Annotated in this window: 61 protein-coding genes (2 of these 61 cut by a window edge); 35 read left to right on the top strand and 26 right to left on the bottom strand. The window is 60.0% G+C overall.

The window, feature by feature from the left end; genetic code table 11:
- Both metX and AC097P_RS04310 read right to left on the bottom strand, forming a co-directional pair.
- On the bottom strand, window positions 1-226 hold the beginning of the coding sequence (gene metX / locus AC097P_RS04315; protein WP_479609123.1) for a homoserine O-succinyltransferase MetX. 938 nt of this gene lie to the left of the window's left edge; 226 of the gene's 1,164 nt are visible here — the first part of the coding sequence; the start codon lies at window positions 224-226; its stop codon lies beyond the left edge, outside the window.
- A gap of 123 nt (window positions 227-349) precedes the next feature.
- Window positions 350-913, bottom strand: coding sequence for a TMEM165/GDT1 family protein (locus tag AC097P_RS04310; RefSeq protein WP_479609122.1), 564 nt, complete (start codon window positions 911-913; stop codon window positions 350-352).
- A gap of 165 nt (window positions 914-1,078) precedes the next feature.
- Between AC097P_RS04310 and AC097P_RS04305 the strand changes: the two genes are divergently transcribed.
- The 5 genes from AC097P_RS04305 (at window position 1,079) to AC097P_RS04285 (ending at window position 5,177) form a co-directional block, all read left to right on the top strand.
- The gene (locus AC097P_RS04305) at window positions 1,079-2,281 is read left to right on the top strand and encodes an ammonium transporter (protein WP_479609121.1); all 1,203 of its coding nucleotides are present in this window, start codon (window positions 1,079-1,081) and stop codon (window positions 2,279-2,281) included.
- 212 nt (window positions 2,282-2,493) lie between these two features.
- Window positions 2,494-3,054, top strand: coding sequence for a cytochrome b (locus AC097P_RS04300; protein WP_479609120.1), 561 nt, complete (start codon window positions 2,494-2,496; stop codon window positions 3,052-3,054).
- Window positions 3,055-3,113: 59 nt separating this feature from the next.
- Window positions 3,114-3,695, top strand: a complete 582-nt coding sequence (locus AC097P_RS04295; RefSeq protein WP_479609119.1) for a YceI family protein — start codon at window positions 3,114-3,116, stop codon at window positions 3,693-3,695.
- A gap of 74 nt (window positions 3,696-3,769) precedes the next feature.
- Window positions 3,770-4,345 (top strand): YceI family protein, encoded by a 576-nt coding sequence (locus tag AC097P_RS04290; RefSeq protein ID WP_479609118.1) that lies wholly within the window; start codon window positions 3,770-3,772, stop codon window positions 4,343-4,345.
- Window positions 4,346-4,457: 112 nt separating this feature from the next.
- The gene (locus AC097P_RS04285) at window positions 4,458-5,177 is read left to right on the top strand and encodes a DUF1223 domain-containing protein (RefSeq protein WP_479609117.1); all 720 of its coding nucleotides are present in this window, start codon (window positions 4,458-4,460) and stop codon (window positions 5,175-5,177) included.
- A gap of 55 nt (window positions 5,178-5,232) precedes the next feature.
- On the opposite strand, the gene AC097P_RS04280 is transcribed toward AC097P_RS04285, so the two are convergent.
- The gene (locus AC097P_RS04280; protein WP_479609116.1) at window positions 5,233-5,802 is read right to left on the bottom strand and encodes a hypothetical protein; all 570 of its coding nucleotides are present in this window, start codon (window positions 5,800-5,802) and stop codon (window positions 5,233-5,235) included.
- 224 nt (window positions 5,803-6,026) lie between these two features.
- Here AC097P_RS04280 and AC097P_RS04275 point away from each other — a divergent pair, with 224 nt between their 5' ends.
- From AC097P_RS04275 to AC097P_RS04255, 5 genes are all read left to right on the top strand, one after another.
- Entirely contained in the window at window positions 6,027-7,106 is a 1,080-nt protein-coding gene (locus AC097P_RS04275) for a ribonuclease T2 family protein (RefSeq protein WP_479609115.1), read from the top strand.
- A gap of 124 nt (window positions 7,107-7,230) precedes the next feature.
- Window positions 7,231-8,541 carry a polyamine export protein PaeA gene (paeA, locus tag AC097P_RS04270; protein WP_479609114.1) on the top strand — a complete coding sequence of 437 codons (1,311 nt, stop codon included), beginning with the start codon at window positions 7,231-7,233 and terminating at the stop codon, window positions 8,539-8,541.
- A gap of 219 nt (window positions 8,542-8,760) precedes the next feature.
- Window positions 8,761-8,952 (top strand): PLDc N-terminal domain-containing protein, encoded by a 192-nt coding sequence (locus AC097P_RS04265; RefSeq protein ID WP_479609113.1) that lies wholly within the window; start codon window positions 8,761-8,763, stop codon window positions 8,950-8,952.
- A gap of 314 nt (window positions 8,953-9,266) precedes the next feature.
- Window positions 9,267-10,070 (top strand): lipid II flippase Amj family protein, encoded by an 804-nt coding sequence (locus AC097P_RS04260; protein ID WP_479609112.1) that lies wholly within the window; start codon window positions 9,267-9,269, stop codon window positions 10,068-10,070.
- Between the two features lie 60 nt (window positions 10,071-10,130).
- A complete protein-coding gene (locus tag AC097P_RS04255; protein WP_479609111.1) occupies window positions 10,131-10,619 on the top strand; it encodes a DUF4112 domain-containing protein in 489 nt (162 codons plus the stop codon).
- Window positions 10,620-10,745: 126 nt separating this feature from the next.
- Here the strand turns inward: AC097P_RS04255 and AC097P_RS04250 are convergent, their stop codons facing one another.
- The 3 genes from AC097P_RS04250 to AC097P_RS04240 form a co-directional block, all read right to left on the bottom strand.
- On the bottom strand, window positions 10,746-12,617 hold the full coding sequence (locus AC097P_RS04250) for a DUF885 domain-containing protein (protein ID WP_479609110.1): 1,872 nt from the start codon (window positions 12,615-12,617) through the stop codon (window positions 10,746-10,748).
- Between the two features lie 78 nt (window positions 12,618-12,695).
- Window positions 12,696-12,896 (bottom strand): hypothetical protein, encoded by a 201-nt coding sequence (locus AC097P_RS04245; protein ID WP_479609109.1) that lies wholly within the window; start codon window positions 12,894-12,896, stop codon window positions 12,696-12,698.
- Window positions 12,897-12,992: 96 nt separating this feature from the next.
- Window positions 12,993-14,213 (bottom strand): YbfB/YjiJ family MFS transporter, encoded by a 1,221-nt coding sequence (locus AC097P_RS04240; protein WP_479609108.1) that lies wholly within the window; start codon window positions 14,211-14,213, stop codon window positions 12,993-12,995.
- Window positions 14,214-14,458: 245 nt separating this feature from the next.
- On the opposite strand from AC097P_RS04240, the gene AC097P_RS04235 reads away from it, so the two are divergent.
- The 5 genes from AC097P_RS04235 to AC097P_RS04215 all read left to right on the top strand — a co-directional run bounded on the left by AC097P_RS04235 (window position 14,459) and on the right by AC097P_RS04215 (window position 17,291).
- The gene (locus tag AC097P_RS04235) at window positions 14,459-15,679 is read left to right on the top strand and encodes an ABC transporter substrate-binding protein (RefSeq protein ID WP_479609107.1); all 1,221 of its coding nucleotides are present in this window, start codon (window positions 14,459-14,461) and stop codon (window positions 15,677-15,679) included.
- A 117-nt stretch (window positions 15,680-15,796) separates the two neighbouring features.
- A complete protein-coding gene (locus tag AC097P_RS04230) occupies window positions 15,797-16,117 on the top strand; it encodes an ElaB/YgaM/YqjD family protein (protein WP_479609106.1) in 321 nt (106 codons plus the stop codon).
- Between the two features lie 35 nt (window positions 16,118-16,152).
- The gene (locus AC097P_RS04225; protein ID WP_479609105.1) at window positions 16,153-16,560 is read left to right on the top strand and encodes a phage holin family protein; all 408 of its coding nucleotides are present in this window, start codon (window positions 16,153-16,155) and stop codon (window positions 16,558-16,560) included.
- Entirely contained in the window at window positions 16,541-16,855 is a 315-nt protein-coding gene (locus AC097P_RS04220; protein WP_479609104.1) for a YqjK family protein, read from the top strand. Before AC097P_RS04225 ends, AC097P_RS04220 begins: the two co-directional genes overlap by 20 nt.
- A 22-nt stretch (window positions 16,856-16,877) precedes the next feature.
- Entirely contained in the window at window positions 16,878-17,291 is a 414-nt protein-coding gene (locus tag AC097P_RS04215; protein WP_479609103.1) for a hypothetical protein, read from the top strand.
- A gap of 42 nt (window positions 17,292-17,333) precedes the next feature.
- Here AC097P_RS04215 and AC097P_RS04210 read toward each other — a convergent pair whose 3' ends face one another.
- Together AC097P_RS04210 and AC097P_RS04205 are read right to left on the bottom strand one after the other, a co-directional pair.
- A complete protein-coding gene (locus AC097P_RS04210; protein ID WP_479609102.1) occupies window positions 17,334-17,756 on the bottom strand; it encodes a hypothetical protein in 423 nt (140 codons plus the stop codon).
- Between the two features lie 46 nt (window positions 17,757-17,802).
- On the bottom strand, window positions 17,803-20,043 hold the full coding sequence (locus AC097P_RS04205) for a heavy metal translocating P-type ATPase (RefSeq protein ID WP_479609465.1): 2,241 nt from the start codon (window positions 20,041-20,043) through the stop codon (window positions 17,803-17,805).
- 84 nt (window positions 20,044-20,127) lie between these two features.
- Between AC097P_RS04205 and AC097P_RS04200 the strand changes: the two genes are divergently transcribed.
- Window positions 20,128-20,328 carry a heavy-metal-associated domain-containing protein gene (locus tag AC097P_RS04200; protein WP_479609101.1) on the top strand — a complete coding sequence of 67 codons (201 nt, stop codon included), beginning with the start codon at window positions 20,128-20,130 and terminating at the stop codon, window positions 20,326-20,328.
- A gap of 113 nt (window positions 20,329-20,441) precedes the next feature.
- Window positions 20,442-20,996, top strand: a complete 555-nt coding sequence (locus AC097P_RS04195) for a YMGG-like glycine zipper-containing protein (RefSeq protein WP_479609100.1) — start codon at window positions 20,442-20,444, stop codon at window positions 20,994-20,996.
- Here the strand turns inward: AC097P_RS04195 and AC097P_RS04190 are convergent.
- Entirely contained in the window at window positions 20,993-21,901 is a 909-nt protein-coding gene (locus AC097P_RS04190; protein ID WP_479609099.1) for a recombination-associated protein RdgC, read from the bottom strand. The genes AC097P_RS04195 and AC097P_RS04190 overlap by 4 nt on opposite strands.
- Before the next feature lie 280 nt (window positions 21,902-22,181).
- Between AC097P_RS04190 and AC097P_RS04185 the strand changes: the two genes are divergently transcribed.
- Entirely contained in the window at window positions 22,182-22,751 is a 570-nt protein-coding gene (locus tag AC097P_RS04185; RefSeq protein ID WP_479609098.1) for a Spy/CpxP family protein refolding chaperone, read from the top strand.
- A gap of 11 nt (window positions 22,752-22,762) precedes the next feature.
- On the opposite strand, the gene AC097P_RS04180 is transcribed toward AC097P_RS04185, so the two are convergent.
- The 4 genes from AC097P_RS04180 to AC097P_RS04165 form a co-directional block, all read right to left on the bottom strand.
- On the bottom strand, window positions 22,763-23,128 hold the full coding sequence (locus AC097P_RS04180; protein ID WP_479609097.1) for a glutaredoxin: 366 nt from the start codon (window positions 23,126-23,128) through the stop codon (window positions 22,763-22,765).
- 56 nt (window positions 23,129-23,184) lie between these two features.
- Window positions 23,185-23,763: an NnrU family protein gene (locus AC097P_RS04175; protein ID WP_479609096.1), complete on the bottom strand. Its 579-nt coding sequence runs from the start codon at window positions 23,761-23,763 to the stop codon at window positions 23,185-23,187.
- 9 nt (window positions 23,764-23,772) lie between these two features.
- Window positions 23,773-25,320 carry a GGDEF domain-containing protein gene (locus tag AC097P_RS04170; protein ID WP_479609095.1) on the bottom strand — a complete coding sequence of 516 codons (1,548 nt, stop codon included), beginning with the start codon at window positions 25,318-25,320 and terminating at the stop codon, window positions 23,773-23,775.
- Between the two features lie 98 nt (window positions 25,321-25,418).
- A complete protein-coding gene (locus tag AC097P_RS04165; protein WP_479609094.1) occupies window positions 25,419-26,366 on the bottom strand; it encodes an alpha/beta fold hydrolase in 948 nt (315 codons plus the stop codon).
- A gap of 440 nt (window positions 26,367-26,806) precedes the next feature.
- Between AC097P_RS04165 and minC the strand changes: the two genes are divergently transcribed.
- From minC to minE, 3 genes are read left to right on the top strand one after another with little or no spacing between them, the layout of a single operon-like run.
- The gene (gene minC / locus AC097P_RS04160) at window positions 26,807-27,607 is read left to right on the top strand and encodes a septum site-determining protein MinC (RefSeq protein ID WP_479609093.1); all 801 of its coding nucleotides are present in this window, start codon (window positions 26,807-26,809) and stop codon (window positions 27,605-27,607) included.
- Between the two features lie 48 nt (window positions 27,608-27,655).
- On the top strand, window positions 27,656-28,471 hold the full coding sequence (gene minD, locus AC097P_RS04155; RefSeq protein WP_479609092.1) for a septum site-determining protein MinD: 816 nt from the start codon (window positions 27,656-27,658) through the stop codon (window positions 28,469-28,471).
- A 3-nt stretch (window positions 28,472-28,474) separates the two neighbouring features.
- Complete coding sequence (gene minE, locus AC097P_RS04150; RefSeq protein ID WP_479609091.1) at window positions 28,475-28,738, top strand: cell division topological specificity factor MinE; 264 nt, start codon at window positions 28,475-28,477, stop codon at window positions 28,736-28,738.
- Between the two features lie 82 nt (window positions 28,739-28,820).
- Here minE and AC097P_RS04145 read toward each other — a convergent pair whose 3' ends face one another.
- The 5 genes from AC097P_RS04145 to AC097P_RS04125 form a co-directional block, all read right to left on the bottom strand.
- Entirely contained in the window at window positions 28,821-29,987 is a 1,167-nt protein-coding gene (locus AC097P_RS04145) for a metallophosphoesterase (protein ID WP_479609090.1), read from the bottom strand.
- A 104-nt stretch (window positions 29,988-30,091) separates the two neighbouring features.
- Complete coding sequence (locus AC097P_RS04140) at window positions 30,092-30,859, bottom strand: NRDE family protein (RefSeq protein WP_479609089.1); 768 nt, start codon at window positions 30,857-30,859, stop codon at window positions 30,092-30,094.
- Between the two features lie 10 nt (window positions 30,860-30,869).
- Window positions 30,870-31,346 carry an Lrp/AsnC family transcriptional regulator gene (locus AC097P_RS04135; RefSeq protein WP_479609088.1) on the bottom strand — a complete coding sequence of 159 codons (477 nt, stop codon included), beginning with the start codon at window positions 31,344-31,346 and terminating at the stop codon, window positions 30,870-30,872.
- A 209-nt stretch (window positions 31,347-31,555) separates the two neighbouring features.
- On the bottom strand, window positions 31,556-32,275 hold the full coding sequence (locus AC097P_RS04130) for a glutamine amidotransferase-related protein (RefSeq protein ID WP_479609087.1): 720 nt from the start codon (window positions 32,273-32,275) through the stop codon (window positions 31,556-31,558).
- A 67-nt stretch (window positions 32,276-32,342) separates the two neighbouring features.
- On the bottom strand, window positions 32,343-33,422 hold the full coding sequence (locus AC097P_RS04125; RefSeq protein ID WP_479609086.1) for a 3-deoxy-7-phosphoheptulonate synthase: 1,080 nt from the start codon (window positions 33,420-33,422) through the stop codon (window positions 32,343-32,345).
- A gap of 114 nt (window positions 33,423-33,536) precedes the next feature.
- Between AC097P_RS04125 and AC097P_RS04120 the strand changes: the two genes are divergently transcribed.
- Together AC097P_RS04120 and infA are read left to right on the top strand one after the other, a co-directional pair.
- Window positions 33,537-34,757: an MFS transporter gene (locus tag AC097P_RS04120; protein ID WP_479609085.1), complete on the top strand. Its 1,221-nt coding sequence runs from the start codon at window positions 33,537-33,539 to the stop codon at window positions 34,755-34,757.
- 600 nt (window positions 34,758-35,357) lie between these two features.
- Window positions 35,358-35,606 (top strand): translation initiation factor IF-1, encoded by a 249-nt coding sequence (gene infA, locus AC097P_RS04115; protein ID WP_209393506.1) that lies wholly within the window; start codon window positions 35,358-35,360, stop codon window positions 35,604-35,606.
- Between the two features lie 77 nt (window positions 35,607-35,683).
- Here the strand turns inward: infA and gyrB are convergent, their stop codons facing one another.
- From gyrB to dnaA, 3 genes are all read right to left on the bottom strand, one after another.
- Complete coding sequence (gyrB, locus tag AC097P_RS04110) at window positions 35,684-38,287, bottom strand: DNA topoisomerase (ATP-hydrolyzing) subunit B (protein WP_479609084.1); 2,604 nt, start codon at window positions 38,285-38,287, stop codon at window positions 35,684-35,686.
- Window positions 38,288-38,371: 84 nt separating this feature from the next.
- Entirely contained in the window at window positions 38,372-39,478 is a 1,107-nt protein-coding gene (gene dnaN, locus AC097P_RS04105; RefSeq protein WP_479609083.1) for a DNA polymerase III subunit beta, read from the bottom strand.
- A gap of 122 nt (window positions 39,479-39,600) precedes the next feature.
- Entirely contained in the window at window positions 39,601-41,013 is a 1,413-nt protein-coding gene (gene dnaA, locus AC097P_RS04100; protein ID WP_479609082.1) for a chromosomal replication initiator protein DnaA, read from the bottom strand.
- A 273-nt stretch (window positions 41,014-41,286) separates the two neighbouring features.
- Between dnaA and rpmH the strand changes: the two genes are divergently transcribed.
- From rpmH to AC097P_RS04070, 6 genes are all read left to right on the top strand, one after another.
- Complete coding sequence (gene rpmH / locus AC097P_RS04095; RefSeq protein WP_006299042.1) at window positions 41,287-41,421, top strand: 50S ribosomal protein L34; 135 nt, start codon at window positions 41,287-41,289, stop codon at window positions 41,419-41,421.
- 78 nt (window positions 41,422-41,499) lie between these two features.
- On the top strand, window positions 41,500-41,928 hold the full coding sequence (locus tag AC097P_RS04090; protein WP_479609081.1) for a ribonuclease P protein component: 429 nt from the start codon (window positions 41,500-41,502) through the stop codon (window positions 41,926-41,928).
- Window positions 41,925-42,197, top strand: coding sequence for a membrane protein insertion efficiency factor YidD (gene yidD, locus AC097P_RS04085; RefSeq protein ID WP_479609080.1), 273 nt, complete (start codon window positions 41,925-41,927; stop codon window positions 42,195-42,197). The genes AC097P_RS04090 and yidD overlap by 4 nt, the downstream gene beginning before the upstream one ends.
- Window positions 42,194-43,933 carry a membrane protein insertase YidC gene (gene yidC / locus AC097P_RS04080; RefSeq protein ID WP_479609079.1) on the top strand — a complete coding sequence of 580 codons (1,740 nt, stop codon included), beginning with the start codon at window positions 42,194-42,196 and terminating at the stop codon, window positions 43,931-43,933. Before yidD ends, yidC begins: the two co-directional genes overlap by 4 nt.
- Window positions 43,934-44,026: 93 nt before the next feature.
- Window positions 44,027-45,433 (top strand): tRNA uridine-5-carboxymethylaminomethyl(34) synthesis GTPase MnmE, encoded by a 1,407-nt coding sequence (mnmE, locus tag AC097P_RS04075; protein ID WP_479609078.1) that lies wholly within the window; start codon window positions 44,027-44,029, stop codon window positions 45,431-45,433.
- A gap of 44 nt (window positions 45,434-45,477) precedes the next feature.
- The gene (locus AC097P_RS04070) at window positions 45,478-46,212 is read left to right on the top strand and encodes a hypothetical protein (RefSeq protein WP_479609077.1); all 735 of its coding nucleotides are present in this window, start codon (window positions 45,478-45,480) and stop codon (window positions 46,210-46,212) included.
- 117 nt (window positions 46,213-46,329) lie between these two features.
- On the opposite strand, the gene AC097P_RS04065 is transcribed toward AC097P_RS04070, so the two are convergent.
- On the bottom strand, window positions 46,330-46,884 hold the full coding sequence (locus AC097P_RS04065) for an adenine phosphoribosyltransferase (RefSeq protein WP_479609076.1): 555 nt from the start codon (window positions 46,882-46,884) through the stop codon (window positions 46,330-46,332).
- 68 nt (window positions 46,885-46,952) lie between these two features.
- Entirely contained in the window at window positions 46,953-48,938 is a 1,986-nt protein-coding gene (locus AC097P_RS04060) for a monovalent cation:proton antiporter family protein (protein ID WP_479609075.1), read from the bottom strand.
- Window positions 48,939-48,982: 44 nt separating this feature from the next.
- Between AC097P_RS04060 and AC097P_RS04055 the strand changes: the two genes are divergently transcribed.
- The 4 genes from AC097P_RS04055 to AC097P_RS04040 are packed head-to-tail and all read left to right on the top strand — an operon-like array spanning window position 48,983 to window position 52,015.
- Window positions 48,983-49,984, top strand: coding sequence for a KpsF/GutQ family sugar-phosphate isomerase (locus AC097P_RS04055; RefSeq protein WP_479609074.1), 1,002 nt, complete (start codon window positions 48,983-48,985; stop codon window positions 49,982-49,984).
- On the top strand, window positions 49,981-50,607 hold the full coding sequence (locus AC097P_RS04050; RefSeq protein WP_479609073.1) for a KdsC family phosphatase: 627 nt from the start codon (window positions 49,981-49,983) through the stop codon (window positions 50,605-50,607). The genes AC097P_RS04055 and AC097P_RS04050 overlap by 4 nt, the downstream gene beginning before the upstream one ends.
- Window positions 50,604-51,218, top strand: a complete 615-nt coding sequence (lptC, locus tag AC097P_RS04045) for an LPS export ABC transporter periplasmic protein LptC (protein ID WP_479609072.1) — start codon at window positions 50,604-50,606, stop codon at window positions 51,216-51,218. The genes AC097P_RS04050 and lptC overlap by 4 nt, the downstream gene beginning before the upstream one ends.
- 20 nt (window positions 51,219-51,238) lie before the next feature.
- A complete protein-coding gene (locus AC097P_RS04040) occupies window positions 51,239-52,015 on the top strand; it encodes an SDR family oxidoreductase (protein WP_479609071.1) in 777 nt (258 codons plus the stop codon).
- 72 nt (window positions 52,016-52,087) lie between these two features.
- Here AC097P_RS04040 and AC097P_RS04035 read toward each other — a convergent pair whose 3' ends face one another.
- From AC097P_RS04035 to AC097P_RS04025, 3 genes are all read right to left on the bottom strand, one after another.
- Window positions 52,088-52,522: an RNA recognition motif domain-containing protein gene (locus tag AC097P_RS04035; protein WP_479609070.1), complete on the bottom strand. Its 435-nt coding sequence runs from the start codon at window positions 52,520-52,522 to the stop codon at window positions 52,088-52,090.
- Window positions 52,523-52,743: 221 nt separating this feature from the next.
- A complete protein-coding gene (locus AC097P_RS04030; protein ID WP_479609069.1) occupies window positions 52,744-52,965 on the bottom strand; it encodes a zf-HC2 domain-containing protein in 222 nt (73 codons plus the stop codon).
- Window positions 52,965-53,537, bottom strand: coding sequence for a sigma-70 family RNA polymerase sigma factor (locus AC097P_RS04025; RefSeq protein WP_479609068.1), 573 nt, complete (start codon window positions 53,535-53,537; stop codon window positions 52,965-52,967). The genes AC097P_RS04030 and AC097P_RS04025 overlap by 1 nt, the downstream gene beginning before the upstream one ends.
- A 130-nt stretch (window positions 53,538-53,667) precedes the next feature.
- Between AC097P_RS04025 and AC097P_RS04020 the strand changes: the two genes are divergently transcribed.
- The gene (locus tag AC097P_RS04020) at window positions 53,668-53,937 is read left to right on the top strand and encodes a BufA1 family periplasmic bufferin-type metallophore (protein ID WP_479609067.1); all 270 of its coding nucleotides are present in this window, start codon (window positions 53,668-53,670) and stop codon (window positions 53,935-53,937) included.
- A 23-nt stretch (window positions 53,938-53,960) separates the two neighbouring features.
- Window positions 53,961-54,667: the 5' portion of an MNIO family bufferin maturase gene (gene bufB, locus AC097P_RS04015; protein WP_479609066.1), read on the top strand. The gene runs 172 nt beyond the window's last position; 707 of the gene's 879 nt are visible here — the first part of the coding sequence; its start codon is at window positions 53,961-53,963; the stop codon falls past the right edge of the window.

The following is a 54,667-nucleotide window of genomic DNA, read 5'->3' as shown; positions in this document are numbered from 1 at the left end:
TGTCCCACCAACCTTCGGAGTTGGCCTGGCCCGCGTAGCTGCCGGCCACATGGTGCGAGGCGTTCAGCGCGTGGCAGACCAGCACAGCGTTGCTGCGCTCGGCGTTCAGCGTGCCATAGGTCTCGTAGCTGAGTGCATAGTCCCGCAGCGACGCCCCGCTTTTCAGCGGCAAGGTATCGGCGAAGTGCTGCGACTGCGGTGTCGCGATCAAAGGCGTAGAAGACAAACCAGACCCCAACAATAAAAAACCCGACCATGCTAAAAACAAGGCCGGGTGCTGTGGTGTCTCGGTCCGTCTTTAGCTGTATTTATTAAGCGCCCGCAAGCTGGAGCAAATTGGCGCTGGAGTTCAGTATAGCAAGGGCCACAGCGCGGCCACGCCCAGCGCGGCAAAGACCAGCGCCGACACGGTGTGGACGATGCGTATCGGCACCAATTTGGTCAGCTTCTCCCCAAACCAGACGACCGGCGCATTGGCCAGCATCATGCCCAGCGTGCTGCCCACTACCACCCAATAGGGGTTGTATTTCGCGGCCAGCATCACCGTGGCGATCTGGGTCTTGTCGCCCATTTCGGCCAGGAAGAAAACCAGCACCGTGGTGCCAAAGACGCCAAAGCGCTGGGTGTCGTCGCTGGCCAGATCGTCGACCTTGTCCGGGATAAGCATCCACACCGCCAGCGCAATGAAGGACACACCCAATACCCAGCGCAACACATCCGGGCCCAATAGCGTAGTCACCCAGGCACCAGCGGCGCCAGCCAACGCGTGGTTGGCAATGGTAGCCACCAGAATGCCGGCGACGATGGGCCAGGGCTTGCGAAAACGTGCGGCCAGCAGCAAGGCCAGCAACTGGGTTTTGTCGCCCATTTCCGCCAAGGCAACGATGCCTGTCGATACCCAAAAAGCTTCCACAACCAAGGCCTCCGGGCCAAACCATTCCGGCCCATGCCGATTCTAGACAGCCTCGTCGGGTCAAAATCACCCCAACTTGGCGCATTTATTGCTTACATTTGGTGCGTGGCTTGTTGCTCGACAGAAGACGCACCAATTTAAAGATATTTTCACCAAAGGGTTCACATGGAAGCACTAAAACAGGGCGCGGATGCCTTGTTCATCCTACTGGGCGGCATCATGGTCCTGGCCATGCACGCCGGTTTCGCGTTTCTGGAGCTCGGCACCGTCCGCCGCAAAAACCAGGTCAATGCGCTGGTCAAAATCCTGGTGGATTTCTCGGTGTCCACCGTTGTCTATTTTGTGGTGGGCTATGCGGTGGCCTACGGCACCAGCTTCTTCGTCGGCGCCGAGGTATTGGCCGCGAAAAACGGCTACGAGCTGGTCAAGTTCTTCTTTTTGTTGACCTTTGCCGCGGCCATACCGGCCATCATCTCCGGTGGCATTGCCGAACGCGCGCGCTTTTGGCCGCAACTGATTGCAACGGCGGTCATTGTCGGGTTCGTCTACCCTTTCTTCGAAGGCATCGCATGGAACCAGCATTTCGGCGTGCAGGCGTGGATCAAGTCTCTGACCGGTGCCGAGTTTCATGACTTTGCTGGTAGTGTGGTCGTGCATGCGGTTGGGGGATGGATCGCGTTGCCAGCCGTCATCCTGCTCGGGGCTCGCAGCAACCGTTACCGCAAAGATGGCGCCATCTCCGCCCATCCTCCGTCAAGTATTCCGTTTTTGGCGTTAGGTGCGTGGATTTTGACGGTTGGATGGTTTGGATTTAATGTCATGAGCGCCCAGACGCTGGACAAGATTTCAGGTCTGGTCGCCGTCAATTCGCTGATGGCCATGGTGGGCGGCACACTGGCCGCGCTAGTAGCGGGCAAGAACGACCCCGGCTTTGTGCACAACGGCCCGCTGGCTGGCTTGGTGGCCGTGTGTGCGGGCTCCGATCTGATGCACCCGTTGGGCGCACTGGTTGTAGGCGCCGTGGCGGGCACGGTCTTCGTCGTGATGTTCACGCTGACGCAGAACCGCTGGAAGATCGACGACGTGCTGGGTGTGTGGCCGCTGCACGGCCTGTGCGGCACCTTGGGTGGCGTGGCCGCCGGTATCTTTGGCAGCACCGCGTTCGGCGGCTTGGGTGGCGTGAGCCTGGGTGCGCAGCTGATCGGCACGGCCATCGGCGTGGTCTGGGCTGTGTTGGGTGGCACGGTGGTGTACGGGCTGCTGAAAGCCACGATGGGCCTGCGACTGAGCCAGGAAGAGGAGTACGACGGAGCCGACCTGTCCATCCACAACATCAGCGCATCGCCGGAGCGCGAGGCCAATTGGTAGCAAACCAAAACCCCTCAGCAAAGCCCGACCCCAGGTCGGGTTTTTTACGGCTGCAAGGGCTTGCAGTCCCAACCGTGGCTCCCGCTCACTTCAAATTAGTTGAACCATTGCGACAAGTAATTTGAACTTTTTTCGATGGTCGGCCTCCTAAACTTTCCTTCACGGCATGCACTTCGGTGCGTGGCGCACAAAAACCCAAGCACACCGTTACCATGAATACTGCAACCGCAACCCGCCGCTACACCGGTTTTGCCATTGGCCTGCACTGGCTGCTGGCTCTGGCTTTGGTTGGTATTTTCTCGGTGGGTCTGTACATGTCCGGTCTGCCGTTTTCACCCCAGCGCCTGAAGCTGTACAACTGGCACAAGTGGGCCGGCGTCACCATCCTGATCCTGTCCGCCGTGCGCCTGCTGTGGCGCCTGACGCACAAGCCGCCAACGCTGCCGCAGTCCGTAACACTGGGCATGCCGGGCTGGCAAGTGACGGCTTATCACGCCACCCATGTGCTGATGTACGCGCTGTTCTTCACCGTGCCGCTGGTAGGTTGGGCCTACAGCTCGGCCGCGGGATTCCCCGTTGTGCTGTTTGGCGTGCTGCCGCTGCCAGACCTTGTATCCGCCAGCAAGCCACTGGCAGAGATGATCAAGCCCTGGCACCAGATTTCTGCCTATGCTTTGGCCGGCCTCGTACTGCTGCATGTGGCCGCAGCGCTAAAGCACCACTTTATCGACAAGGACGGGCTATTGCTGCGCATGATGCCCGGCAAGCGCTGACCACCCGACAGCCTTGGCGCCCTTCTTTCACACCACCCATCACCACCGGAACCCACACCATGACGCAAACCTTTTCCCCACTAGCCCGCGCCGCCAGCTTGATCCTGCTGGCTGCGCTGACCAGCCTGTCCGCCCAAGCCCAGCAAAAGCTGCTGCCCGCACAAAGCGAAGTTGGCTTCGTCATCAAGCAGATGGGCGTACCGGTGGAAGGCCACTTCAAGAAATTCGACGCCCAAATCACGCTGGATCCGGCCAAGCCCGAGACCGGCAAAATCACTTTCACGGTCGATATTGCCAGCGCCACGATGGGTTCACCCGAGACCGATGCCGAGCTGCCCAAGGGTACTTGGTTCAACACCGCCAAGTTCCCACAGGCCACGTTTCAGTCCACCAGCATCAAAGGTCTGGGGGGCGGCAAGTTTGAAGTGACCGGCAAGCTGGCAATCAAGGGCAACACGCGCGATGCCGTCGTGCCGGTGACCCTGGCGCAAAGCGGCGCTACGACCACCGCCACCGGCGTGGTGGGCATCAAACGCCTGGCCTTCAAGATCGGCGAAAACGAGTGGGCAGATACGTCCATGGTGGCTGACGACGTGCAGGTCAAGTTCAAGCTGGCGCTGTCCGGCGTGGCCAAGCTCTGATTTCTTTGTCTCTGATTTGCTTTTTCTGATTTCCTTTTTCTCTCAACCCTGTTTTTTAAACGGAGCACTTTCCCATGCGTAAATCCCTTCTTGGTTTGGCCATTGCAACCACCCTGTTGTCCGCCGCGGCTCATGCCGAAATGTCCACTTACACACTCGAGCCGACGCACACCTTTGCATCGTTTGAGATTGGCCACTTTGGCACCTCTACCAACAAAGGCCGTTTTGACAAGAAGGAAGGCTCTGTACAACTGGACCGTGCTGCCAAGACCGGCAAGGTCGAAGTGACCATTGATGCAACATCCATCAACACCGGCACCCCTGCGTTTGACAAGCACCTGCAAGGCACAGACCTGTTCGACGCCGCCAAGTACCCAACGATCAAATTTGTGGGTGACAAGTTCACGTTCAATGGCGACAAAGTCACTGAAATCGCCGGCACTCTGACACTGCTGGGCAAGACACAGCCCGTCACGCTGAAGGCCACACAGTTCAACTGCTACCAAAGCCCAATGCTGAAGCGCGAAGTCTGCGGTGGTGACTTTGAAACCACAATCGACCGGACCGCCTTTGGCATGAATTACGGCGTGGATTGGGGCTTCCCCAAAAATGTGCGTCTGATCGTCCAGGCCGAAGGCGTCAAGCAATAAATCGCTGTAAGAAGGCGCGCAGCGGAGCGACCAACAAGGCAGAACCACCCCTTGTTGAAAAAGCTCCGCCATGCCATCTTCGTATCGTCTTCTCGCGTATCTTTGTCCGACCATGCTGGTAGCCGTTGCGCTACCCGGCATGGCGGCAGCGCCACCGCGTTGCGAGGTGCAATCCGGCCCGCAGCGCACACCAGTGATCGAACTCTTTACATCTGAAGGCTGCAGCTCCTGCCCGCCAGCCGATCAGTGGCTATCTTCGTTAAAAGGCGCGCCCGTTGTGGCCCAGGCCTTCCACGTCGGTTACTGGGACTACATCGGCTGGGTCGACCGCTTTGCCACGGCAGCCAACACCGCACGCCAACGGGAGCTGGCCAGTGCCAACCGCTTGAACAGCATTTACACGCCGCAGCTGGTGCGCGATGGGCGCGACTGGCCAGACTGGCGCAGCGCACGCCCCCAGCAGGCCGGCCAATGGACGGCATCCACAGGATTGCCACGCGCAGCCATCACGTTACAGCAGGTGGAGGGGGTGGACCAGTTCTCGGCCCGCGTCACGCCGGGCGATGGCGTTGCCCAGTGGAGCGCCTATTGGACCGTGACCGAACACGGCCATAACTCCCGCATAAAGGCGGGCGAAAACAAAGGCGAGTTTTTGCAGCACGACTTTGTAGTGCGCCAGTACACGCCAGTGGGGCGGTACCAGGGCGCACATACGCTTGGCTTTGTGGCCGTACCGGCCACGGCTGCGCACGCGCGGCAGATCAACCTGGTGGTGCAGGACGCAAAAACGGGGGAACCGCTACAAGCGGTTTCCCTACAGTGCGGGAGCTAGTGTCCCTTTGGGGGGACGTATTTAACCTCGGGGTGCCCCGGTGGTAACACTTCTATCAGGCGAAAACGTTGAGCTTGGCGGCGATCTGCTGCAGGCCTTTGAGCGTATTCCAATGCCCCGCGGGCTGGGCTGGCGCAGAGGAGGCCACTTCGGTAGCGCGAGCCTTTTGGCGGTCGTGTTCGTCGCTGTATTCACGCATCGCCGATACGGCTAGTGCCACGAAATCACCTTGCTTATCTTGCTGAGCGGGATACGGTTGGGCGACCAGCACGCCGTCCTTGTTCAGTTCGAGCCGGGTCACGTTGCCGGCGTTACGGTCCACCGCCAACTGGTGCTCGCGGGCCATGGTGTCGGCATCGCTGCGCGCCACCGCTTTGCGGGCGTTGGTGTAGACGCCGGGGTCAGGGTTGTGCGCAACGTCGCCATCGGGCCACTGGATGTTCAGCACCACACCGTCGGGGCGGGCGGCCGCGCGCGCAGCCGCCGCAGGGGCGGGCGTGCCCACGTGGGGCTTGGCCAGCCCGCGCGCAGCACCACCAGTCGCAACGGACGCTGGATCGGCATCCTTGCCAGCGGTGTTGGCGTCGCGCGGGAAGAGTAAGTGGTTGTAGCGTTCGATTTGCATGGCGTATCCCCTATCTGTCAGTGGATGCACCAAGTATGCGGAGCACTCCAAACACACAAGCCGGAAATAAAGCCCGATAAACCGGGTATTTCGGGGTCAACCCTGGAAAGTTTTTGAGCCGCCTGTCGCACGTATGCTGATCTAGTTGAATGGGTCGTCGTGCAGAACACCTTCGTCGCGGTAGGATGCGTCCCCAGCAAACCACGTAACGATCGGGCAAGGACATGACGGGAATCGGAATCGCTTCTGAAGGGAGAAAAATGTTCAAATCAAGACTCAGCGCCCTGATTGGGGCACTCGCTTTCCGCGCCCACCTCAGAATGGACCGAGCAGGTCTTGTGTTGGCACTGCTCGTACTGTCGCCCTTGGCTGCGCCATTCGCTTGGGCAAGTGAAGCGGCCCATGGCCAGTTCCGCCCGTCGCGTGCATGCGAGGCCTACCTTTCCTTTTCCAAAGGCACCAACCCGGGCCTTGTAAAGGTAGTTCCGGGGGCAGACTATGAGATTCGCGAGGTCAATACACGCGAGGCGCGTTGGCTGCGCATTCAGATCCCGGACGTCACCGAGCCACTGCGCTGGGTGGCTGCAGAGTGTGGCGTAACGAGCGGTCTTTCCTTTGGCACCCGGTCGACAATAGGAGACAGTTCCTGCCGCCAACCAGGCAAGCACGACAGCTACGTGCTGGCGGTGACTTGGCAGCCTGGATTCTGCGAACACTTCAAGTACAACGGGACGAAGCCCGAATGCGACAACATGGCCGACCGTCGCTTGCAGGTCACAAATCTGACACTGCACGGGCTTTGGCCCAACCGCAAACAATGCGGCACACGGTACGCCGATTGCGGTAGCACTCCGCTTTCCCTCTCCGAAGACACGGTTGCCTATATTGCGCCTTGGATGCCGAACTTTTTCTTTGAAAGAACTTTCGGGAGCTATGAGTGGAAGAAACATGGCACATGCCAATCCACGATGGACGCCGACACCTATTTCCGTCGGGCGGTGAACGCTGTGCGGACGGTCAACGACTCCACGCTGGGCCAATACGTTCGCGCCAACGTCGGCGGCAGAATTTCTCGTGCGGAGCTTTTGAAGCGTGTTGAGGAAGCGACAGGGCTTGCCCGCCCGCAAGACCATGTTGGGCTGCTGTGCGCGGGCGAGTACCTACAAGAAATCCGCATCCGTCTGCCACTGGACTTTCACGAAGGTGCCGGCCTGCGCGAGCTGATAGGGACACCGACTAGCGCAGAAACCCTGGGTTCTTCATGCCCCGAGGACATCCGCATCGAGGCCAGCGGAAAGAACTGACATCGCTTGTCGCCGACGGCCAGGTCAGTCGCTGCGGTACCAAGCTGTCAACCCAGCTTGGTGCCGACGCGTATCAAAATCGGCCTTCAGAGCAATGAATTGACCAGCTATAGTCGCAAGAGAAATGAACCTTACGACCAGCCTGTTTCTGATAGCAATTCTGATCGCCGCATCGGCCTTCTTCTCGGTGGCCGAGATCTCAATGGCCGCGGCGCGCCGAATGAAACTCAGCCAATTAGCAGATGGCGGTGACCGCCGCGCCGCACGCGTGCTGGCAGTACAGAGCACACCCGGACACTTTGTGACGGTGGTACAGATAGGGCTCAATACGATTGCCATCCTCGGAGGCGTCGTCGGGGATGACGCGTTATCCCCGCACTTCCACCAGGCAGTCTTGTGGTTGGGCGTGGATCCAAGTGTCAGCAGTGTCCTCGCAACCACATTGTCCTTTGTGAGCGTCACCACTTTGTTCATCGTCGTGGCTGACCTGGTGCCCAAGCGGTTGGGCATGAACGAGCCGGAGCGGCTGGCCATGCTGACGGTAGGCCCGATGTTAGGTCTCTTAAGGCTTCTCAAGCCCCTGGTGTTTTGCTTCAGCAAAATAGCTGACGCTTTGTCGCGACTGCTTGGACTCGCGCAAACCCGAGACGACCGGATCACCTATCTGGACATCTTGGCACTGACCGAGGCTGGTATCCAATCCGGGGCGGTCGCATCCGCTGAACAGCAGGTCATCGAAAACATGTTTGAACTCGATACGCGCACGGTAGAGAGCGCGATGACGACCCGAGAACGCATCGTGTTTCTGGCTATGGGCGATGATGAAACATTGCTACGGACCCGGGTTGCCGAATCTCCCCATTCAACCTACCTCGTGTGCGGTACAGCCGGCATCGATGAGGTGATTGGATATGTCGACGCAACAGACCTCTTCCAGCGCGTCTTGTGGGGGAAACCGCTCACCCTGTCCCATTGCATTGATGGGGGTCTGATCAAGAAGGCTCTGGTTGTCCCGGACCGGCTAACCCTCGCCGAAATGCTGACGCAGTTTCGTCAGGCCCACGAGGACTTCGCGGTCATCGTCAACGAATACAGCATGGTGGTGGGCGTCATTACGCTCAACGACGTGATGAGCACCGTGATGGGTAGCATGGTGAACTACGAGGATGAGGAACAGATCCTGCGCAGAGAAGATGGCAGCTTTCTGGCCGATGGAGTCACTCCGGTTGCGGATCTACAAAGGGTGTTGGGATTGGCGGATTGGCCCATGCCTGGGCAATATGACACCTTGGCCGGATTTCTGATGGTGTCGTTGCGTCGTATTCCACGGCGCACCGATCACGTGCAGTGGCAGGGCTGGCGTTTCGAGGTGATGGACGTCGACAACAACCGGGTTGACCAAGTCATGATTTCGCGCCTGGTTGAAACAAAGTAGATCGGTAAACCGGCCCAGGCGGAGCGGCCGGGCGGCAACTAAACCAACAGATTGCTCGCGGCCCGCAGTTTGAATGTACGCAAACTGCCCGGAGGCAAATGTTCGTGCGGGTCACCCCAGCCGTTTTCGCCTGACCGCGGACACGTCAGTGCAGGTCTGCCATATTGTTAGACTGCGTGGGAAAACGACGCTATTGAAAACGTAAAAGGAAAAACATCAATGAATTTCGGATACAACGGACTGCTGGGACTGCTAATTCTTGCAGGCGATATTTGGGCCATCCTCAACATTGTCCAGAGCTCTGCCAGCAACGAGAAGAAGCTCATTTGGATCATTGCAGTGGTGCTGCTGCCAGTGTTGGGATTGGTCCTTTGGTATTTTCTTGGGCCACGCAGCGGACGTTCTAGCTGACCGCAAGGGATGTATTTGCAGGCAAGGCTAGAACCTGCTCAGAGGAAAAGTTTTACCCTGTTTACGCCGCAACGCAAAGACTGACCTGTTGTTTTTGCGGTCCTTAGTGAAGTGGGCAGAACAATGAGGGTCACACGGATCAAAGCGCTCCAACGCGCCTCCAAGGCGGCACCCGTAGTTGCGATGGTGTGGATTTCCGAATAGCTGTCAGCCGCCTTCAGACAAGGCTCAGTGAGTCCCCCATATGGCCCTGGACCCGGACATAGCTCCTCCGACGGGTTTGGGTTCGTGGCAAGCGAAATAAGGAATGCGCCTTGGATAGACAACTACTCTTTCTTTGCTTTCTGACCTTTGTCATTCATCTGATCGGTACCCTCGCATACTCCGTACGGATTGCGGGTGTTCGGACGAAGCGAATCGCGGTGTCGTTCGCCCTTTTCAGCATCCTCGTCCTTGTTTCGAGGACTTCAAATTCGTTTCTTGGCCCATTCTTGTCAAAACGGGTGGAGTCGAACCTCACGGGTCCAGACGCCGCAACCTTGCTTCTGGACTTTAGATGGCTACTTGTCTCTGCGAGCGTAGCTACAGTTTTGGGTGCGTTTCTTATTCCTACATTTCAACGCGTTTTCTGTCGCGCCGTTCTCCACTTTCAAGTACACCGGTCAGTGCCCAAATTGATTCTTCACGGCTTCTTCAAGGGAGGTATCTCTTACATCAAAGATGCGGCCAGCGCACCAGCTGCAGCAAACGTGTCTAGGATGCATAAAGGGCATGGGGTATCTACTCGGATCACCGTGCTAAATGTCGGGGCAACCGCACTCTGGACCGTCGGTGTTTTTGCATCACTTTATGCTGGCGTACTAGACCCATCGCTTCGTATGACCTCCAGTAATCTATCGTCCATCATCAATGGGGGAGCGACCGTCTTGATGGCAGTATTTCTTGATCCTTATATGTCAGGCATGACTGATGACGTCGTGGAGGGAAAAGTCAGCGAAAGCCAATTCCGCAAAACGGTTGTTTGGCTCGTTGGCAGCAGACTGATCGGAACGCTGCTAGCCCAGGCCCTATTACTTCCGGCAGCCCTCCTCATTGCTTATGTTGCGCGTGCGATGTGAACCAAGGCCAGGCGATCTTTTAGGCATACAGTCATCTAATGCGCTGTAGACGAGGACAGTATGCCGGCCGAACTACATAAACACCAGGCGGCACTGGCGCGGTTGGACCGCTACGCGACGCTGATGGATGCGCGCTTCCGGGTGCCGGGGACACGGATTCGTTTTGGCGTGGACCCGATCATCGGCCTGCTTCCGGGCATTGGCGACGCACTGGGTCTTGCGCTCTCACTCTACGTTGTCGTCGAGGCTATACGTCTAGGCGTGTCCAAGCGCGTGCTGTTCACCATGCTGCGCAACGTCGGACTGGAGGCCATGGTAGGAGTGGTACCGGTACTGGGAGACGTGTTCGACATCGGGTTCAAGGCCAATCTGCGCAACGCGGCATTGCTGCGAGGTTGCATCGAGGATCGTCTGCGACCGGCCCCAGTTCGCGCCTCGCGACGCTTGCAGCAATGGGGCCTGCTGCTCGCGTTCGCCTCACTGGTCTTGGTGCTGTTACTGGTCCTACAGCGGCTCCTCGCGCCGCTGTGGCAGGGGTTCGTCGGCTGAAGCCGATTAAACAGTCTCTATTTCTCCAGGTACTAAAACTCACCTGATCAAAATAACCTAGCCTCCCAAATGGTGGCTCAACAATCAACACAGGCACGGACCAAAGAGAGGACCAGGTCAACAGCACTACATCAGCTCACGGATAAACTTTACGGGCGCGTTCCCAAACGACAAAAAGTGATCGTTGAACTTTTTAATAGAAAAGTTCTTGCCCAATTGGGCCTTGTGGTCGTCGCGCAGTTGTGTAATTTCCGCATAACCGTTGAAGTAGCTGGTCAATTGCACTTGCGTCAGCGTAGCGCGACGCCACTTGCTTGTCGCCTCGGCCATTTGCTGGAATGCCTCACGGGTCAGCAAAGCAATTGCCGCGTCGCGCTCCAGTCCCTGGGTGTGGACTTCGTAGTCAAGAATAGTATTGACGACTGTGCGCAGGTTCCATTTCATCCAGATCAACCGCATTTCGGGGGCATTATCTGCATAGCCCGCATCGATCATCATCTTTTCACCGAAAACTGCCCAGCCTTCGATCATGGAGCCGTTGCCAAAAATGGCCTTGACTACGCTCTTGGATTCGTTGGCGTGAAGCAGCTGCACGTAGTGTCCTGGCACAGCTTCGTGGATATTCAGAATCTGTAGCATCCAATCGTTGTATTCCCGAAGATAGGATTCGCTCTGCTCGGGTGTAAACTTGTCGATGGGATCTACGTTGTAGTAGGTATTGGCTTGCGGATCGTAGGGCCCCGGAGATTGCACGGAGGCACCCGACACACCACGCATATAGGTTGGCGTTTCCCGGACCAACAGGGGTCGGGTCGGGTCCAGACTCACTAAATCATGCGTCCGCACAAAGGCTTCCAGTTGGGGTATTTGCTTGCGAACGGTGTCCACGAAATTTTCGGGGGTCGTGTGCTGCTTGCTCAGCTCGCCCAGCACAGCGCTGATCATGACAAGCCGGTCTGAGGGAAGGGGTGCCTGACCCATGATCTTGGGCCATAAGCCGCGTGCCAGCACTTCCATCTCGGCATGCAGCTTGGCTTTCTCTTCCCTCGCACGCGCGTACAACTGCTCGGCACTCCAACCGGACTGGATGTCATATGCGAATTTCTGGGCATATAAGTCCTTGCCAACCCGGAAACTCCGTGCACTGCCAGAAGCCAGTTGGGGCTCCATTGCGGATAGCCAGTCGACGTAGGCGTTTATCGCTGACTTGGCGTCGGACAGGCGGACGATAAATAGGCGCTTTTCTTGCGCTGTCAACCCGGATGCTTCCACACTTTGCACGAGATCGTCGCCAAAGACGTCAAGCGCACCCTTGTTTTGCTGTATGGCAAGCTGCGTGTGCTCCAGCGTAGGACGCTGCACGCTGGCACGGGCGGCCGCGTAATAGGCGGGAACATGGGCAAGACGTGCCAACACATGGCGCAAACGCTTATCGAGTGGGGCGTAGTCTGTTGTCAGCATGCGCCCAAAGCTATCGCCTACGTTGTACGCCGACGGCTGCCACTGCCAATCTCGAAAAGTCTTCAGGTTCCACAGGCTCGAGCGGAACTCGTTTTGCATTAGCTCATGGTCTACGCGGTTCGATATAGAAAGTTTGCTCAAGGGAAATTTGGCAAGCAAAGCCAATTGGTGTTCGTAAAACTTCTGTCTTCTGGTGCGATCGGCAGTATCCGGAACAGTCAGTCGGTCTGCGTAGTCGTACCGCCCCACGCTGAACGCCCACTCCGGAAACTGACGCCAAAGGCTTTCCATGGTTGCATTTGCATAGCGTTGGAACCGTAGGTCCTCACCAGTCGGCGAAGCGAACTCTGTTGGTCTGGACATATCTGCCACACCGACTGGTTTGACTGGGGGATGCGCGGTAGCGCATGCGAGGCCGGCGCCCAGCGCCAGAAGTGTTGTTGAAATCCTGAGAATAGTGCGCATCGTGCGTCTCCAGCAAAGTGCCGTGCAGTTTAGGGTTGAATGCTTCACAACCTGCGCCCATTTTTCACGCATGGATAGTAAGCAGGCTGTGGGCCAGTATGGCAGGTAGAAACGGGGTGAGGATTGCGGATACGCAGCCCCCGGATGGTGTCAGCCTTCGCCGTTCACCCATACCGGGTTGAGCAAACGCCCCAAGCGCAGATAAGACGCTTCAATGCGCTTGAGCGCTTCGTCCGCTAAGGCCAACGTGATCAACACGGTTTTTCCGTCCTGCTGAAAACTCTTGCCCTGGGAAACCGGCACCAATATTTCACGAAACGCCCTGTCTTTAGCCAGCACCGTGTCGGGCATTTGGCTTCAGAACGCGCCCATTCCAGACAATGCCGACGGCGTGCGATTGGCCGAGACGCAAAGTGTTTGCAGTGGGGATCTGCCGTGGTTGGCGCCCTACAACGCCTTCTGCCGCCAAGCCAACGCGGCCCCCACCCAAAGTGCCACTGCCGACACCACCAGGCCGCGGGCCAAGCCTCCTGGGCCATCCGCAATCCAGCCCACTACAGTGGGCCCCACGATCTGACCGGCGGCGAACACCGTCGTAAACGCGCTGATACCTGCGGCCCAGGCAGTTGCTGGCAGGTTGTGCCGCACCAGCGCTGTCGTCGACGCCACCACCGACAGAAACACACCGCCAAACAGCAGGCCCGAGGCCAGCACCACGGGCCAGGATTGCGTCAGCGCGGGCAGAATCGTTGCAACACCCACCAGCGCGTTCAGTTTGGCCAGGGCGCGGCCATTCTTGTGCCGGTCCAGCAAGCTGGCCCAGATGCGCGACGACGCCAGCACTGCCAGCCCCAGCAGGCTGTAGAACACCATCACGGCCAGCGCACTGCGGCCCTGTTCGCGCAGCAGGGCCACGACAAAGGTCATATAGCCGATGTAGCCCATGCCAAATAGCATGTACCCGCCCAGTGCAAAGGAGAAAGCCCGCCATTGAAAGTGCACAACGGCTCCCGAGCCGTGCGTGACCGCAGCAGGGGCTGCCTGCGCCAGCTGCGCCATCATCCGAGCCGGCCACAGCAACGCCGCGCTGGCCAGCGCGCAAGCCAGGGCCAGCAGCCACCATGCCCAGCGCCAGGCGTGCAACTGGGCTGCCGCTTGCTCCAGCACCCAGGGCACCAACACTGCCGACAACACAATGCCCACGCCGGTGCCACCGTAATACAGGCCCAGCAGTAGGCCGCTGCGCGCGGGCTGCAGGGCACCCAGGCGCGCCGCAAGCAAACCGCCTGCAATGAAAACGAACGCGCTGGCGACTCCGGCCAGTAGGCGCTGCACCAGCAGCGGCTCGGTCGCGGTAAAGAAGCCGCTCAGCGCCATGAACAGACTGGCCAAAAAGGCGCCGCTCCACAGCAGCGTGCTGGCGCCCACGCGCTTGAGCAGCCACGGCGTCAGCAGTGCGCCCAGCAGATAGCCGAGCGCATTGGCCGTGTTCATGGCACCGGCCAATGTGTAACTCCAGCCCAGGTCCACACGCATCGCCGGTAACAACAGACCATAGGCAAAGCGCGTGATGCCCAGCGACACCGCAGCGCCCAAAGACAGGGTCAGTGCCAACGCCCATACGGAACGAAGGGCAAGCGGTGGATGGGGCGGTCGGGGTTCAGTCACAACAGGGGGCTCTAGCGATCCGGACGGGGAAGAACAGCATTGTGCTGCACGGAGTTGCTCAACCAAAGTTACTCTCAAATTCATAGCGGCTTACGCTCATCTGGCGAGGGCTAGCGGCCGATTTGGCTTTGGACCGCTGGCGTCTGACAGCTGCCTGACGGGCAACCCCTTACAAGGGTATTCCAGCAGCGCACCTGGCCATAGCCTGCTTAGACTGGCCCTCCACCCAGCCCCCGGAGACCTACATGCACACACGCAGCAGCACCCCCTCGTGGACCGCCCGCCTGGTCGGCGCCAGCATCCTGTGTCTGGCAGCCCTGAGCGCCCAGGCCCAACCCAGCACCGCCGCCACGCTGAAGGTCGGCGTCATCGGGCCGTTCACCGGACCGTCGTCCGACTTTGGCATACAAATGCTGCAGGGCATACAGTTGGCCACCGAGGAGATCAACGCAGTGGGCGGCTATATGGGCCGGCCGCTGGAACTGGTCATCAAGGACGACCAGGGCAACCCGGACGCAGGCCTGAAGGGCTCGCAAGAGCTGGTGGCGGCTGGCGTGGTGGCCACGCTGGGCTTTTGCAATACGGGTGTGGCGCAAAAATCGCTGGAGGTGTTCCAGAACGCCAAACTGCCGCTGATCATCCCCTGCGCTACCGGCTCGCCGCTGACAGCCAAATACCCGGCTCCCGAAAGCTATATTTTTCGTACGTCACCGCGCGACGCCATCCAGGCACCCTATGTGGTTGACGACATCGTTCGCCGGGGATGGAACCAGGTAGCGATCTTTGCCGACACCACAGGCTATGGCGACGCCGGCCTGAAGGATGTGGAGGCCGCGCTGGCAGCCAAGGGATTGAAAGCCGTCTACGTGGCCCGCTTTGCACTGGGTGTAAAGGATCTGCGTGAAGAGCTGAAGGCTGCGCGGGACGCCGGGGCTGACGTCATGTTCAGCTATACCGTGGGTGTGGAAAACGCCGTCATTGCCAACGGCCGCAAAGAGCTGAAGTGGAAAGTGCCTCAGGTCGGCGCTTGGCCGCTGTCGTTTCCATTCTTCATCAACGGCGCCAAGGACGCGGCCGAGGGCGCAATGATGGCGCAAAGCTTTATCGCCGAACCCAGCAACGAGCGCCGCGCCGCTTTTCTCAGCGCCTACAAGCGCAAGTTCAAGCAGGCCATGGCCGTGCCGATGGCTGCAGCCCAGGGCTATGACAGCACCTACCTGCTTGCGTTCGCACTGTTTGGCGTGCGCGATGGCAACCCCAATGGCCCGGTGGTCAAGGCCGCGCTGGAGAACATCACACGCATCTATTACGGCGTCGTCGCCACATATGAGCGGCCCTTCAGCCTGAACGACAAGGATGCAATTACCCGAAATATGCTGGTCATGGGCAAGGTCAGCAATGGCGCAGTAACCTTCGCGCGCAGCGAGGATGCGCGGCAGAGCGCAGTCGTCAAACGCAAAAATTGAGCTCGGGGCCCGGGCCCCGAAAAACTTGACTTCATATGTGCGCCACCCCACCCAACCGCGCATTTGAATCTGCTACGCTGTGGCCTCGTTCAAGAAACTTTTGTTGAAAGAGGCGCCATGTCTGATTCCCAAACTTCCTCCATCACTTCTCAAGAAAAACTCGTCACCGACATCCGCGCAGTGATTGCCGATGCCGAAGATATTCTGAAGGCCACTGCCGACCAGACCGGCGAAAAGATTGCCAACTTGCGCGCCCGCGTACAAGACCGTCTGCTGGGCGCCCGCATCCGTCTGGATGCAGCGGAGGCAGCACTCATTGACAAAACCCGTGCCGCCGCACGCGCCGCCGACGACTACGTGCATGAATCCCCATGGCAAGCCGTGGGTATTGGCGTCGGTGTCGGCTTCTTCCTGGGCCTGCTGGTAGGCCGCCGCTAGACCACGACCAACACACTACACACCGATCACAAAGCATGGACGCCGCGCATGGTGATAAAGGTGGCACTTGGGGTGCTGCCCGTGGAAAGGCCGGCAAGCTGCTGGCTATTGCCCACACCCGGTTGGAACTCTTGGGTAATGAGCTAGAGGAAGGGCGGATCACCATCGTGCGCCAGATAGTTCTGGCACTGGCCATGCTGTTGTGCGTGATATTGGGTGTGGTGCTGACCGTGATGGGCCTGATCGTGATGTTTTGGGAACAACGGCTGCTCGTCGTGGCCCTGTCTGCAGGGCTAATCTGGGGAGCGGCGGTATTCCTGTATCTCGCCATACAGCAAACCAGCCGCCGGGCAGCACCACTTTTCAACGCCTCGCTGGCGGAATTGCAAGAAGACTTGCGCCAACTCAAAGCAGCTGTCGGCCATGGACCAACGCCTAATTGAACTCTACGTCGAACGTGGACGTTTACGCGAGCGCATCGTTGCGCAACGTGTCGAGTTAGCGCACGAGTTGCGGCCGCTGGGCGAAGCTCTGCACACCGTAGACCGCGCCCGCTGGCGGCTCCAACAGATCGGCGCATGGATAACTGCTAACCCCGGGATCGTTGCCGGTGCTGCGGTGGCACTGGTTGTTTGGCGCCCACGTTCCATACTGCAGACTGCGCGCAAAGGTTTGTATCTCTGGCGCAACTGGGGACGCTGGCTCAATTGGGTACGCATCGGACTGCGGGTTTTGTAAGCGCTTGGCGGATAATCCGCCCATGGGATCCTCCGAACTGTCAAAACCCGCCGTGGACGCCGCCGCCTTGCCGGCCGAGCCACCGGCGTTTGATCCCAACAAAACCGTCTCGTACCAATCCCGAATGAAGCGGGCGCCGCGCTGGTTTGGCTCGTTTCTGGCCAGCAACAGCCGCGAAAAAAATCGCATGCGCACCGAGCTGGGCAAAATCAAGGGCGCTATTCCGCTGCTGATGAAGCCACGCAACGGCACCAAGTGGACGGCACAGGATCGCCAGGAACTCAAACACATGTTGCGGGCGGCGTCTGCCGTCTACCCCTACCTGATCATTTGGGCGCTGCCCGGATCCATCCTGCTGCTTCCCTTTCTGGCGTGGCATCTGGATGCCCGCCGAAAGAACCGGGAACGCAAGGCCGCAGCCGGGCCTACGGCCTAAGTGAGGTCCAGGCACCGTCCGCGCGGCAGCCCAACGCGCATCCTAGCATTGACTTCTTAGCGTGCCACTGCCCTGCATCTTGCTAGCAATAGCAAGATCCAATAGTTGTAACAACGGTGCATAGGATTTCTCTGTCCAGTCACTATAGTGGCTCGCTTTGACAAGTGCGGACCGTGCGGACTCCAGCGAATCCACTCGCATATGTTCCATAGTGCCAGCCTGTTCGGCGCGTTTGATGACGGTGCTGAGTTTAAGGGTGGGTCGTGTGGGGTGGGCCATCTCGGCAAACGGAAAGGCAACTGCCCAGATAGCGTCCAGATTGTGGGTGCGGCTCAGGGCATCCACAAAGGGTGCCACGATGCCGGCAACCTGGATAGTTTGGTATCGGCTGCGTTGCTCGGCGGTCGTGGTGGTCGCCGTGTCGTTATGGGGAGGGGCTGCCGTGGAGGTGTTTTGCAAGGTCATGCCTAGCTCAACGATATGCACACACTTTCCGATGACATACACCGCGCTATCGCGACGGGCGCCACCGCTTGAGCAGCAGTGCATTGGCCATCACGCTGACCGAACTCAACGCCATGGCCGCACCAGCCAGCACCGGGTTCAAGTAGCCCAGGGCCGCCAAGGGAATGCCAGCCACGTTGTACGCAAATGCCCAAAACAGGTTTTGTCGGATCTTGGCCACGGTGCGGCTGGAGATATCCAGCGCAGCAGCCACCAGCGCCACGTCGCCGCGCATCAACGTGATGCCGGCGGCGTGCATGGCGACATCGGTACCAGTGCCCATGGCCATGCCGACATCGGCCGCAGCCAGGGCCGGGGCATCGTTGACGCCGTCGCCCACCATGGCGACTACATGGGCGGATGGTTTGCCACCGGCTTGCCGGAGCTCAACCACCCGCGCGGCCTTGTCGCCGGGTAACACTTCTGCCAACACCTCTCCGTCCTCGGGACGCAAGCCCAGATGGCGGGCCATGGCTTCGGCAGCGCCGCGGTTGTCGCCCGACAGCATCACCGTCTGTATGCCACGGGCACGCAACGCCGCCAGCGCCTGTTGCGCGCCGGGCTTGGGCGTATCGGCAAAGGCCATGAGGGCCAGCACCTCATAGCTCGCTAATTCCGATGCATTGGTGTGGTCATCGGTACGCCGTGCAATCGCCGATACCGTGGCACCCTGCTGTTGGAGGCCGTCGGCCTGCGCCTGCAACGTGTCACCCAATGCTGTGCCCAGTTCCTGCATCCAGCGCAGACTGCCAATGCAATAGTGTTGATGCGCCAGTTCGCCAATGCTGCCTTTACCAGGGACCGCCTGCAGCGCTTCGGGTGCTGAGAGCTTCAATCCTCTTTCATTGGCAGCGACGACGACCGCGTGTGCCAAAGGATGTTCGCTGCCACTTTGCAAGCTGGCAGCCACACACAGCACCTCGTCCGAATCTTCTCCTCCCGCCACCGCAAAGGCTGTCAGACGTGGCCGGCCCAGCGTCAGGGTACCTGTCTTGTCAAAGGCCACGATGTCCACTCGGTGCGCTATTTCCAATGCCTGGGCGTCCTTGATCAGGATGCCGTATTGGGCCGCCACCCCGGTGCCGGCCATGATGGCCGCCGGGGTGGCCAAGCCCAGCGCGCAGGGACAGGCAATAACCAGCACGGCAACGGCGTGAATCACCGCGGTCTCAAACGGGTGACCCGTAAGCCACCAGGCCAGCAAGGTGGTCAGCGCCAATGCCAGCACCACCGGCACAAAGACCGCACTCACGCGGTCGACCAAGCGTTGTATGGGTGCTTTCGCAGCTTGCGCATCTTCGACCAGCCGGGTGATGTGGGACAGCACCGTATCCACGCCCACGGCAGTAACCTGCAACACCACACGGCCCTCGCCATTGATAGAGCCACCAGTCAGCTTGGCGCCCTGGTCCTTGTGCACTGGCAGCGGCTCGCCGGTCAACATGGACTCATCCACCTGCGTGTAGCCCTCCAGCAGCGTGCCATCCACCGGGAACCGTTCGCCGGGTTTGACAACCAATCGGTCTCCAACCAATACGTCGACCACGGGTACGTCCACCTCTCCGTTGCGCCCGATCAGGTGGGCGGTGCCCGGCTGCAGCGCATGCAAGACCCGTATGGCCGAGGTGGTCTGCCGCTTGGCGCGCGCCTCCAACCATTTGCCCAGCAGCACCAGCGTGATGACGATGGCCGAGCCTTCAAAGTACAGGTGCACCATCGCGCCGCCGGGCGCGCTAAGCCACAACCATACCGACAAGGCCCAGCCTGCAGTCGTGCCAATGGCCACCAGCAAATCCATGTTGCCGGTCAAGGCTTTCAATGCATGCCAACCCGCCCTGTAGAAGCGGGCGCCCAGCACAAACTGCACGGGCGTGGCCAGCGCAAACTGCAGCCACGCAGGCAGCATCCAATGCTGGTCGGCCAAGGCGCCGACCATGGGCAGCGCGAGTGGCAGACTCAGCAACATGCCCAGCAGCACCGGCGTGAATCCGGCCCATGGCGACGCAGCGTGTGCATCCTCTTGTTGTTCGGGCGTGCGCGGCTCGTAGCCGGCGTCTCGCACGGCCCGCCGCAGGCGCGCCGGCATCTGCGCGTCACCGCTGTACGCAATGCGCGCAGACTCCGTAGCCAGGTTGACAGTCGCATCGGATACACCGGCAACTTTTTTCAGTGCGCGCTCGACGCGCCCCACGCACGATGCACAGGTCATGCCACCAATACCGAAATCCAGGACAGCTTGCGGGGACATGGGTGTGTTCAAGGGCTTGGTTCTTCGGTGTGGCGCACTTGGACTATGCTCTTTTGTGTTTGACTTGTGTTTCAGGAGGATTTTATGAACCAGCAGATTTTTACCGTCACAGGGATGACGTGCGGCCACTGTGAGAGTGCCGTTATCCACGCGCTGCAGCAGCTCGACCCGCAAGCTCGGGTGCAGGTGGACCGTTCGCAAAGCCGTGTGACAGTGGAATCCACAGAACATCGGGAGGCGCTGGCGCAAGCCATTGCCGCGGAGGGCTATGCGGTCGACCCATAACCCCACCGGCAAACTTGTAAAACCTTGTTAACGCGTCATCGGATTCTGCCGCGTAGCGTTGTACAGTGACAAACCGCTACGTCTGGCGGTATGGGCTCTGGCCCCTTGTTGCCATGCAAACTCCTCGTGCTTTGTCCATGTCGCACTCTTTTTTTACGCCAACGGCTGCAAAAATCGGCCACTTGGCAAGCCTTGCACTGCTGGCCGGTAGCCTTACGGTAATGGCCCCGATGGCCCATGCCAACGATTTCAACACCTTCGTTGGAGCTGGGGTGGGGGCAGTTGCTGGTGCAGCCATCGGTAATTCGGTGGGTGGTCGCAACGGCGCCATTTTGGGCGCGGGCGCTGGTGGTCTGGTGGGCGCAAGCCTCGCCAGCCAGCACTATTCGTCCGGCTATGCTCCCAATCCGTACCCTGCAGCAACCTACTACCAGCAACAGCCGGTGACGGTGTACCAGGCGCCCCAGCCGCAATACCGGGTTGTGCAACCCGTGACCTATTACCAACAGCCTATCGCCGTGTACCAGGCGCCGCAGCCAGAATACCGCGTGGTGCAGCCAGTGACCTACTACCAATCGGCTGAGTACACCTGGGAGGCGCCGCCGCCCTACTATCGCTACGGCCATCGTCGCCACCATGGTCACCACAACGACTACTACGGCCGCTAGGCAGCTGGCATTTCGCCACCCAGAGCTTCCAGCAAATCGGGGATCAGTTTCCTGAGTTCCCCGGTGGCAATGGCCACATCGGCGTCAAAGTTGTCGTCCTTGCCGTCACCTGGACTGGCGGCGGCGCCCTCAAATACCGATTCCAAAAACGCGATTTTCTTGAGCTGCAGACCCTCTGTCAGTACAAAGGACACGCGGTCAGCCCACGTCAACGCCAAACGGGTTGGCATCTTCCCCATCGCGATATGCTGGCTGACCTCGTCGGTATCCAGCGCGTGGCGCGTGTAGCGCACTACAGCACGTGATTCGTCGGCAGCCTTCAACTCGCATTCGCGGTCCACGCTGAAGGACTGCGGCGCCTCTTTGGTTGACAACCATACCGACATGGCGGAGGCGGGGGAGGTCTGGGTGTTCACCAGCTGCACTACCAGGCCGTCCACCGCCTTGATCAGCCAGGTCATCACCTCATCGGCCTTAGCCTGGCTACCGGCGTCGGTCAGCAAGAAACCGGCGGCCGGATACACCCATACCTGCACGCTGGACTGTTTGCTAAATGCCATGGGCAACAGGGCCAGACGGGCATCTTCGCTGATGTCACGCTTCTCTTTTTTGCCCGGCTTGCGCCCGGTTGTCGCCTCGATATGGTCCAGCTGGTCCTGAACCTTGCGTTTGACCACCGAGCCCGGCACGACCTTCACCTCCATCATCAGCTTCAGCAGCCACTGGCCGCCCACCACTTCCACCATCGGGCCATGGGCATGGCCACGCGGCTCTACCCAGCCAACCGACTTTTCTTGAGAAGCACCGCACTCCACAAACTGCGCCTTGCCCAGCACCTCGTCCAATGCAGAAAGCTCCGTGGGCCAGCCCGCCACCAGGCGGTAAATCATCAAATTCTTGAACACGTGTTTGCCTTTAGCTAAATTGAATTTCTCGCGAGAGCACGTATTGTCGGCGCACAGAGCCGCAGCCTACTGCGCAAGCGTGACGGGCGGTGGGCGACTCTCTGCCGGGCCGCCCCAAGGCGAGTCAGCCCCCTGGAGGGCAGCGACCCGCGTAGCGGTAGAGCGCGGGGCTATCTTTACAAAGCCTTAAGCCCAGGCAAATGCGCCAGATACACGGCCAACGCAGACTGGCTTTACTTTGATCGCAATTCCTGCGGCAGACACTAAAAAAGGAATTCCCATGAAATCCGGTATTCAATCCCTCGTTCTTGCAGGCTTGCTGGCTAGCGCCGGTTTCGCAAGCTTTGCCCAAACCGCAACAACATCAACGCCATCTGACTCAGCCCGTCCGCCAGCGACGGCCAGTGGCACTGCGGGACATGGTGGAGCCATGGGCATGCGCGGTCCACGGGACCCGGCCCAGCGGGAAGCCATGGTCGCCAAACGCCAGGCTGAGCTGAAAGCCAAGCTGAAGATCACCGCAGAGCAAGAAAGCGCCTGGACCAACTTCACGACTGCGATGAAGCCACCGGCACGCCCCGACCACCACCAACGCCCGGACCGCGACGAGATGGACAAGCTGACCACGCCCGAACGCATCGACAAGATGCGCGCGCTGCACGCCCAGCACATGGTCGACCGGACCGCCGCGATGGACAAGCGCGCAGAAGCCACGAAAACCTTTTATGCCGCGCTGAATGCCGACCAGAAAAAGGTTTTTGACGCCGAGCATGCCCGCATGGGCCACCGCCATGGTGGGCACGCGGGTTGGGGTGACAAAAAACATGGCGACGCAGCAGCCGCCAAGTAAGCCACCGAAACTCAGGCCATCAGGGTTTTGAACGCGCCGCTGTCCAGCAGTTTCTTCAGATCATCGGCACCGCCAATCAACGTGCCTTTGACGAAAATCATGGGGATCGTAGGCCAACCGGTCCACATCTTCAGCGCATTGCGCTCACGCCACTGCTTGAAGTAGCTGCCGTATTCGATGTAGTGGTAGGCAATACCGGCTTCGTCCAGCAGCTTGCGTGCCTTTTTGGGAAACGGGTTCATGCCCATTCCCACAACGACCACCGCGTGCTGGGCTACAGCATCCTGGACCTCTTTAACGATGCGCGATTGGTTGGAGGCCACCCGCTCACGAACGGCGGGGTGGATACGGGCTTCATCAAGAACGGAACGCGGCATGCAAGGCCTCCTGCGGGGTGAAAGCGCCCATTATGGATGTGCGCCCTGCCACCGAACTAGCCAAAAGGTCTTATGCCAATCAGCAGGCCATGCAACTGAAAGGCAAACAAGGCCCAGGCCGCAAGACCCACAACTACCGCAGCGGCGGTTCCTGCCACCGTGCCGGCAGGGTAGTGCGTGCCGGCGGCACGGTCACGCCTGCGCGCGGCGATGAAATTCAGCACGGCCCAGGCCAGGAATGCACCAAAGAGCAATAGATGCGCCAAGGAGCCGTTTGCCAGCAAATGGCCAAGCGCCCAGGCTTTGACCGCCAGCACCATGGGATGGTGGACCCGCGCCTTGATACTGTTGCGCGGCACATAGGCAGCAGCCAGCAGTACAAACGCGATCACTGTGAACAGCGACGCAGCATGGCGCATGCCCGCGGGCGGTGTCCACAGCATCACAGGTGTTTCGCGGGCCAGGCCGAAGCCATAAATGATGAGGCCAAAGCCGACGATAGACACCAGCGAATACACCCCCTTGTAGGCGCCTTCTCCGATACGTTGCCGCAGTTGGGTACGCCAACCTTCGGCGAAGATGCGAATGGAATGGGCACCTAGAAATACAAGCAATCCGGCAATGAGATAGACCATGGTGTTTCCTTATGCGCCCAGTACGCGATTCTTACCCGCGCGCTTGGCCAGGTACATGGCCTTGTCGGCACGTTTGATGGCTTCGCCACCGGTTTCGTCGGGTGCCAGCTGTGCCACCCCGGCGCTGAAAGTGATGAGGATTTTTTCTGCCCCGGTCAGGAACAATTTCTTCGTTAATTCGCGCTGCAGGCGTGTCATTGCTTCTATGCCCTTGTCCAGCGGGGTGTCTGGCAACAAGAAGATAAATTCCTCTCCGCCGTAACGCGCCAGCGTGTCTTGTGGGCGCATGCTTTCGCGGGCCACCGTGGCCAGATGCGCCAGGGCACCATCGCCCGTTGCGTGGCCCATGGTGTCGTTCAGTTTCTTGAAATTGTCGATGTCCAAAAGCGCCATACACAACGGCGTGTCCTTGCGGCGCACGCTGGAAATCTCCCGCTCCACCGCTTCTTCGAGGCCTTTACGGTTCAGAGCCCCTGTCAGCGGGTCGTGGCGCGCCTGTATGCTGACGCGGTCCAGCTCCTGGTGCAACTTGATCAGCTCGGCATCGGTCTGGATGGCCCGGTCGCGCATGGTCTGCAATTGATCGCCTGACGTCTTGCTCTGGCTGGCCATGTACCGCGTGGCGCTGACAACCTCCTTCAGCACCGGGGCGATTTCCGCCAGCGTTTTAGCCTGTTCGATCTGGCGGGCGTTTTCTTCCAGCTTTTCGTGGAAAGAGCCAGTCGACTTGGCCATCTCAGACAGCCGGTCGATAAACGCCGCCAGCATGTCGCGCATTTCATTTTGGGCCTGCAGCGCATGCTCCTTGGCATTTTTCTGCTTGAAGATCACATCCTTCAAGCGCCGCTCCACGTCATCCAGCCGGCGCAGCGTCAACGGCGGAGTAGAGGCCTGCATCAGCGCATCCATCTGGCCTTTGAGCCATTGGTCGTCCAGGCTCAGGTCAGCGATATTTTCAAACACCATGTGCAGCAGCTTGAGCAGGGCCTTCTTGATCTCGGCCTGGTCTTCTGCGACAAAGGAAACGCGGTCGCTGTAGCTCAGCAGCATGCTTTTCAGCGCCAGGATGTCAGCCCCGTTTTGCCGCAGTGCGCTGGTCAGTGCCTTGCTGAGTTCCCCAAAACGTTCATCGTCCGTGCCCAGCGCAGGCTGGGTGTATTCAATAAGCCGCCCCAGTTGGCCCAGGAACTCTGTGGTCAACGCGGGCGCGCTGGCATTGAGTCCGTTTTTGGGCAGAGCCGCTGGGGGGGGCGCGTCGTCACCACCCGTCAGCGGCGCAAAACTGCCGTAGGCCACCAATGCGGTTTTGACACCGTCCCAGTTCAAGCGGTCTATGGCGTAGTCCAGCAAACCACGCTGCTTTTGCTGGCCCGGCGTCTTGGCAGGGAGCGACTTGGAAATATCCCGCAGGATGTCGGCTGGGAAGGGCGGGATCACCGGGATGCCGGCGATCTCGTTGTAGATGGCCTGGTAGTTGGCAGGGGTGGGCTGCAGCTTTTGCAACGTCAGTTGTTTGAGCGTTTCACGCGCGACTTCAAAGGGCTTCTTATCACTCATGGACTGACACCTGCTATGAAAATAATAGCTTGTTACGCGCTACCGGCGAGGGCTGGAAGCATATTTAACCACCAATCGCAAGCAAGGGGCGGCAGCCGCTAGGGCGAAGCCAGGAATGCCTTGAGCGCCGCTACAGTTCTGGAAGCATCCTCTTCATGCGGTACGTGGCCCAGATCGTCAAACACCACCAGCTTGGACGACGCGATGTCGGCTGCAAAGCGCTTGGCGTTGTCCAGTGGAATCAACCGGTCCTGCCCACCCCAGATGATCAGGGTTGGCAGCTTGAGGTTTTTGATGCCGGCCTCGTCACCGCTCAGACGCTGCTCCATGCGGTAGGCCAGGGCCTTGCGGTTGCCGGCGCGCAAGGTCAGGTCGTAGTAGCGGTCTACCAGCTCGGGGGTTACCTTGCCAGGGTCGCCGTAGACATTGCGCACGCTGCTCTGAATGACGCCGCGCGGCAAAATATGCTCCATCAGCACCCGCAAACCTGGCATGCGGGCGATTTGAAAGCCAATCGGCACCGAGGCCGACTGGAACGGATAGCCGGCCGCATCCACCAGCACCAGTTTGCTGACCCGCTGCGGATGGGCCAGGGCGGTGGCCCAGGCGATCTGGCCACCCAGGGAATTGCCAGCCAGCACGAACTGTTTGACGCCCAGCTTGTCGGCTACACCGATGACAGTGTGCACGTAGGCCGCAATCGAGTAGTCATTGTTGGGGTTGGGGCCGGTCAAGCCAAACGCCGGCAAGTCGAACCGGACCACACGGCGTTGGCCGCTGAGGCTTTGCACCCATCCGTCCCAGGTATGCAGGCTGGCCGAGGTGCCATGCAGCAATACGATGGGCTGGGGATCGTCGCGCGGCCCTTCGTCGCGCACATGCACCTGCATCCCGTCCACGTCCACAAATTGCGACGGAGGCGGGGCCCAGCGGGCTGTCAGTGCCGACACAGGTTTATCAGGCGCCCAGGTTGCAATCACACCGGCCACGGCAAAAATGCAGCAGGCCAGCAACAGGACACCAAAGATGCGGAAAATGAGTTTCATGGGGGTCGACTCTACACCCCTGGCTTTTGGTTTCTGTCAAAGCACAAAGCTGTGGATAGTTCCGGCATAAGACCTAGGTTATCCACAGCATGGAGCAGATACCAAAAGTTGTTCATGAACCGGGTACACCAGAGAAGCGCAGTCACGCACAGGGGTTGAAGCTGTGCAAGCCGTTGATTTATAACGATAAAAATGCCTTGTGCACACTAAAGAGCCAAGCCTATCTACTACTACTACCTTATAAATAAGACATTAAGACAATAGGACAGAACTGGGCGACACAAAAAAGAAAGTTTTCCAAGGGTCCTGTTGCCCTTTGGATTTCTGGTGAAAAGAAGCTGGTACAGGCGGCGTTTTAAGCCCGTCAATCAAGTAAGATTCGCCGACTTCGGGCCTTCAGTCCATGTCTTCACCCCACGCTGCAGTCTTCATTCCTTTTCATGTCCGTTTCTTCTACAGGCCATAGTGCAGGGCAGGCGCCCGCGTCGTTCGAAATCAAGAGTGCACAACTGCCCTTGGTGGCGCTGCTGTTGAAATCGAATGATGGCGCTGTGCTGGCGGCCGACGTGTTGCGGCAATTTGGTCCGGACGGAGAAAGCCCGGACTTTTTTGACCATGACGCGCTGGTCATCGATTTCTCGCAACTGGATCCGAGTCAACCGCTTTTTGACCTGGTGCCCCTGCTCAAGGTGTTGCGGTCTTGCAGCCTGGTGCCGGTGGCGGCGCGGGGTGCCAGTCCAGAGGTGATGGCCGCGGCCCTGGCTGTGGGCCTGGTCGAGGCGCCGCCGGATGTGCACCGCAGCCGACCAGCGCCGGCGGCCGAACCCCACGTTGCCGAGACCGTCCGAGAGGTGGTCCATGAGGTCGTGCATGAAGTGGTGCGTGAGGTCCCTGGCCCGACCACGATGGTCGTGGACAAACCGCTGCGCTCAGGCCAGAAGGTGTACGCCCGGGGTTGTGATTTGGTGGTATTGGCCATGGTCAACCAGGGTGCAGAGGTGGTGGCCGATGGCAATATCCACGTGTACGCACCGCTGCGTGGCAAGGCCATGGCCGGGGCGCGGGGTGACACCAGTGCGCGAATTTTTTCGCTGTGCCTGGAACCCGAGTTGATTTCGATTGCTGGCGTGTACCGCACCAGCGAAAACGCATTGGCACCGGATGTGCAAGGCAAGGCTGCCCAAGTGCGGCTCAGCACCGACGGCCAGGAAAAATTGATTGTTGAGGCCCTGAACAGTTAGCTGAAACCAGGTTCTCTTCAAAACCTTCATTGGAAAGCATAGACATTTATGGCAAGAATTATTGTGGTGACATCGGGCAAGGGCGGGGTCGGCAAGACCACCACCAGCGCCAGCTTTGCAACCGGCCTGGCGCTGCGCGGGCACAAGACCGCCGTTATCGACTTTGACGTGGGCCTGCGCAATCTGGACCTGATCATGGGTTGCGAGCGCCGCGTGGTTTATGACCTGATCAACGTGATCCAGGGCGAGGCCAACCTGAACCAGGCCCTCATCAAAGACAAGCAGTGCGACAACCTGTACGTGCTGGCTGCCTCACAGACCCGAGACAAAGACGCTCTGACACAAGCCGGCGTGGAAAAAGTGTTGCACGACCTGGGCACGATGGATTTTGAATACATCGTTTGCGACTCGCCTGCCGGCATTGAAACTGGTGCGCTGATGGCCATGCATTTCGCTGACGAGGCGCTGGTGGTGACCAACCCCGAAGTGTCCTCCGTACGCGATTCGGACCGCATCCTGGGCATGCTGGCCAGCAAGACCAAGCGCGCAGTGGAGGGAGGTGACCCGATCAAGGAACACCTGCTGATCACCCGCTACAACCCGGCCCGCGTGGACCAGGGGCAGATGTTGTCTTTGGAAGATATTCAAGACATTTTGCGCATCAAGCTGATCGGCGTGATACCCGAGAGCGAATCGGTGCTGCAGGCCTCCAATCAGGGCGTGCCGGCCGTGCACATGCAGGGTAGCGATGTGTCCGAGGCCTACAAGGACGTCATAGACCGCTTCCTGGGTGTGGACAAACCTATGCGCTTCACCGAAGCCCCCAAGCAAGGCCTGCTCAAGCGCCTGTTCGGAGGGAAGTAAGCCATGGCATCGTTCCTGTCATTCCTGCTGGGCGAGAAAAAGAAGACCGCTAGCGTCGCCAAGGAGCGGCTGCAGATCATCCTGGCGCACGAGCGCAGCGGCCGCAATGCGGCAGAGCCCGACTATCTGCCAGCCCTGCAGGCCGAGCTCGTGGCTGTGATCAGCAAATACATCAAGATCAACCAGAACGACATCAAGGTGCACCTGGAGCGCCAGGACAACCTGGAAGTGCTGGAAGTGAAGATCGAGCTGCCCGACAACCGTTGAACTGGATTTGCTACAAACTTAGTAGCAATAAACCTATATTCTTCGAGGGCTAGCGGCTGATTTCTTTTGGGACTTTATGCTCTCAGGCCCGCACCAGGCGCAGCTGGGTGATCTCTGAAGGCGCACCAAAGCGCTTCGGTGGCCCCCAATAGCCGGTACCGCGGCTGGTATAGACCCATAGCGCTTTGAGCTTGTGCAGTCCGGCGGTGAAGGGCTGCTGCAAGGGCACAAACAGATTCCACGGCCAGAACTGGCCGCCATGCGTGTGGCCAGAGAGCTGCAGGTCAAAGCCCGCATCGGCGGCCGCAGCCGCACTGCGCGGCTGGTGGGCCAGCAACAGTTTGAACACAGCATGCTCCGGCGCATTGGCCATGGCCTTGTGCGGGTCACTTCGGTGCGCTTCGTCGAAGTGGTGGGCGCTGTAGTCGGCCACACCAGCCACGACTACCAGGGCCGGTTCGGGGTCTTGCGCGTCGGTGCTGTGCTGTATCACCACATGCTCGTTGACCAACACCTGCACGCCCAGGGCGCGCAGCGCATCTATCCAGCTGTGTGCGCCTGAGTAGTACTCGTGGTTACCGGTCACAAAAAAGCTGCCGTGCGTGGAGCGCAGTTGTGCCAGTGGGGCCACATGCTGGCCCAGCTCTGCCACGCTGCCGTCCACCAGGTCGCCCGTAATGGCCACCATATTGGCGTTCAGGCCATTGACGCGGTCCACGATGCGCTGCAGGTAGTGTGTCTTGATGGTGGGGCCGACGTGGATGTCGCTGATTTGTGCCACGGTAAAGCCATGCAGGGCCTCCGGCAGGTTGGCGATGGGCACGTTCACTTGCACGACGGTCGCTGTGCGGCGGGCATTCCAGAAACCCAGCACGGTGACCAGCAACGCCAGCACGGGCAGTCCGACGGCTGTGTCCCTTTGCAGTGACTGCAATGCCACGGCCTGTGGCCACAACCAGCCCACTGGTTGGGCGAGCAATAGCAACACTTCGCGCACCAATGTCAGCACCAGCAGCGACGAAAACAGGCCCATGCACAACAGGCCCAGCCAGGTAAGCACAGTAGACAGCGGCGGTTTGGCAACACGGCGTGCCAGCATGCCCATGGGCATCAGCAGCGCAGACAGCGCCAGCAGTGACCACAGGCCAATGGCCAATACGGGGTCTGCAAGGGCCAGATCGGGTGCCACACGCCAGCCGATCAGAGCGTGCAACAACAGGGACAACAACAATACAGGGGCTAACGCCATAAACAGAGAAGCAGTGCGCACCGTTGGCCGGCACTGCAGAGTGTTAAATCTGTTAGATGGAGGAGTTGCGCAGAGGTTCAAGTCCTCTCATTCGGTAGGCAAACCTAAAACAAAAACTGCTGTTGTGTTTCGCTGATCAGCCCCGCTGGGCCGAAACTTTGCTCAATGAATTCCGCGCCGTCTTGGCGCAGTGCGACCACACTGCAAGCCCGCGTGCCGTAGCCCGGTGTGGCGACGAAGACCGCTGACAACACCCGCTCCAATTCCAATGGTACGCCGGTGTGCGGCAGTGCCGCATCCGGTGCCAGGCTGCCGTCGTGCAGCAGAGGCAACAGCCCGTGCAAGCCGGTTGATGTTGCTTGTGGCGTGCGTGTTTCCAAACCAGCTCGCAGCCGGGCCAGCTTGGGCCACGGCGTGTCGAAATCTGCGTTGGATACAGCACCCAGGCCTGGCGCGTGGGTCAGTATTCTGGCCTCGCGGCTCTCCAGCCCCATCAGCTTTTGGCCATCAAACACCAGCAGGTTGAACGGGTTGTAGTCCGTACTGTGTTGTGCCAATTGCTGTAGATAGGTGTTAGCCGTTTGGTCGCTGTGCAGGAAGGCGGCCACCAATTCACCGCGCGACGGCATATTGCTGCGCTGCGGCTCACCGGAGCGAAAGTTGGTCAAGGCGGCCAGGCGTCCTGTGCGGCTCAGGCCCAGCCAGGTGCCGCCGCCTTGCAGGTCTTTACCGGCCAAGACCTGGTTGCCATTGGCGGCGGGCGGCCACCAGTGCAGCGGCAGCGCCGGGCGGCTGTAAAACTCGTCGCGGTTGGCCAGCAGCAGCAAGGGCGTGGCGCTGTTGGGTTGCCAGTTCCAGGCGATCAGGCACATGGGTTTAAGCCTAGGCGCTTCCGGTGGAGACGGCCATTGCCGTCTTGTCCCACACTTGGCGCAGCACAAAGCTGGAGTGCACGCCGGTCACGCCGGTGATGCTGGCCAGCTTGTTCAGCAGCAGGGCCTGGTAGTGGTCCATGTCGCGCACGGCCACCTTCAGTTGGTAATCCGCGTTCTGTCCGGTGATCAGCAGGCACTCCAGCACCTCGGGCAGCAGGCTGACGGTGGCTTCGAAGTTGGCAAAGCGCTCGGGTGTGTGCTTGTCCATCGAGATGTGGATCAATGCCGTCAGGGCCAGGCCCAGCTTGCGGGCGTCCAGCAGCGCGCGGTAGCCGACGATGAGGCCGGACTCCTCCAGCGCCTTCACCCGGCGCAGGCAAGGCGACGGTGACAGGCCGATGCGCTCTGCCAAGTCCTGGTTGTTGATGCGGCCATCGGCCTGCAAAATTTCTAGGATGTGCTGGTCGTAGCGGTCCAGTTTCATGTTTCTGCCAATATTGTTGGTGATAGAGACAGAGTATGCCGAAATTCTGCCGCGCGTGAGCAACTACGCAATCTTCTGCCAGCCACCCCGACCTACACTGGATACCGCTGTTACCGCAGACCTACGATGCGACCCCGGCCACAAGCCCCGGTTGCGCAGCCCGACCCACAAGGACGGGACATGCAAAACTCCAAAACCCCGGGGCCGATTTACCCAGTGCTCCGGGGGCTGTTTTCCAGAAACGCCACCACCATCCGGGCCACATCTGCGCCCTCGTGGCCCGCCGCAAGGGCCTGGCTCCGGGCCGCGTACTCCACCTCGCCCAGGCGTTCACGCTGTTCGTCCAGCAGGTACTGGCTGAAACCGGCGTCAAACTCAGGGTGGGCCTGGACGCAAAACACCTCGTCACCCACCGTGTAGGCCGCCACCGGGCAAAAGTCGCTGCGGGCGACCAGCGTGGCACCCTTGGGCAATTCCAAGACCTGGTCCTGGTGGCTGACCAATAGCGAGATCTGCTTGCGGTCCTGGCAGAAGGGCAGGTCGGGTCGAAGCCAGTCGTAGGTCATGCGCCCCTCGCCCCAGCCCTGCGGTGCCCGGGCCACAGGTGCACCCATGCACAGGCCGATCAGCTGGTGGCCATAGCAGACGCCCACCATTTTCTTGCGCTGTGTCAGCAGCAGCGTGACCCGCCGGCGCAGCTCCACCGCCCAGGCCTCGTCCGAGAACGAGTCGGACGCGCTACCGGTCAGCAGCACGGCGTCATAGTCGTCAAAGCTGGTCGGGTATTCACCGCGCTGGGTGCTGAAGATGTCGTACGTCCACCGCGCGCCCACGCTGTTGAACAGGCGCACAAACATCGCGCCGAAGCTGGTGTAGCGCTCGGCCAGTTCGCCTTCCAGCGTGTCGTTGTCCAGGATACAGAGTTTCATGATGCTATCAATTCAGTAGCTGGTTACGCGCGCTGCACGAGGGCTGGAGGCCTAAATGCCTATGGGACTATTGGGCTCGGCGTGTCCGCACCGCAGCGGCCAGTTGCTGCAGCACCGGTACCGTCTGCGCCATGCTGATGCAGGCGTCTGTCACAGAAACACCGTGTTGCAGCGGTGTGCCGGGGATGATGTCCTGGCGGCCTTCGTTCAGGTGGCTTTCCACCATGATGCCGGTGATGCGGCGGTCGCCCGCGGCGATCTGCTGGGCCACGTCGGCCGCCACGACGATCTGGCGGGCGTGCTGCTTGCTGCTGTTGGCGTGGCTCACATCGATCATCACCTGTTCGCGCAGGCCCGCGCCCTTGAGCAGGCTGCATGCGGCATCGACATCGGCCTTGGCGTAGTTGGTGGCCTTGCCACCGCGCAGGATGACGTGGCAGTCGTCATTGCCGCGCGTCTCGAAAATGGCGGCCTGGCCCATCTTGGTCATGCCCATGAAGGAGTGCGTGGCCTGCGCGGCCTGGATGGCGTCGGTGGCCACCTTGATGCCGCCATCCGTGCCGTTTTTGAAGCCCACCGGGCAGGACAGGCCGCTGGCCAGCTGGCGGTGGCTCTGGCTCTCGGTCGTGCGCGCGCCGATGGCCCCCCAGCTGACCAGTTCGCTGATGAACTGCGGGCTGAGCAGGTCCAAAAACTCGGTTCCCACCGGCATGTCGATGGCCAGGATGTCCAAGAGCAGCTTGCGCGCCAGCTCCAGCCCTTCGTTGATCGCAAAGCTGCCGTCTAGGTGCGGGTCGTTGATGTAGCCCTTCCAGCCCACCGTGGTGCGGGGTTTCTCGAAGTAGACGCGCATCACGATGAGCAGGTCATCCTTCAAGGCCTGGGCCTGTTCCTTGAGCTGCCAGGCGTAGTCCATGGCCTGTTCGTGGTCGTGGATGGAGCAGGGGCCCACGACGACGATCAGGCGGTCGTCCTTGCCGTGCAGGATGTTGGAGATGGCGGTGCGGCTGCTCTCTACCAAAGCCTGGGCGGCGTCGGGCACCGGTAGTTTTTCCTCCAGGAGCGCGGGGGTGATCAGGGGCCGCACCGCACCGATGCGGGTGTCGTCGATGCGGGTCGTGTCGTGGGTACTGAGTTCGGTTTTCATTACTATGAATTTTATAGCTGCTTACGCGCTCTGCACGGGGGCTAGCGCCGGATTTTGCTTATAAGGGTGTCGGTTGACAGGCTCTTGCCAGCATGGGTGCCGGACAATGGCGGCATGCACGCCCCGCTTCGCCTCTGGTTTCGCCTGGTTCCCGCCTATGCCGCGGGGTATTTTCTGTCCTATGGTGTGCGCAGCGTCAATGCGGTGATAGCGCCCGAGTTGATGCAGGAGCTGCACATCACCGCCACCGGCCTGGGTTTGCTGACGTCGGCCTATTTTCTCGCGTTTGGCCTGTTCCAGTTGCCGCTGGGTTTGTTGCTGGACCGTTTTGGCCCAGGCCGTGTAGAAGCTGTGCTGTTGCTGGTGGCTGCTGTGGGCGCTGCGCTGTTTGCCAGTGGCACGTCATTGCAGGCGCTGGCGATCGGGCGGGCGCTAATAGGCCTGGGAGTTTCGGCTTGCCTGATGGCCAGTTTCAAGGCCTTTAGCCAGTGGTTTCCCAGCGAGCGGCTGCCATCGTTGACTGCCACCATCATGGTAGCGGGCGGTCTGGGCGCTTTGTCTGCCAGCGTGCCGGTGGCGGCTGCGCTGCCGTTGATCGGTTGGCGCGGCGTGTTTTGGCTCGTGGCGGCCTTGTTGGTGCTGGCGGCGGGCTTTTTGATGACAGTGCTGGACCACGGCGCCCAGGCTGAGCGCGAGACGCTGGGCCAGCAGATCCGCAGCCTGGGCCAGATTTACGGCAACCGGGTGTTCTGGCGGTTTGCGCCGCAGGGCTGTCTGGTGGTGGGTGGATTTATGGCCATCCAGGGCCTGTGGGCCGTGCCGTGGCTGATGGAGGTCAACGGCGCCACGCGCGGTGACGCGGCTGGCGTGTTGTTTCTGATGTCGCTGGCCATGCTGGCTGGTTTTCTGTTTGTGGCGACCTGCTCTACGGCATTGGCACGGCGCGGCATCACGCCGATGGCCTTGCTGCGCTGTGGCATGGGGCTGGCTTTGCTGACTGAGCTGGCCATCTTGCTGGGCCTGGCTCAGCCGGCCGCGCTGTGGCCGCTGCTGGGCGTGTCGTTTAGCCTGGGCAATATCGCGTATTCGCAGCTGGCGGCGGCGTTTCCGGTGGCGCTGTCGGGACGGGTTAACACGGCGCTGAACCTGCTGGTGTTTGTTGGCGCCTTTGGCTTGCAGTGGGGTATCGGCGCCGCGGTGGATGGTTTTGCGGCCGGGGGCATGGGCCGGGCTGACGCATTTCGGGCTACGCTGGGCAGTGTGCTGGTGGCCCAGGTGTTGGCATTTGTGTGGTTTCTGGTGCCGGTCAAGCCTGTGTTGGAGCCGCAGGCCTAGGTGACACAGCGCACCGCTTTTCAGAACGTGGTATATTCGGGAGTCGCAATTGGCGATTGGTCACGTACGTCTACCACCATGGATGGCGCGAACGCCCCCGGCAGAGGGGTTACCAGTCCAGCCCCTCAACTGCGGTCACGCCAGTCATCCCACGGACTGGTGGCTTTTTTCCCCTCTGTCGACTTCGCCCCTGCTATGGCGAGTAATCCGACCTGCGATTCTTCGTGAATGGTGTGTTGATTGGACGAGAAGGGACCCTCGGCATGAGGGCATGCCAATTTGCTTCCCCGCGCCATGGGCCTTTTGCCTACGCGCATGTTTGATTTTGATGATTTTTACGACAACAATAAAAGAAACGCCCATTACTATGGGCAAATACCGCATTGCAGCCTGCCCCCGTCAATTACCATGTGGGCAGTATGCCGCACAGGTTTCCATTGCCAGCGGCAGCGGTAGCGCTTCCACCGATCGTGTGATGCGATTCCACGATGAGTTTCCCTCGCACGACGCGGCAGCACGCTACGCCATTGCACAGGGAATCGATTGGGTGCGTGACGTTACACGCCCACACTGAATTCAGTTTTACAGGAGTACCACACCATGGCTAAAGAAGACTTGATCGAGATGATGGGCGTTGTGAACGAAGTGCTGCCCGATACGCGTTTCCGTGTGACGCTGGACAACGGCCACCAACTGATTGCCTATTCCGCAGGCAAGATGCGCAAGAACCACATCCGTATTCTGGCGGGTGACAAGGTGTCGCTGGAGTTGTCCCCGTACGACCTGAGCAAGGGCCGTATCAACTTCCGCCACATCGAAGGCCGCGGGCCGATGACGCCGCGCCGCTAAAAACCAATAAAAAGGGCTGCAGTTGCAGCCCTTTTTTCTTGCCCGACCAGTGTGCGGGGTCGGGTGGTGTTGGTTGATCAAATATCGATATTGCCAGCGCGCAACGCGTTGGTTTCGATGAATTCGCGGCGGGGTTCCACCTCATCGCCCATCAGCATCGTGAACACGCGGTCGGCTTCGATGGCATCGTCGATCTGCACACGCAGCAGGCGACGCACCGTGGGGTCCATCGTGGTTTCCCATAGCTGGGCGGGGTTCATTTCTCCCAGTCCCTTGTAGCGCTGGCGGCTGGTCGCGTTTTCGGCTTGGGTGATCAACCAGGCCATGGCTTCGCGGAAGTCGCTAACCTTTTCTTCCTTCTGGCGTTCGCCTTCACCGCGCATGACGCGGGCACCTTCACTCAGCAAGCCCTTGAAGGTGTTGGCGGCTTCGGCCAATGCAGCGTAGTCTGCGCCGTGTACAAAGTCTTGCGTCAACACGCTGCTCTTGACGTTGCCGTGGTGGCGGCGGCTGATGCGCAGAATGGGCTTGTCGTTGCGTTCATCGAATTCACCGGCCACTTCGGCGTCGGGCAAGCGGGCTTGGAGTGCGGCGGCAGACACTTCGGCGTCGGCCACGGTGTCCAGGTTCAGTGCCACACCGTCGGCGACCGAGCGCAGGGCCTCGGCATCCATGAAGTTCTTCAAGCGGGCAATCACCGCTTGGGCCACCTGGTGCTTGCGCGCCAGCGTAGTCAGCGTGTCGCCAGATATCGTGGTGCCATTGGGTCCACCGGTAAACACGGACGCATTGACCAGCGCAATGCGCAGCAGGAAGTTGTCCAGGTCGCCCGCGCCTTGCAGGTACAACTCTTCCTTGCCCGCCTTGACTTTGTACAGCGGTGGCTGTGCGATATAGATGTGGCCGCGTTCGACCAGCTCGGGCATCTGGCGGTAGAAGAAAGTCAGCAGCAGCGTGCGGATGTGGGCGCCGTCCACGTCGGCATCGGTCATGATGATGATGCGGTGGTAGCGCAGCTTGGCGACGTTGAAGTCGTCGTTGCCTGTGGTGCCACCGGCCTTGCCGATGCCGGTGCCCAGCGCGGTGATCAATGTCAGGATTTCATTGCTGGTCAGCAGCTTCTCGTAACGGGCTTTTTCCACGTTCAGAATCTTGCCGCGCAGGGGCAGAATGGCCTGGAATTTGCGGTCGCGACCCTGCTTGGCGGAGCCGCCGGCGGAGTCACCTTCGACGATGTAGATTTCGCACATCGCCGGGTCTTTCTCCTGGCAGTCGGCCAGCTTGCCGGGCAGGCCCATGCCGTCTAGCACGCCTTTGCGGCGGGTCATGTCGCGGGCCTTGCGGGCCGCTTCTCGGGCGCGGGCCGCTTCGATGATCTTGCCGACGATGATCTTGGCGTCGTTCGGGCGCTCTTGCAGGTAATCGGCCAACAGTTTGCTGACGATGTCTTCCACCGGGCCGCGGACTTCGCTGGAAACCAGTTTGTCTTTGGTCTGGCTGCTGAACTTGGGCTCCGGCACCTTGACGCTCAACACGCAGGTCAGGCCTTCGCGCATGTCGTCACCAGTAACTTCAACCTTGGCTTTTTTGGCGATCTCGGATTCGTCGATGTATTTGTTGATGACGCGGGTCATCGCCGCGCGCAGGCCGGTCAAATGGGTGCCGCCATCACGCTGGGGGATGTTATTGGTGAAGCACAGCACCTGCTCGTTGTAGCCGCTGTTCCATTGCATCGCTACTTCGACACCGATGTTGGTCTGCTGGTCGCTCTGGCGGTCGCCCATGGCGTGGAAGATGTTGGGGTTCAACACCGTCTTGCCCTTGTTGATGAAGTTCACAAAACCCTTGACGCCGCCGGCGCCCGAGAAGTCGTCTTCCTTGCCGCTGCGCTCGTCCTTGAGGCGGATCTTGACGCCATTGTTCAGGAAGCTCAGTTCGCGCAAGCGTTTGCTCAGAATTTCGTAGTGGAAGTCGGAGTTGGTCTGGAAGATTTCCAGATCGGGCAAGAAGTGCACTTCGGTACCGCGTTTTTCGGTTTCGCCAATCACCTTCATCGGGGACACTTCAACGCCGTTCACGGTCTCGACGATGCGGTTCTGCACAAAGCCCTTGCTGAACTCCATGACATGCACTTTGCCGTCGCGGCGGATCGTCAGGCGCAGCATTTTGGACAGCGCATTCACGCAACTCACGCCCACGCCGTGCAAACCGCCTGAGACTTTGTAGCTGTTCTGGTTGAACTTGCCGCCCGCGTGTAATTCGGTCAGTGCGATTTCGGCGGCCGAACGCTTGGGCTCGTGCTTGTCGTCCATCTTCACGCCGGTGGGGATGCCGCGGCCGTTGTCGACGACGCTGATGGAGTTGTCCGAGTGGATGGTGACCAGGATGTCGTCGCAATGGCCAGCCAGCGATTCATCGATGGAGTTGTCCACGACTTCGAAAACGAGGTGGTGCAGGCCGGTTCCGTCAGAGGTGTCGCCGATGTACATGCCAGGGCGCTTGCGCACGGCTTCCAGGCCTTCCAGGATCTGGATCGAGCCTTCACCATATGCTTCGGTTGCACCGGCCTGGTTGGTGTCAATCGTGGGCTGGAAGTTGGAGCTGTCCGCGCCACTTTCGCCAGTGTTCACTGAATCGCTTGCGTTTTCAGCGGGTACAGGGGCTTTGTTTTCTTCGGTCATGGCTTGCTTTCTCTCGATTCTTTAATGACCAAACCCCCGGGAAGCCGGGGGTTTGCGTCGTATGGCGCTACGTCTTTTGTAGCGTTAAATTCTCATCGGCATCACAACATACTTGAAGGTTGCGTTCTCGGGAATTGTGAACAGTGCCGAGCTGTTGCCGTCCGACAGTTCCAGTTTCACCATGTCCTGGCTCATATTGGCCAGCGCGTCGATCAGGTAGGTCACGTTGAAACCGATCTCGATGCTGTCGCCGCCGTAGTCGATGTCGAGCTCGTCTACGGCCTCTTCCTGTTCGGCATTGTTGGATGCGACACGCAGGCTGCCGGGGTCAATGTTCAGGCGCACGCCCTTGAACTTGTCGCTGGTCAGAATGGCGGTGCGTTGCAAAGTCTTCAACAAGGCATCGCGGCCCAGCGTGATGCTGTTCTTGTGGTTCTTGGGAATGACGCGGTTGTAGTCGGGGAACTTGCCTTCGACTAGCTTGGTGACGAACTCCATGCCGTCAAACACAAACTTAGCCTGGTTGTTGGCGAACTGCATCTCGATCGCGCCTTCGGCGTCGGACAGCAAGCGCTGCAGTTCGACCACGGTTTTGCGCGGCAGAATCACTTCTTGTTTAGGTACTTCCACGTCCAGTGTGGCGGAGGCGAATGCCAGGCGGTGGCCGTCGGTGGCCACCAGGCTCAACTGCTTGCCTTCGGCGACAAACAGGATGCCGTTGAGGTAGTAACGGATGTCGTGCACGGCCATTGCAAACGACACCTGGCTCAACAGGCTCTTCAATGTCTTTTGTGGCACGCTGAACACGGGGCCAAAATTAGCAGACTCCTGCACCAGCGGAAAGTCTTCGGCCGCCATGGTCTGCAATGTGAATTTGCTTTTGCCGCCTTTGAGGATGATCTTGCTCTGGCTGGACTCCAGCGACACAGTCTGGTCCGATGGCATGGTGCGCAGGATGTCGATCAACTTGCGGGCGCCGATCGTGGTCGTGAAGTTGCCGGTGTCGCCGCCCAGTTCGGCCGTGGTGCGAATCTGGATTTCGAGATCGCTGGTGGTGACTTGCAGCGAGGCGCCTGTTTTGCGAACCAGTACGTTGGCAAGAATAGGCAGGGTGTGGCGACGCTCCACAATACCGGCCACGGACTGCAGTACCGATAGGACCTTGTCCTGCGTTGCCTTCAATACGATCATGTCTACCTCTTCTTTGATATATCTGTTGTGGCACCCTCAGCCCCGGTACCTAATTTTTCTAAAATCTCGCCATTTTCCCAGTTTTGGGCCCTGATTTAGGCGCTTTGGCGTTTTATTCGTGATTAACCTTTGAGTGTCTGCTCCAGCACGTGCAATTGCTGGTTCAGTTCGGTCATCTGCTGGCGTTCACCGCCGATTTTGCGCACGGCGTGCAGCACCGTCGTGTGGTCTCGGCCGCCAAACAATTCTCCAATCTCTGGAAGACTTTTTTGTGTCAGCTCTTTGGCCAGGTACATCGCAATCTGGCGCGGGCGTGCAATGCTGGCCGGGCGCTTCTTGGAGTACATGTCGGCGACCTTGATCTTGTAGTAGTCGGCAACCGTTTTCTGGATGTTTTCCACCGAAATCTGCCGGTTTTGGATTGACAGCAGATCCCGAAGCGCCTCTCGGGCCAGCTGGATGGAGATTTCCTTCTGGTTGAAGCGGGAGTAGGCCAGGATTTTGCGCAGCGCGCCTTCCAACTCGCGCACGTTGGAGCGCACGTTTTTGGCAACGAAGAAAGCCACCTCTTCTGGCATTTCCGAGCCCTCTACACGGGCTTTGTTGATGAGAATCGCGACCCGCATTTCCAGTTCTGGCGGCTCGATCGCAACCGTCAGGCCCGAATCAAAGCGCGAAACCAGGCGCTCGTGGATGTCGGTCAAGCCCTTGGGATAGGTGTCGCTGGTCATCACAATGTGTGACTTTTTGGCCAGCAAGGCCTCGAAGGCGTTAAAGAACTCCTCTTGGGTGCGGTCTTTGTTGGCAAAAAACTGCACATCGTCGATCAGCAGTAAATCCAGCGAGTGGTAACGCTCTTTGAATTCGTCAAAAGTCTTTCGCTGGTAGGCCTTAACCACATCCGACACGAATTGCTCAGCGTGTATGTATAGAACCTTGCTGCCGGGCTTGTCTGCCAGTAGCCGGTTGCCCACGGCATGCATCAAGTGGGTCTTGCCCAGACCCACGCCACCATAGATGAACAAGGGGTTGTACAAATGTCCGGGAATGGTGGCCACATGCATGGCGGCGGCACGGGCCATGCGGTTGGCAGTACCTTCGACCAAATTCTCAAAGGTCAGTGATCCGTTGAGGCGGTTTTTGGGTAAACCGGGTGGTGTTGGCTCGCCGGTAGAAACGCTCTCCTCGGCCGCAACCATTTCAGTTGCTTGCGGTGTAACTGTTGTTCTGGCAATGGCTTCCCGCGGAGTAATCGCTAACTCAACAAGCACAGGCTGGCCATACATTTTTTCCAGCATGGCAGCGATGCGGGTACTGTATTGCGCGCGCACCCAATCGAGCTTGAAGCGGTTGGCGACGAAAATCGTGACTTTTGAAAAGTCCTCTTGCACCTGCGCGCTCAGGGGTTTGATCCAGGTGTTGAACTGCTGCTCGGGCAGTTCCTGGGCCAGTTGGTCAATACAGCTTTGCCAAAGACTTTGGCCTATGTCCAGGCCCGGAGACAGGGCGTGGTTGGTGGGGTTTCCCTCGGGCATTATTCTTTTCAGCTTCTGTGGATAGTTGTTTGCTGCTGCGCCGTGGATTGTAAATTATCAAAACCTTATCCACAATTTTTATGGATACTGCGAACTTACAGCTTTACGCCGTGTTCCGATCGTAAGGTGTTGCCCACGCTCAGAAAATTTGCGATAATCGATGGCTGCCCTGATTGTGTTCAGGGCGATTTGACCGAGATCTGTTCCTTTTGTCTCACGGATATGTATGGACACGAGGGGCCGGATCAGAACTGAGCCTGTTAGGAATTCCAAATGAAACGCACGTACCAACCTTCCAAAATCCGCCGCGCCCGTACCCACGGCTTCCTGGTCCGCATGAAGACCCGTGGTGGCCGCGCTGTGATCAACGCACGCCGCGCCAAGGGTCGCAAGCGCCTGGCTGTCTAAGAAACCTGGGCGGGCCACTTCGATCCAGTACATGCACCCTAAGGCATTGCTGGTGCGCGGGTTTGGTGTGATACCACCGTGCATCGATTGAAGACACGGCCCCAGTTCCAGGCGGTTTTGGCAGGTCAAACACTTGCCAAAACAGCGCACTTTGCTTTGCATTGTTGTGCGTTGGAATCGCCTGCGGCGGTGGCACACGGTGTGGCGCTACCTGCCTTGTTTCCGAAATCTGCGGTGTGGTTGGGTGCCATGGTCCCCAAGCGGTGGGCCAAACGTGCCGTCACGCGCAATGCCATCAAACGCCAGATCTACAACGTGAGTGCTGATTTCGAGCCCATGCTAACCCCGCGTGCGCACCTTGTACGGCTGCGCGCGACGTTTGATCGCGGCCAGTTTGTTAGCGCCAGTTCTGACGCGCTCAAAGCAGCCGTGCGGGCCGAATTGCAGCAACTGTTTTCGCGCCTACCCGCGGCACCATCTGCAACTCCCGCAGCCTTGTCACTATGATGCAAGCGCTGCTTGTGGCCATCGTAAAGGCCTACCGCGTTTTCTTGAGCCCTTGGTTGGGCTCGGCTTGCCGTTTTGAGCCCACTTGTTCGGTCTATGCGCTGCAGGCTTTGCAAACCCATGGCGCGGCTGCCGGCAGCTGTCTTACTGTGTCGCGCATCGGGCGCTGCCATCCCTGGTGCGCGGGCGGTGTTGATCCCGTGCCTGTTGAACCCCCCCGGCTCTTTACCCGGCTAATCTCTTCTCCCTCTGAAAAGAAACCTTCATGAACGATATTCGCCGCACCATTTTGTGGGTGATCTTTGGCTTTTCCATGGTGATGCTGTGGGACCAGTGGCAGGTGCACAACGGCAAGAAGGCCACGTTCTTCCCTAGCCCCGCCTCCCAGGTGGCGCCTGCTGCTGCTTCGTCGGCCCCTGTGCCTGGCGCCGGCAACACCGCCGGTGTGCCCAGTGCCGCACCGGCTGCGGCTGGCAATGTCGCGGCCGCCCCTGGCGGCAATGTAGCGGCTCCGGTCGCTACGCCTGCGGCGCCCAGGGAACGCATCGAGGTCACTACCGATGTGATGAAGCTGACCTTCGATACCGAGGGCGGATCGCTGGTGCGCAGCGAGTTCCTTCAGCACACCGACATGGCGGACAAGACCAAGAATTTTGTGCTGCTGGACGATAGCAAGGATAGGGTCTACTGGGCGCAAACCGGCGTGATTGGCGGCAGTGCTGCCGGCGCGTTCCCGACGCACAAGACCCCCATGGTGTTCAGCGGTGCGCGTGCTCTGAAGGAAGGCGACGCTGATATGGTGTTGAAGTTCACGTCCGCTGACGTGGGCGGCATAAAGCTGGTCAAAACCTACACACTGCGCCGCGGCGCCTACGACATGGCTGTCAAGCATGAGCTGACCAATGTGTCCAATGCACCGTTGTCCCCTCAGTTGTACTTGCAGCTGGTGCGAGACGGCAATAAGTTGCCCGGTGAGTCCTCGTTCTACTCCACGTTCACAGGACCCGCTGTGTATACGGCGGCCAAGAAATATCAAAAGGTCGAGTTCGCCGACATCAAGAAGAAGAAGGCTGATTACGAGAAGCAGTCCGCGGACGGTTATGTGGCCATGGTGCAGCATTATTTTGCCAGCGCGTGGATGCTGCCGGAAGGCGTGCAGCGCACGATCTCGGTGGACGGCGTAGACATTGGTTCTGCGGTTGGCGATTGCTGCTACCGCGCGACGATGATCACTGCCCCCGAGGCAATTGCGCCCGACACGACCAAGGTGATCGAGGCCAAGTTCTTTGCTGGACCGCAACAGGAAACCATGCTGGAAAAGCTGGCCCCCGGTCTGGAACTGGTTAAGGACTACGGCTGGTTGACGATTCTGGCCAAGCCACTTTACTGGTTGCTCGACAAGCTGCATGGCTTCATCCAGAACTGGGGCTGGTCCATCGTGGCACTTGTGGTACTGCTGAAGATGGCGTTCTACTGGCTCAATGCCAAGGCCTATGCCAGCATGGCCAAGATGAAGGCGGTCAATCCCAAGATCACTGAAATGCGTGAACGCCTAAAAGACAACCCGCAGCAGATGCAGCAGGAGATGATGCGCATCTACCGCGAGGAAAAGGTCAATCCCATGGGTGGTTGCTTCCCCATCATGATCCAGATCCCGGTGTTCATTGCGCTGTATTGGGTGCTGTTGTCCAGCGTGGAAATGCGCAATGTGCCGTGGATCTTGTGGATCAAGGATTTGTCGTCGCCCGATCCGTTCTTCATCCTGCCCCTGGTCATGACCTTGACGACGCTGTTGCAGACCGCGCTGAACCCCACACCGCCGGACCCCATGCAGGCCAAGATGATGTGGTTCATGCCGCTGATCTTCAGCGTGATGTTCTTCTTCTTTCCGGCTGGCTTGGTGTTGTACTGGATTACCAACAACATCCTGTCCATCGTGCAGCAGTGGATCATCAATACCCGCATGGGTGTGCCGCCGCAGTTCAATCTGCCCAAATTTAGTTAACCCCCCGAAGCGCCTGCGGCGCCTCCCCCCAGGGGGCGATACCTGTGGCCCGGCATAGCCGGCTCCACGGTATCCCTGGCATAAACTCCCCCGATGCTCGCACGTCACAACGATCCAATAGCCGCCATTGCGACCGCCTCCGGGCGTGGTGCCGTCGGGATTGTGCGGGTCAGTGGCAAAAACCTGGGGCCTTGGGCGGCGCACCTGTTGGGGCGTACCCTGCGGCCACGCGAGGCAACTTACCTTCCGTTTAACGACCGCCATGGCGTCCCGCTGGACCAGGGATTGGCACTTCTCTTCCCCGGTCCCCATTCCTTTACCGGCGAGGACGTGCTGGAGTTGCAGGCCCATGGTGGGCCGGTGGTTTTGCAATTGCTGTTGGCGCGTTGCCTGGAGGCCGCGTTGGATGTGGACCCTGCGATGGGGCGCAGTTATCTGAGCGGCATGCGGATCGCCCAGCCGGGCGAGTTTTCCGAGCGCGCTTTTCTGAATGACAAGATCGACCTTGCGCAGGCCGAGGCGATTGCCGATCTGATCGACGCCAGCACCGAGGCGGCGGCCCGCAGTGCCACGCAGTCCTTGTCCGGCGCTTTTTCGCGCGAAATCCACACCTTGCGCGACGCGCTGATCCACCTGCGTATGCTGGTGGAAGCCACGCTGGACTTCCCCGAGGAAGAGATCGATTTTCTGGAGAAGTCCGATGCCAAGGGGCAGTTGGTGCGCCTGCAACAGGGTTTGCACACGGTGTTGCAAAAGGCGTCGCAGGGCGCGCTGCTGCGCGAAGGTATTACCGTGGTCATCGCTGGCCAGCCCAATGCTGGCAAGTCGTCGCTGCTCAATGCGCTGGCGGGTGCCGAACTGGCCATCGTCACGCCTATTGCCGGTACCACGCGCGACAAGGTGCAGCAGACCATACAGATAGAAGGCGTGCCCATTCATGTTGTCGATACGGCCGGCCTGCGCCACAGCGACGATGATGTGGAGAAGATTGGCATCGCGCGTGCTTGGGAGGCCATAGAAGGGGCGGATGCGTTGGTGTTCCTGCACGACCTGACCCGTTCGAATGCTATTGATTACATAGCGGAAGATGCAGAAATCACGAGGGCTATAGGCCAGAAACTCTCAAGCAAGGTGCCGGTGATCGATGTCTGGAACAAGGCCGATGCGGCGCCTCTTGCCAGCCCACAAACCGGAATAGCGCTATCTGCGAAGACCGGCCTGGGGCTGGACAGTTTGCGCAGCGCCCTGCTGGCTGCGGCCGGTTGGCAGGTGTCCAGCGGCGGCGTGTTCATTGCACGGGAGCGGCATATCCATGCTTTGCGCCGGGTCGACGCGCACCTTGACCTAGCCGCGCAGCATCTGGCCGCGCAGGACCAGTCGCCGGATTTGCTGGCCGAGGAATTGCGGCTAGGGCAGAACGCTCTTAGCGAAATTACCGGCGCATTCTCGTCCGATGACCTCCTGGGCGTCATTTTTTCTAAATTTTGCATTGGGAAGTAGCTGGCTTACACTGTTTTTGTTGTGGCCCCCGAAAGCAAAAAAGTATGTCGCTCCTAAACTGGTTTGCGAAGAAGCCGCCCCCCGTCCAACCGGGGTCCATGGAGAGTTCTGGCCTGGGCCACGTGGACGCAACCGTTCCGTTCAGTGCGTCTGGCAAACCGCGGGGCCGGTTGTCCGTAGTGGCGCCGGGGAGCGCGGCCAACCGCAAAAACGAGCGGCTGGAGCGCCGGGAGTTGTTGTACTCCGTAGTCCGGGAAGCCATGATCCGCGCCGGGGTGTTGTCTTCAACCTACAAATTCAAGGTCTTATCGCTGGATTCCCGGGGGCGCCAGTATCTGATCATGATGGATATGGCGCGGCAATATGCCGGGGAGACGGCGCGCCTGGCAGAGATCGAGGGCTTGATTGCCCAACATGCGAAAGCCCGGCACGATATTTTGGTGACCGCCGTCTACTGGCGGGTCAACGAGCATGTCACAGCAGGTTTGTCGCGCGTGAGCGCGAATACATCAGCACCCTCGGTGCCACTGGCTGCCAAAAAGCTAGAACCCAGCGTGCCAGCATCACCGCCCAAACCAGCCTACGAACCGCTGCACCCTGAGGAGGTCGTGGCGTTCAAGCAAGCGCTAGCCTCCGTTGCAGCACCTGCACCTTTGTCGGCGCCCGGGGAAATCGTCAAGTCCGGTCGACGCAATCCGGCGCCCGTGCCCACCTTTGATGACACCGAGCTGGACGACCGCCCATCGCCATTGAGTGGAACCCAATATGGCGATTTGTAGGGCTATTGCCCCCACGCTCCACCGCTGCGCGGGTCGCTGCCCCCCGAGGGGGCTAATTCCCCTTGGGGCGGCCCGGCGGGAGATGTTTGCCCCCACGCTCGCCCATTGGGTATGGCTTCAATGCCCGCTGAAATCCAGCAACGTAAACAGCGGCAGGCCTGAATCGCGTAGCTTCTGCGAACCGCCCAGTTCGGGGAGGTCCACGATGGCGGCGCCTTCCATGACGCTGGCACCCAGCTTTTCCAGCAGTTTCTTGCCAGCCATCATCGTGCCGCCCGTGGCGATCAGATCGTCGATCAGCAGCACACGGTCACCGGCCTTGACGGCGTCGGTGTGCAGCTCCACCGTTGCACTGCCGTATTCCAGTTCGTAGGTTTCTTCGACAGTCGTGAACGGCAGCTTGCCTTTTTTGCGGATGGGAACGAAGCCGACATTGAGTTCGTAGGCGACCACCGCGCCCAGGATGAAACCACGTGCGTCCAGCCCCGCCACCACGTCGGGCCGCATGTGGGCGTCCATGTAGCGGTGCACAAACGCGTCGATCAGCACGCGAAACACCTTGGCGTCTTGTAGCAGCGGAGTGATATCGCGAAACTGCACGCCCGGCGCGGGCCAGTCCGGCACGGTGCGGATATGGTTTCTCAGGTACTGGTTGATGCTGATGTCTTGCATGGTCGTAGGGAAGGGCGCCGCACGCCGCGGCAGTCTGCATTGTGCTCCCGGTGTGTCCACCGGTGAAACTAGGTTTTGAGGATTTTTTGCTCGGCGACTGCCAGAGCTTCTGCCTTGCCGGACAGAACCAGCGTGTCCCCCGCCTGTAGCGCAGCCTTGCCATCGACAACGCCCCGTTTACCGTCGGCGTGGCGAAGGCTGACGACGCGTACCTCCTGCGTGTGCAGCGCAAAGGAGTCCAGCGTGCGACCGATCGCCTTCGCATCTGCAGGAATGGACAGCGTGGCCAGGCGGTCGTAATGCAGTTCGTCGACCGAGTCATCGTCGGCACCACGGAAGAAACCGCGCAGCAGGTTGTAGCGGGCATCGCGCTGGTCCTGCACGATGCGTATCACCCGGCGCATCGGCACCCCCACCAGAGCCAGCGCATGGCTGGCCAGCATCAGCGAACCTTCAATGGTTTCGGGCACGACCTCGGTCGCCCCCGCGGCCTGCAGCACTTCCAGGCTCAGGTCGTCCTGGGTGCGCACAATGACCGGCACCTGCGGTGCATGTGCATGGGTGTGGCTCAGCGTTTTCAAGGCGCCCGCCACGTCGAGGTAGGTGATGACGACTGCACTGGCACGGGCCAGGCCCGCTGCGACCAGGGCCTGCAGCCTTGCCGCGTCTCCAAACACCACAGAATCACCGGCGGCGGCGGCCTGGCGCACGCGGTCGGGGTCCAGATCCAGCGCGATGTAGGGAATGCCTTCGCCCTCCAGCATCTTGGCCAGATTTTGGCCGCAGCGGCCGTAGCCGCAGATGATGACGTGCCGGTTGGCGTTGATGGACTTGCGCGCAATGGTCGTCATCTGCAGGGACTGCAGCAGCCATTCGCTGGACACCAGCTTCATGACGATGCGGTTGCTGTACATGATGATGAACGGGGTGGCCAGCATCGACAACACCATGCTGGCCAGTATCGGATTGAGCAGCGCGGGAGGGACCAGGGAATTGGCCTGCGCCAGAGTGAGCAGCACAAAGCCGAATTCACCTGCCTGCGCCAGGTACAGACCGGTGCGCAACGAGACGCCCGAACTGGCCCCGAGAAATTTGGACAAGCCCGTAACCAGGGCCGCCTTGAACAGTGTGGGTACCACCAGCAACATCAAGACCAGGGGCCAGCGCTCCAGTACCAGTCGCCAGTCCAGCAGCATGCCAATGCTGATGAAGAACAGCCCCAGCAGCACATCGTGGAACGGACGGATGTCGGTTTCGACCTGGTGTTTGAATTCGGTCTCCGAGATCAGCATGCCGGCGATGAAGGCACCCAACGCGAGGCTCAACCCGGCCATCTCGGTCAACCACGCCAGGCCCAGTGTGATGAACAGCAGGTTCAACACAAACAGCTCTTCGCTCTTGCGCCGAGCCACGATGGTCAGCCAGCGGCGCATGACGTGCTGGCCGCCGACCAGCAGCACCGTGATCAGCACTGTGGCTTTGAGGGCGGCCAGCGCCAGGGCGCCAGCCAGTTGCTCAGCGGATGCACCCAGCGCGGGGATCAGCACCAGTAGCGGCACGACCGCCAGATCTTGAAACAGCAGCACGCCCATGACCCGTTTGCCGTGTTCGGACTCGCGCTCCAGGCGCTCCACCATCAGCTTGACCACAATGGCGGTGCTGCTCATGGCCAATGCACAGGACAGCGCCAGTGCCGCCTGCCAAGACATGCCCAGGGTTGCGGGCAGGGCCGCAGCCAGCCCCAGCGTGACCAGCGTGGCCACTGAGATCGTGACCGCTACCTGCAGCAAGCCCAGGCCAAACACGTGCTGGCGCATGGCACGCAGCTTGGGCAGGTTGAACTCCAGTCCGATGACAAACATCAGGAACACCACGCCGAATTCGCCGACGTGTAGCACGCTTGCAGAGTCCTGCGAAAGCCCTAGCGCATTCGGGCCCACTGCAACACCGACCGCCAGATAGCCCAGCATGGGCGGGAGCTGCAGGTAGCGGCAGGTGACGACCCCTAGCACTGCGGCCAGCAGATAGAGAAGCGTAATTTCCAGTCCGGTCATGGCTCGATACTAGCAAGAGCCGTGCGCGTCTATAAAATGCCTGCATGACCGAACCCGCCAAGCGCCACAACGCCGCCTCAGCCGACCGAGCGATTGCGCTGGCGCATGAGACCTTCGACATCGAGGCCGCCGCTGTGTTGGGTCTTAAGAGCCGGGTGGGTCCATCCTTTGCGCAGGCCGTGGAGCTGATTCTGTCGGTCAAGGGCCGCGTCGTGGTGATGGGCATGGGCAAGAGCGGGCACATCGGTCGCAAGATCGCAGCGACGCTGGCATCGACCGGAACGCCCGCCATGTTCGTTCACCCGGCCGAGGCCAGCCATGGCGACCTGGGCATGATCACCGCCGTGGATCTGGTGCTGATGATCTCCTATCGGGGCGAATCGGACGAGATAGCGGCTATCCTGCCGGCGCTCAAACGCCTGGGTGCGCCGATTGTTGCCATGACCCGCGGGCAGGACTCCACACTGGCCCAGCACGCCGATGTTTGGCTGGACAGCGCGGTCGACAAGGAGGCCTGTCCGCTGAATCTGGCACCCACCGCAAGCACTACAGCCCAACTTGCGCTGGGCGATGCATTGGCCGTAGCCCTGCTGGATGCGCGCGGCTTTCGGGCTGAAGACTTTGCGCGTTCCCACCCCGGTGGGGCACTTGGCCGCAAGCTGCTGACCCATGTCAGCGACGTGATGCGTTCTGGTGATGCGGTGGCAAGTGTGCCGCCCAATGCCAATTTCAGTGCCCTGATGCGCGAGATGAGTGCCAAGGGCTTGGGTGCGACTGCGGTTGTTGGTGCAGACAACCACGTAGTGGGTATTTTTACCGATGGCGATTTACGCCGCCTGGTGGAGCAGGGGATAGATTTGCGGGCGAAGACGGCGCAGGACGTGATGCACCGTTCACCCTACACCGTAGGTCCTCAAGCCTTGGCCGTGGATGCTGCCGAGATCATGGAGGCCAAGCGGGTTACCTTGTTGCTGGTTGTGGATGCCGATGGATGCCTATGCGGCGCGCTCAACAGCAACGACCTGATGCGGGCGAAGGTCATATGACAAGCCCCCAAGCTTCGCTACAGACTGAGCCATTGCCCACCGAAGGCGCCTTCACGCCCAAACTGGGCCTGCCGGCGCTTGCGCCTGCCTTGCATTTCGATCCGGCCTTGTTGCTCAAGGCCCAAGGTATCAAAGTGGCGTTTTTCGACGTGGACGGTGTGCTGACTGATGGCGGCCTGCTGTTTTCTGAAGCTGGCGAAACCCTGAAGTGCTTCAACACGCTGGATGGCCACGGTGTCAAACTGCTGCAACAGGGTGGCATCACGCCGGTGGTGATCACCGGGCGCGACTCCAAGCCGCTGCGCGTGCGTCTGCAGGCGCTGGGCGTGCAGCATGCCTACTACGGTACCGAAGACAAACAACCTGCAGCTGAGCAAACCCTGGCCGCCATGGGGCTCGACTGGAGCCAGGCCGCCGCGATGGGCGACGACTGGCCCGATTTGCCCGTCATGCGCCGCAGTGCGTTTGCTTGCGCCCCTGCCAACGCGCATCGGGAGGTGCTGGCTGTGGCGCACTATGTGACGGCCAACCGCGGCGGTGACGGTGCCGCGCGCGAGTTTTGCGACCTGCTGCTCGTTGCCAGTGGTCGCTATGTGGATTTGCTGGAGCGGTACGCGCAATGATGCAAGTGTTGCGCGACGCGTGGGACAAGTCCTTGCTGTACTTTCCGCTGGTGTCCATGGGCTTTTTGGCGCTCGGCACCTACTGGCTGGTGCGCAGCACGCCGCCGACCAGCGGCCCGGCGGTGGCACGCGCGGTTAAGCACGAGCCCGATTACTTCATGGAAAACTTTTCGGTGCGTACCTTCGATGGGCTGGGTCGCGTCCGCACCGAAATGTGGGGCGCCAAGGCGCGCCATTACCCCGACACCCAATGGCTGGAAGTGGACAATATCCGCGTCCGTTCTGTGGACGAACAGGGGCGGGTTACCACCGCTACGGCACAGCGCGGGCTGACCAATGAGGACTCTTCCGAACTTCAGTTGACGGGTGGCGCGGTTGTGGTGCGCGAGGGCGATGCCAGTCAGCCAGGCAACACGGCTCCGCGCATGGAGTACCGGGGCGAGTTTTTGCACGCCTTTTTGCACACGGAACGCATTCGATCCCACCTGCCGGTGGAGTTTTTGCGGGGTAGCGACCGGTTTTCTGCCGATCGCATGGATTTTGACAATGTGGAGCAGATACTGCAGTTGACTGGGCGCGTCCGAGCCACCATTGCGCCTGCAGCGAAATAACGATACCCAGGAGGCCATCCGTGTCCCAACTGCTTTTTGTCACCGGTGCATCCAGCGGTATCGGCCAAGCCCTGGCCTGGCGCTACTACCAGGCGGGCTATTCGCTTGCGCTGGTGGCGCGGCGCACCGAAGAGATGCAAGCCTGGGCGGTCAAGCAGGGGCTGGAGCCCGCGCGTTATCGCATCTACGGTGCCGACGTAGCCGTTGTGGAGAGCATTGTGGCGGCTAGCGAGCAGTGCTTGCAGCAGCAGGGCGTGCCCGACGTGGTGATTGCCAATGCCGGCGTCAGCATCGGGATGGACAGTGCGGTGCGGGGTGACTTGGATGTGATGGCGCGTACCTTCGCCATCAACAACGTGGGTCTGGCGGCTACCTTCCATGCATTTATCGATCCCATGCTGCGCCGTGGCTCGGGCGCGCTGGTCGGCATCGGCAGTGTGGCGGCAATCCGTGGCCTACCTGGCCACGGAGCCTATTGCGCCAGCAAGGCGGCGGTCGTTGCGTATTGTGAAAGCCTGCGCGGCGAGTTGCGCGGTAGCGGCGTTCAGGTCGTGACGATCAGTCCCGGCTATATCGACACACCTTTGACGCAGCACAACCGGTATTCAATGCCATTTTTGATGCCGGCCGAGGTGTTTGCCGACAAGGCCTTTGACACCATCGCCGCCGGCGACAGCTACCGCGTGATTCCTTGGCAAATGGGGGTGGTGGCCAAATCTTTGCGCCTGTTGCCCAACTGGCTGTACGACAAGGTCTTGTCGGGCCGGCCGCGCAAGAAACGCATTACCGAAGCTTGATCACTGCCGTGCAGGCAACAAAAAAGGGCCGTGAGGCCCTTTTTTGATTGGAGAGATTCTCCGGGTAGCTGCTTAGTAGCTGCTACGGCCACCGCCGTAACCACCACCACCGCCGCCGCCGCTACGGCCACCGCCGCCAGCGCCGCCGCCGTAACCACCACCACCGCCGCCACCGCTACGGCCACCACCGCCGCCGCCGTAACCACCGCCGCCACCGCCGCCACCAAAGCCGCCGCCGCCAGTGCGGGGAGGACGCGCTTCCATCGGACGCGCTTCGTTGACGACCAAACCACGGCCACCAAATTGTTGACCGTTCATGCCGCCGATAGCAGCTTGCGCTTCAGCATCGCTGCCCATTTCCACAAAGCCGAAGCCTTTGGAACGGCCAGTGTCACGTTCCATCATGACTTTGGCGCTGGAAACGGAACCGTAAGCTGCAAATGCTTGTTGCAAGTCTTCGTCACGGAAAGAATAGGGCAGGTTGCCCACGTAAAGTTTGTTGCCCATGTAAGGACTCCTCAAAATAACTCTCAAAACGCGATGGTGTCCAAACCCGCAATCAACAAACCAATGAAGACTTAAAGCAGACGCGAAACTGGTAAATCACCGCAAACCCGTATGCCGTTTTTTCGGCAATACCACACCATTATGCTGGCAATTCGGCAACTTGGCTAATTTTTATTTCAACCGCGCGTTGACGGTGTTTGCCGGTTCCTGTGGGATGCCTATCACGGTCGGGTAGTTTCATCCGAAGCGTCGTAGTTGCGCCATGCGCGTAAACCGTTGCGCATTGTCAACATCTGGCGTTCAAACCGGGGGCAAGCGGTGCACATGGCCATGTGCATGCGCAACGCCAGACGATCCGCCAGACCGAGGTGGCGGTCTTCACGGGCCACCACGAGGGCAGTGACTTCCTTGCAAGTTCTTTTGAGAGGGTAGGACGTCGACATCACGCGCTGGCTTTCTTGAACCAATGGAGCTCCAGGCACTCCCGCAACCGCAGGCGGGCCCGGTGCAATTGCACATACAGGTTGGTCGGAGTCAGCTGTAATTCCTTACAAATTTCCTCGCTGGAGAGCTCCAGCCACTCCCGCATCAGAAACAGCCGGCCCTGTGCGGCAGGCAGCTTTTCGGCGCAGGTCTCCAGAATCACGAAGAACTGCTGGCTGCTGGTCTGCTGCTCCGGATCGCCCCAATCGGCTGGTTGTTCGACGAAATGGCCGTCGGCCTTGAAGGCTATGGCCTCCAGCGGATCGGCCCTGCTGTCGTCATCGTCGTTGCCTTCCAGGCCGCTGACCTCGCGGTGGTGGTGGCGCAAGGCATCTACGACCTTGTGCTTCAAAATGCCCACCAGCCAGGTCTTGAGCTGCGACCGGTTGCCAAAAGACTGCGGCTTGGCCAGCGCGGCCAGCACCGTCTCCGAAACCGCGTCCTCGGCCCAGGTCTCGTTGCGCAATTGCAGGCGTGCGAACTTCAGCAGGTAGTCCCGCAGGGTAACGATCTGTTCTTCAAAACTGGTCATACGGTGATTTTTTTCTATAACCCTGTAAGAATGGTCACGTGCACCAGACTAATCCTTAACCAGCGACTTGGTGCATATGCGGCAAGCGCCCACTGGTTGAACTTTAACCTGTCACTCTAGGAGTTTCTAAATGACGCAACGTGCCATGATCGCTGCCACCGCAGCTGCTGTGATGTCCTTGTCGCTGGCTTCCATGCCCGCCGCCGCGCAAGACAAAGAGAAATGCTTTGGCGTTGCCAAGGCCGGCCAGAACGATTGTTCCAGCATCAACGGTGCCCACTCGTGCGCCGGCCAGTCCAAGGTCGATATGGACAAGGGTGAATGGAAATACGTGGCCAAGGGCACGTGCAAGGACATGAAGGGTCTATCCCTGGACGAAGCCAAGTCCGCGAAGAAGTAAATCGCCATTTCCGCAAGGCCAACGTGAGCGCGGTGGGCATAGGCTGGCGGCATCCGCATTATGCTGAGCTGCTGCAACGCCGGCCCGCGCTGGCCTTTCTCGAAGTTCACTCCGAGAATTTCTTTGCCCCCGGTGGTGCGGCCCTGGCCGTACTGGAGCAGGGGCGCAACCAATACCCGATCAGCCTGCATGGCGTGGGCTTGTCCTTAGGATCAGCCGCAGGTCTGGATGCCTGGCATCTGGACCAGTTGGCGCGCCTGGTAGAGCGCATAGACCCGGTACGTGTCAGCGACCACGCCTGCTTTGCACGGGGCAGTTTTCAAGACCAGGCGGTCCATGGTGCCGACCTGCTGCCCATTCCCTTCACGACCGAAGCGCTGGATGTGCTGTGCAGCCATGTGCAGCAGGTGCAAGACCGTTTGCAGCGCGTGTTCATGGTCGAAAATTTGTCGTCTTACCTTCGCTGGAACGTTCCCGATACCGAACGGGTCTGGACGGAAGCCGAGTTCCTGGCCACCCTGGCGCGGCGCACCGGCTGCCGGTTGCTGGTGGATGTCAACAACATCTACGTCAATGCGCTGAATGCGCACATCCGTTACGGCGAAGCGGCCGACCCCCTGCAAAGCTGCCGCGACTGGTTGGACGCGATTCCTGCCGACGTGGTGGGCGAGCTGCATGTGGCAGGCCATTGCCACGTCAGCGACGCCCACGGCGACATCGTCATCGACGA

This window comes from Rhodoferax sp. ZS1R8 (assembly GCF_056521325.1).
This window is presented reverse-complemented; position numbering and strand designations above follow the sequence as displayed.

Bases quoted from the DNA above. Each gene is read 5' to 3' on its own strand.
- dnaN (WP_479609083.1), bottom strand. From the start codon at position 39,478: ATGATCGTATTGAAGGCAACGCAGGACAAGGTCCTATCGGTACTGCAG.
- AC097P_RS04050 (WP_479609073.1), top strand. From the start codon at position 49,981: ATGACAAGCCCCCAAGCTTCGCTACAGACTGAGCCATTGCCCACCGAA.
- AC097P_RS04275 (WP_479609115.1), top strand. From the start codon at position 6,027: ATGACGGGAATCGGAATCGCTTCTGAAGGGAGAAAAATGTTCAAATCA.
- minE (WP_479609091.1), top strand. From the start codon at position 28,475: ATGGCATCGTTCCTGTCATTCCTGCTGGGCGAGAAAAAGAAGACCGCT.
- AC097P_RS04235 (WP_479609107.1), top strand. From the start codon at position 14,459: ATGCACACACGCAGCAGCACCCCCTCGTGGACCGCCCGCCTGGTCGGC.
- AC097P_RS04145 (WP_479609090.1), bottom strand. From the start codon at position 29,987: ATGGCGTTAGCCCCTGTATTGTTGTTGTCCCTGTTGTTGCACGCTCTG.
- AC097P_RS04195 (WP_479609100.1), top strand. From the start codon at position 20,442: ATGCAAACTCCTCGTGCTTTGTCCATGTCGCACTCTTTTTTTACGCCA.
- AC097P_RS04130 (WP_479609087.1), bottom strand. From the start codon at position 32,275: ATGAAACTCTGTATCCTGGACAACGACACGCTGGAAGGCGAACTGGCC.
- yidD (WP_479609080.1), top strand. From the start codon at position 41,925: ATGATGCAAGCGCTGCTTGTGGCCATCGTAAAGGCCTACCGCGTTTTC.
- AC097P_RS04210 (WP_479609102.1), bottom strand. From the start codon at position 17,756: ATGACCTTGCAAAACACCTCCACGGCAGCCCCTCCCCATAACGACACG.
- lptC (WP_479609072.1), top strand. From the start codon at position 50,604: ATGATGCAAGTGTTGCGCGACGCGTGGGACAAGTCCTTGCTGTACTTT.
- minD (WP_479609092.1), top strand. From the start codon at position 27,656: ATGGCAAGAATTATTGTGGTGACATCGGGCAAGGGCGGGGTCGGCAAG.
- AC097P_RS04265 (WP_479609113.1), top strand. From the start codon at position 8,761: ATGAATTTCGGATACAACGGACTGCTGGGACTGCTAATTCTTGCAGGC.
- rpmH (WP_006299042.1), top strand. From the start codon at position 41,287: ATGAAACGCACGTACCAACCTTCCAAAATCCGCCGCGCCCGTACCCAC.
- AC097P_RS04065 (WP_479609076.1), bottom strand. From the start codon at position 46,884: ATGCAAGACATCAGCATCAACCAGTACCTGAGAAACCATATCCGCACC.
- AC097P_RS04300 (WP_479609120.1), top strand. From the start codon at position 2,494: ATGAATACTGCAACCGCAACCCGCCGCTACACCGGTTTTGCCATTGGC.
- AC097P_RS04175 (WP_479609096.1), bottom strand. From the start codon at position 23,763: ATGGTCTATCTCATTGCCGGATTGCTTGTATTTCTAGGTGCCCATTCC.
- AC097P_RS04245 (WP_479609109.1), bottom strand. From the start codon at position 12,896: ATGCCCGACACGGTGCTGGCTAAAGACAGGGCGTTTCGTGAAATATTG.
- AC097P_RS04295 (WP_479609119.1), top strand. From the start codon at position 3,114: ATGACGCAAACCTTTTCCCCACTAGCCCGCGCCGCCAGCTTGATCCTG.
- AC097P_RS04165 (WP_479609094.1), bottom strand. From the start codon at position 26,366: ATGAAACTCATTTTCCGCATCTTTGGTGTCCTGTTGCTGGCCTGCTGC.
- AC097P_RS04025 (WP_479609068.1), bottom strand. From the start codon at position 53,537: ATGACCAGTTTTGAAGAACAGATCGTTACCCTGCGGGACTACCTGCTG.
- AC097P_RS04020 (WP_479609067.1), top strand. From the start codon at position 53,668: ATGACGCAACGTGCCATGATCGCTGCCACCGCAGCTGCTGTGATGTCC.
- AC097P_RS04280 (WP_479609116.1), bottom strand. From the start codon at position 5,802: ATGCAAATCGAACGCTACAACCACTTACTCTTCCCGCGCGACGCCAAC.
- AC097P_RS04055 (WP_479609074.1), top strand. From the start codon at position 48,983: ATGACCGAACCCGCCAAGCGCCACAACGCCGCCTCAGCCGACCGAGCG.
- AC097P_RS04170 (WP_479609095.1), bottom strand. From the start codon at position 25,320: ATGAGTGATAAGAAGCCCTTTGAAGTCGCGCGTGAAACGCTCAAACAA.
- AC097P_RS04070 (WP_479609077.1), top strand. From the start codon at position 45,478: ATGTCGCTCCTAAACTGGTTTGCGAAGAAGCCGCCCCCCGTCCAACCG.
- AC097P_RS04285 (WP_479609117.1), top strand. From the start codon at position 4,458: ATGCTGGTAGCCGTTGCGCTACCCGGCATGGCGGCAGCGCCACCGCGT.
- AC097P_RS04290 (WP_479609118.1), top strand. From the start codon at position 3,770: ATGCGTAAATCCCTTCTTGGTTTGGCCATTGCAACCACCCTGTTGTCC.
- paeA (WP_479609114.1), top strand. From the start codon at position 7,231: ATGAACCTTACGACCAGCCTGTTTCTGATAGCAATTCTGATCGCCGCA.
- AC097P_RS04255 (WP_479609111.1), top strand. From the start codon at position 10,131: ATGCCGGCCGAACTACATAAACACCAGGCGGCACTGGCGCGGTTGGAC.
- infA (WP_209393506.1), top strand. From the start codon at position 35,358: ATGGCTAAAGAAGACTTGATCGAGATGATGGGCGTTGTGAACGAAGTG.
- gyrB (WP_479609084.1), bottom strand. From the start codon at position 38,287: ATGACCGAAGAAAACAAAGCCCCTGTACCCGCTGAAAACGCAAGCGAT.
- dnaA (WP_479609082.1), bottom strand. From the start codon at position 41,013: ATGCCCGAGGGAAACCCCACCAACCACGCCCTGTCTCCGGGCCTGGAC.
- yidC (WP_479609079.1), top strand. From the start codon at position 42,194: ATGAACGATATTCGCCGCACCATTTTGTGGGTGATCTTTGGCTTTTCC.
- AC097P_RS04185 (WP_479609098.1), top strand. From the start codon at position 22,182: ATGAAATCCGGTATTCAATCCCTCGTTCTTGCAGGCTTGCTGGCTAGC.
- AC097P_RS04180 (WP_479609097.1), bottom strand. From the start codon at position 23,128: ATGCCGCGTTCCGTTCTTGATGAAGCCCGTATCCACCCCGCCGTTCGT.
- AC097P_RS04225 (WP_479609105.1), top strand. From the start codon at position 16,153: ATGGACGCCGCGCATGGTGATAAAGGTGGCACTTGGGGTGCTGCCCGT.
- minC (WP_479609093.1), top strand. From the start codon at position 26,807: ATGTCCGTTTCTTCTACAGGCCATAGTGCAGGGCAGGCGCCCGCGTCG.
- AC097P_RS04250 (WP_479609110.1), bottom strand. From the start codon at position 12,617: ATGCGTGAAAAATGGGCGCAGGTTGTGAAGCATTCAACCCTAAACTGC.
- AC097P_RS04060 (WP_479609075.1), bottom strand. From the start codon at position 48,938: ATGACCGGACTGGAAATTACGCTTCTCTATCTGCTGGCCGCAGTGCTA.
- AC097P_RS04205 (WP_479609465.1), bottom strand. From the start codon at position 20,043: ATGTCCCCGCAAGCTGTCCTGGATTTCGGTATTGGTGGCATGACCTGT.
- AC097P_RS04120 (WP_479609085.1), top strand. From the start codon at position 33,537: ATGCACGCCCCGCTTCGCCTCTGGTTTCGCCTGGTTCCCGCCTATGCC.
- AC097P_RS04135 (WP_479609088.1), bottom strand. From the start codon at position 31,346: ATGAAACTGGACCGCTACGACCAGCACATCCTAGAAATTTTGCAGGCC.
- AC097P_RS04035 (WP_479609070.1), bottom strand. From the start codon at position 52,522: ATGGGCAACAAACTTTACGTGGGCAACCTGCCCTATTCTTTCCGTGAC.
- AC097P_RS04230 (WP_479609106.1), top strand. From the start codon at position 15,797: ATGTCTGATTCCCAAACTTCCTCCATCACTTCTCAAGAAAAACTCGTC.
- AC097P_RS04030 (WP_479609069.1), bottom strand. From the start codon at position 52,965: ATGTCGACGTCCTACCCTCTCAAAAGAACTTGCAAGGAAGTCACTGCC.
- mnmE (WP_479609078.1), top strand. From the start codon at position 44,027: ATGCTCGCACGTCACAACGATCCAATAGCCGCCATTGCGACCGCCTCC.
- AC097P_RS04220 (WP_479609104.1), top strand. From the start codon at position 16,541: ATGGACCAACGCCTAATTGAACTCTACGTCGAACGTGGACGTTTACGC.
- AC097P_RS04200 (WP_479609101.1), top strand. From the start codon at position 20,128: ATGAACCAGCAGATTTTTACCGTCACAGGGATGACGTGCGGCCACTGT.
- AC097P_RS04215 (WP_479609103.1), top strand. From the start codon at position 16,878: ATGGGATCCTCCGAACTGTCAAAACCCGCCGTGGACGCCGCCGCCTTG.
- AC097P_RS04125 (WP_479609086.1), bottom strand. From the start codon at position 33,422: ATGAAAACCGAACTCAGTACCCACGACACGACCCGCATCGACGACACC.
- AC097P_RS04305 (WP_479609121.1), top strand. From the start codon at position 1,079: ATGGAAGCACTAAAACAGGGCGCGGATGCCTTGTTCATCCTACTGGGC.
- AC097P_RS04140 (WP_479609089.1), bottom strand. From the start codon at position 30,859: ATGTGCCTGATCGCCTGGAACTGGCAACCCAACAGCGCCACGCCCTTG.